The organism is Enterobacter sp. S-33 (assembly GCF_028735835.1).
GTDB classification, from domain to species: domain Bacteria; phylum Pseudomonadota; class Gammaproteobacteria; order Enterobacterales; family Enterobacteriaceae; genus Enterobacter; species Enterobacter vonholyi.
The window spans coordinates 2,174,075-2,231,005 of the sequence record NZ_CP117838.1; the positions used below are offsets into that span (position 1 = coordinate 2,174,075).

Annotated in this window: 52 protein-coding genes and 3 pseudogenes (2 of these 55 only partly in view); 28 read left to right on the forward strand and 27 right to left on the reverse strand. The window is 55.9% G+C overall.

Translation table 11 applies throughout. The features are described from left to right. From PUP35_RS10260 to PUP35_RS10270, 4 genes and pseudogenes are all read left to right on the forward strand, one after another. Positions 1-2,269: pseudogene (locus PUP35_RS10260) on the forward strand (Ig-like domain-containing protein); its annotated part reaches 13,824 nt to the left of the window's first position; the annotation flags it as partial. Between the two features lie 362 nt (positions 2,270-2,631). Then, a pseudogene (locus PUP35_RS21990) lies at positions 2,632-4,182 on the forward strand (FG-GAP-like repeat-containing protein); the annotation flags it as partial. Between the two features lie 177 nt (positions 4,183-4,359). Continuing rightward, the gene (locus tag PUP35_RS10265; RefSeq protein ID WP_274243091.1) at positions 4,360-6,540 is read left to right on the forward strand and encodes a type I secretion system permease/ATPase; all 2,181 of its coding nucleotides are present in this window, start codon (positions 4,360-4,362) and stop codon (positions 6,538-6,540) included. After that, on the forward strand, positions 6,537-7,712 hold the full coding sequence (locus PUP35_RS10270; RefSeq protein ID WP_115875014.1) for an HlyD family type I secretion periplasmic adaptor subunit: 1,176 nt from the start codon (positions 6,537-6,539) through the stop codon (positions 7,710-7,712). The genes PUP35_RS10265 and PUP35_RS10270 overlap by 4 nt, the downstream gene beginning before the upstream one ends. A gap of 35 nt (positions 7,713-7,747) precedes the next feature. On the opposite strand, the gene PUP35_RS10275 is transcribed toward PUP35_RS10270, so the two are convergent. Continuing rightward, complete coding sequence (locus tag PUP35_RS10275; RefSeq protein WP_274243092.1) at positions 7,748-8,632, reverse strand: MarR family transcriptional regulator; 885 nt, start codon at positions 8,630-8,632, stop codon at positions 7,748-7,750. Positions 8,633-8,908: 276 nt separating this feature from the next. Between PUP35_RS10275 and PUP35_RS10280 the strand changes: the two genes are divergently transcribed. Continuing rightward, complete coding sequence (locus PUP35_RS10280) at positions 8,909-10,372, forward strand: EAL domain-containing protein (protein ID WP_115875016.1); 1,464 nt, start codon at positions 8,909-8,911, stop codon at positions 10,370-10,372. A 29-nt stretch (positions 10,373-10,401) separates the two neighbouring features. Here the strand turns inward: PUP35_RS10280 and PUP35_RS10285 are convergent, their stop codons facing one another. The 3 genes from PUP35_RS10285 to PUP35_RS10295 all read right to left on the reverse strand — a co-directional run bounded on the left by PUP35_RS10285 (position 10,402) and on the right by PUP35_RS10295 (position 12,063). Beyond that, entirely contained in the window at positions 10,402-10,674 is a 273-nt protein-coding gene (locus tag PUP35_RS10285; protein WP_023311651.1) for a DUF883 family protein, read from the reverse strand. Between the two features lie 119 nt (positions 10,675-10,793). After that, entirely contained in the window at positions 10,794-11,462 is a 669-nt protein-coding gene (locus tag PUP35_RS10290) for an epoxyqueuosine reductase QueH (protein WP_008502293.1), read from the reverse strand. Positions 11,463-11,586: 124 nt separating this feature from the next. Then, positions 11,587-12,063 (reverse strand): GNAT family N-acetyltransferase, encoded by a 477-nt coding sequence (locus PUP35_RS10295; RefSeq protein ID WP_111964655.1) that lies wholly within the window; start codon positions 12,061-12,063, stop codon positions 11,587-11,589. Between the two features lie 90 nt (positions 12,064-12,153). Between PUP35_RS10295 and PUP35_RS10300 the strand changes: the two genes are divergently transcribed. Further along, positions 12,154-13,083, forward strand: coding sequence for a LysR family transcriptional regulator (locus tag PUP35_RS10300; RefSeq protein ID WP_274243093.1), 930 nt, complete (start codon positions 12,154-12,156; stop codon positions 13,081-13,083). 83 nt (positions 13,084-13,166) lie between these two features. On the opposite strand, the gene PUP35_RS10305 is transcribed toward PUP35_RS10300, so the two are convergent. From PUP35_RS10305 to PUP35_RS10315, 3 genes are all read right to left on the reverse strand, one after another. Next, positions 13,167-13,664 (reverse strand): surface-adhesin E family protein, encoded by a 498-nt coding sequence (locus PUP35_RS10305; RefSeq protein WP_244599408.1) that lies wholly within the window; start codon positions 13,662-13,664, stop codon positions 13,167-13,169. Continuing rightward, positions 13,661-14,284 (reverse strand): hypothetical protein, encoded by a 624-nt coding sequence (locus PUP35_RS10310; RefSeq protein ID WP_271367840.1) that lies wholly within the window; start codon positions 14,282-14,284, stop codon positions 13,661-13,663. Before PUP35_RS10310 ends, PUP35_RS10305 begins: the two co-directional genes overlap by 4 nt. 178 nt (positions 14,285-14,462) lie before the next feature. Continuing rightward, positions 14,463-14,783 (reverse strand): hypothetical protein, encoded by a 321-nt coding sequence (locus PUP35_RS10315; RefSeq protein ID WP_127730790.1) that lies wholly within the window; start codon positions 14,781-14,783, stop codon positions 14,463-14,465. Between the two features lie 292 nt (positions 14,784-15,075). On the opposite strand from PUP35_RS10315, the gene PUP35_RS10320 reads away from it, so the two are divergent. The 3 genes from PUP35_RS10320 to PUP35_RS10330 all read left to right on the forward strand — a co-directional run bounded on the left by PUP35_RS10320 (position 15,076) and on the right by PUP35_RS10330 (position 18,355). After that, complete coding sequence (locus PUP35_RS10320; RefSeq protein ID WP_021242544.1) at positions 15,076-15,351, forward strand: metal/formaldehyde-sensitive transcriptional repressor; 276 nt, start codon at positions 15,076-15,078, stop codon at positions 15,349-15,351. Between the two features lie 30 nt (positions 15,352-15,381). Beyond that, positions 15,382-16,500 carry an S-(hydroxymethyl)glutathione dehydrogenase/class III alcohol dehydrogenase gene (locus tag PUP35_RS10325; RefSeq protein WP_021242543.1) on the forward strand — a complete coding sequence of 373 codons (1,119 nt, stop codon included), beginning with the start codon at positions 15,382-15,384 and terminating at the stop codon, positions 16,498-16,500. A 160-nt stretch (positions 16,501-16,660) separates the two neighbouring features. Beyond that, complete coding sequence (locus PUP35_RS10330; RefSeq protein WP_271367841.1) at positions 16,661-18,355, forward strand: methyl-accepting chemotaxis protein; 1,695 nt, start codon at positions 16,661-16,663, stop codon at positions 18,353-18,355. Between the two features lie 103 nt (positions 18,356-18,458). Here PUP35_RS10330 and PUP35_RS10335 read toward each other — a convergent pair whose 3' ends face one another. The 4 genes from PUP35_RS10335 to PUP35_RS10350 all read right to left on the reverse strand — a co-directional run bounded on the left by PUP35_RS10335 (position 18,459) and on the right by PUP35_RS10350 (position 23,539). Further along, positions 18,459-20,840 (reverse strand): glucose/quinate/shikimate family membrane-bound PQQ-dependent dehydrogenase, encoded by a 2,382-nt coding sequence (locus PUP35_RS10335; RefSeq protein ID WP_274243094.1) that lies wholly within the window; start codon positions 20,838-20,840, stop codon positions 18,459-18,461. A gap of 256 nt (positions 20,841-21,096) precedes the next feature. Then, positions 21,097-22,020, reverse strand: a complete 924-nt coding sequence (locus PUP35_RS10340) for a LysR substrate-binding domain-containing protein (protein WP_127730796.1) — start codon at positions 22,018-22,020, stop codon at positions 21,097-21,099. 180 nt (positions 22,021-22,200) lie between these two features. Next, positions 22,201-23,085, reverse strand: a complete 885-nt coding sequence (locus PUP35_RS10345; RefSeq protein ID WP_021242539.1) for an SDR family oxidoreductase — start codon at positions 23,083-23,085, stop codon at positions 22,201-22,203. Positions 23,086-23,149: 64 nt separating this feature from the next. Continuing rightward, the gene (locus tag PUP35_RS10350; RefSeq protein ID WP_045910503.1) at positions 23,150-23,539 is read right to left on the reverse strand and encodes a YdeI family stress tolerance OB fold protein; all 390 of its coding nucleotides are present in this window, start codon (positions 23,537-23,539) and stop codon (positions 23,150-23,152) included. 138 nt (positions 23,540-23,677) lie between these two features. Between PUP35_RS10350 and PUP35_RS10355 the strand changes: the two genes are divergently transcribed. From PUP35_RS10355 to PUP35_RS10370, 4 genes are read left to right on the forward strand one after another with little or no spacing between them, the layout of a single operon-like run. Continuing rightward, a complete protein-coding gene (locus tag PUP35_RS10355; protein ID WP_127730800.1) occupies positions 23,678-24,181 on the forward strand; it encodes a hypothetical protein in 504 nt (167 codons plus the stop codon). A 9-nt stretch (positions 24,182-24,190) separates the two neighbouring features. Beyond that, on the forward strand, positions 24,191-24,637 hold the full coding sequence (locus PUP35_RS10360; protein ID WP_274243095.1) for a DUF421 domain-containing protein: 447 nt from the start codon (positions 24,191-24,193) through the stop codon (positions 24,635-24,637). An 11-nt stretch (positions 24,638-24,648) separates the two neighbouring features. Next, positions 24,649-25,167, forward strand: a complete 519-nt coding sequence (locus PUP35_RS10365) for a 2-oxo-tetronate isomerase (protein ID WP_045910504.1) — start codon at positions 24,649-24,651, stop codon at positions 25,165-25,167. A 17-nt stretch (positions 25,168-25,184) separates the two neighbouring features. Then, positions 25,185-26,171 carry an SDR family oxidoreductase gene (locus PUP35_RS10370; RefSeq protein ID WP_104948601.1) on the forward strand — a complete coding sequence of 329 codons (987 nt, stop codon included), beginning with the start codon at positions 25,185-25,187 and terminating at the stop codon, positions 26,169-26,171. On the opposite strand, the pseudogene PUP35_RS10375 reads toward PUP35_RS10370, so the two are convergent. From PUP35_RS10375 to PUP35_RS10410, 8 genes and pseudogenes are all read right to left on the reverse strand, one after another. Continuing rightward, positions 26,172-27,797, reverse strand: a pseudogene (locus tag PUP35_RS10375) (alpha-amylase family protein). Between the two features lie 8 nt (positions 27,798-27,805). Then, the gene (cydB, locus tag PUP35_RS10380; protein WP_115875026.1) at positions 27,806-28,816 is read right to left on the reverse strand and encodes a cytochrome d ubiquinol oxidase subunit II; all 1,011 of its coding nucleotides are present in this window, start codon (positions 28,814-28,816) and stop codon (positions 27,806-27,808) included. Beyond that, positions 28,816-30,219: a cytochrome ubiquinol oxidase subunit I gene (locus PUP35_RS10385; RefSeq protein ID WP_274243096.1), complete on the reverse strand. Its 1,404-nt coding sequence runs from the start codon at positions 30,217-30,219 to the stop codon at positions 28,816-28,818. Before PUP35_RS10385 ends, cydB begins: the two co-directional genes overlap by 1 nt. A 67-nt stretch (positions 30,220-30,286) precedes the next feature. Next, positions 30,287-31,159 (reverse strand): manganese catalase family protein, encoded by an 873-nt coding sequence (locus tag PUP35_RS10390; protein ID WP_008502274.1) that lies wholly within the window; start codon positions 31,157-31,159, stop codon positions 30,287-30,289. Positions 31,160-31,176: 17 nt separating this feature from the next. Further along, a complete protein-coding gene (locus tag PUP35_RS10395) occupies positions 31,177-31,683 on the reverse strand; it encodes a ferritin-like domain-containing protein (protein WP_014883791.1) in 507 nt (168 codons plus the stop codon). A 25-nt stretch (positions 31,684-31,708) separates the two neighbouring features. Further along, the gene (locus PUP35_RS10400; protein ID WP_111964639.1) at positions 31,709-31,912 is read right to left on the reverse strand and encodes a hypothetical protein; all 204 of its coding nucleotides are present in this window, start codon (positions 31,910-31,912) and stop codon (positions 31,709-31,711) included. A gap of 23 nt (positions 31,913-31,935) precedes the next feature. Continuing rightward, positions 31,936-32,430 carry a YciE/YciF ferroxidase family protein gene (locus PUP35_RS10405; RefSeq protein ID WP_111964638.1) on the reverse strand — a complete coding sequence of 165 codons (495 nt, stop codon included), beginning with the start codon at positions 32,428-32,430 and terminating at the stop codon, positions 31,936-31,938. A gap of 94 nt (positions 32,431-32,524) precedes the next feature. Further along, positions 32,525-32,710, reverse strand: coding sequence for a general stress protein (locus PUP35_RS10410; protein WP_004150795.1), 186 nt, complete (start codon positions 32,708-32,710; stop codon positions 32,525-32,527). 528 nt (positions 32,711-33,238) lie between these two features. Here PUP35_RS10410 and hglS point away from each other — a divergent pair. Both hglS and PUP35_RS10420 read left to right on the forward strand, forming a co-directional pair. After that, positions 33,239-34,582, forward strand: a complete 1,344-nt coding sequence (gene hglS, locus PUP35_RS10415) for a 2-oxoadipate dioxygenase/decarboxylase HglS (RefSeq protein ID WP_274243097.1) — start codon at positions 33,239-33,241, stop codon at positions 34,580-34,582. A 43-nt stretch (positions 34,583-34,625) separates the two neighbouring features. After that, positions 34,626-36,131 (forward strand): carboxylesterase/lipase family protein, encoded by a 1,506-nt coding sequence (locus tag PUP35_RS10420; RefSeq protein WP_274243098.1) that lies wholly within the window; start codon positions 34,626-34,628, stop codon positions 36,129-36,131. On the opposite strand, the gene PUP35_RS10425 is transcribed toward PUP35_RS10420, so the two are convergent. Further along, complete coding sequence (locus PUP35_RS10425; protein ID WP_149366879.1) at positions 36,118-36,960, reverse strand: LysR family transcriptional regulator; 843 nt, start codon at positions 36,958-36,960, stop codon at positions 36,118-36,120. The genes PUP35_RS10420 and PUP35_RS10425 overlap by 14 nt on opposite strands. Positions 36,961-37,074: 114 nt before the next feature. Between PUP35_RS10425 and PUP35_RS10430 the strand changes: the two genes are divergently transcribed. The 4 genes from PUP35_RS10430 (at position 37,075) to rimL (ending at position 41,521) form a co-directional block, all read left to right on the forward strand. Next, complete coding sequence (locus PUP35_RS10430; protein WP_274243099.1) at positions 37,075-38,244, forward strand: pyridoxal phosphate-dependent aminotransferase; 1,170 nt, start codon at positions 37,075-37,077, stop codon at positions 38,242-38,244. A gap of 11 nt (positions 38,245-38,255) precedes the next feature. Beyond that, a complete protein-coding gene (locus tag PUP35_RS10435; protein WP_021242531.1) occupies positions 38,256-39,029 on the forward strand; it encodes a transporter substrate-binding domain-containing protein in 774 nt (257 codons plus the stop codon). A gap of 242 nt (positions 39,030-39,271) precedes the next feature. Next, positions 39,272-40,927: a glucan biosynthesis protein D gene (locus tag PUP35_RS10440; RefSeq protein WP_274243100.1), complete on the forward strand. Its 1,656-nt coding sequence runs from the start codon at positions 39,272-39,274 to the stop codon at positions 40,925-40,927. A 45-nt stretch (positions 40,928-40,972) separates the two neighbouring features. Continuing rightward, the gene (gene rimL, locus PUP35_RS10445) at positions 40,973-41,521 is read left to right on the forward strand and encodes a 50S ribosomal protein L7/L12-serine acetyltransferase (RefSeq protein ID WP_127730824.1); all 549 of its coding nucleotides are present in this window, start codon (positions 40,973-40,975) and stop codon (positions 41,519-41,521) included. Here the strand turns inward: rimL and ydcK are convergent. Then, positions 41,516-42,496, reverse strand: a complete 981-nt coding sequence (ydcK, locus tag PUP35_RS10450; protein ID WP_274243101.1) for a YdcK family protein — start codon at positions 42,494-42,496, stop codon at positions 41,516-41,518. The two genes, rimL and ydcK, sit on opposite strands and share 6 nt — an antisense overlap. Positions 42,497-42,629: 133 nt before the next feature. Here ydcK and tehB point away from each other — a divergent pair, with 133 nt between their 5' ends. Next, positions 42,630-43,223 carry a tellurite resistance methyltransferase TehB gene (gene tehB, locus PUP35_RS10455; protein WP_127730828.1) on the forward strand — a complete coding sequence of 198 codons (594 nt, stop codon included), beginning with the start codon at positions 42,630-42,632 and terminating at the stop codon, positions 43,221-43,223. Here the strand turns inward: tehB and pepT are convergent. Next, entirely contained in the window at positions 43,220-44,449 is a 1,230-nt protein-coding gene (gene pepT / locus PUP35_RS10460) for a peptidase T (protein ID WP_274243102.1), read from the reverse strand. The genes tehB and pepT overlap by 4 nt on opposite strands. Before the next feature lie 111 nt (positions 44,450-44,560). On the opposite strand from pepT, the gene PUP35_RS10465 reads away from it, so the two are divergent. Both PUP35_RS10465 and PUP35_RS10470 read left to right on the forward strand, forming a co-directional pair. Continuing rightward, on the forward strand, positions 44,561-46,156 hold the full coding sequence (locus PUP35_RS10465; RefSeq protein WP_248174892.1) for an ABC transporter substrate-binding protein: 1,596 nt from the start codon (positions 44,561-44,563) through the stop codon (positions 46,154-46,156). Between the two features lie 135 nt (positions 46,157-46,291). Further along, positions 46,292-46,966, forward strand: a complete 675-nt coding sequence (locus PUP35_RS10470) for a DUF3313 domain-containing protein (RefSeq protein ID WP_111964626.1) — start codon at positions 46,292-46,294, stop codon at positions 46,964-46,966. 34 nt (positions 46,967-47,000) lie between these two features. On the opposite strand, the gene PUP35_RS10475 is transcribed toward PUP35_RS10470, so the two are convergent. After that, positions 47,001-47,897: a DMT family transporter gene (locus PUP35_RS10475; protein ID WP_274243103.1), complete on the reverse strand. Its 897-nt coding sequence runs from the start codon at positions 47,895-47,897 to the stop codon at positions 47,001-47,003. 173 nt (positions 47,898-48,070) lie between these two features. On the opposite strand from PUP35_RS10475, the gene PUP35_RS10480 reads away from it, so the two are divergent. After that, a complete protein-coding gene (locus tag PUP35_RS10480; RefSeq protein WP_271367854.1) occupies positions 48,071-48,943 on the forward strand; it encodes a helix-turn-helix transcriptional regulator in 873 nt (290 codons plus the stop codon). Here PUP35_RS10480 and PUP35_RS10485 read toward each other — a convergent pair. After that, positions 48,923-50,089, reverse strand: coding sequence for a benzoate/H(+) symporter BenE family transporter (locus PUP35_RS10485; protein WP_274243104.1), 1,167 nt, complete (start codon positions 50,087-50,089; stop codon positions 48,923-48,925). The two genes, PUP35_RS10480 and PUP35_RS10485, sit on opposite strands and share 21 nt — an antisense overlap. A gap of 92 nt (positions 50,090-50,181) precedes the next feature. Here PUP35_RS10485 and PUP35_RS10490 point away from each other — a divergent pair, with 92 nt between their 5' ends. Further along, positions 50,182-50,709, forward strand: a complete 528-nt coding sequence (locus tag PUP35_RS10490) for a helix-turn-helix domain-containing protein (protein ID WP_111964622.1) — start codon at positions 50,182-50,184, stop codon at positions 50,707-50,709. A gap of 80 nt (positions 50,710-50,789) precedes the next feature. Then, positions 50,790-52,754: a peptidase U32 family protein gene (locus PUP35_RS10495; RefSeq protein WP_252092916.1), complete on the forward strand. Its 1,965-nt coding sequence runs from the start codon at positions 50,790-50,792 to the stop codon at positions 52,752-52,754. On the opposite strand, the gene PUP35_RS10500 is transcribed toward PUP35_RS10495, so the two are convergent. After that, a complete protein-coding gene (locus PUP35_RS10500) occupies positions 52,755-52,985 on the reverse strand; it encodes a DUF2554 family protein (protein WP_115876065.1) in 231 nt (76 codons plus the stop codon). It lies immediately after the preceding gene. A 244-nt stretch (positions 52,986-53,229) separates the two neighbouring features. Between PUP35_RS10500 and PUP35_RS10505 the strand changes: the two genes are divergently transcribed. Beyond that, a complete protein-coding gene (locus PUP35_RS10505; RefSeq protein ID WP_274243106.1) occupies positions 53,230-53,592 on the forward strand; it encodes a hypothetical protein in 363 nt (120 codons plus the stop codon). Positions 53,593-53,755: 163 nt separating this feature from the next. On the opposite strand, the gene PUP35_RS10510 is transcribed toward PUP35_RS10505, so the two are convergent. Both PUP35_RS10510 and ftrA read right to left on the reverse strand, forming a co-directional pair. Further along, the gene (locus tag PUP35_RS10510) at positions 53,756-54,292 is read right to left on the reverse strand and encodes a dihydrofolate reductase family protein (protein WP_136194852.1); all 537 of its coding nucleotides are present in this window, start codon (positions 54,290-54,292) and stop codon (positions 53,756-53,758) included. 40 nt (positions 54,293-54,332) lie between these two features. Continuing rightward, entirely contained in the window at positions 54,333-55,340 is a 1,008-nt protein-coding gene (gene ftrA, locus PUP35_RS10515) for a transcriptional regulator FtrA (RefSeq protein ID WP_274243109.1), read from the reverse strand. Between the two features lie 73 nt (positions 55,341-55,413). Between ftrA and PUP35_RS10520 the strand changes: the two genes are divergently transcribed. Together PUP35_RS10520 and PUP35_RS10525 are read left to right on the forward strand one after the other, a co-directional pair. Beyond that, positions 55,414-55,827, forward strand: a complete 414-nt coding sequence (locus tag PUP35_RS10520; protein ID WP_274243111.1) for a rhodanese-like domain-containing protein — start codon at positions 55,414-55,416, stop codon at positions 55,825-55,827. A gap of 156 nt (positions 55,828-55,983) precedes the next feature. Then, positions 55,984-56,931: the 5' portion of a cobalamin-independent methionine synthase II family protein gene (locus PUP35_RS10525; RefSeq protein WP_127730846.1), read on the forward strand. Its footprint extends 156 nt past the window's final position; the window shows 948 of its 1,104 coding nt (coding positions 1-948); its start codon is at positions 55,984-55,986; its stop codon lies beyond the right edge, outside the window.

The following is a 56,931-nucleotide window of genomic DNA, read 5'->3' on the forward strand; positions in this document are numbered from 1 at the left end:
AGCCTCGACGGCGGCGTCACCTGGATTGACCTGACCGTGACCGGCACCACCTGGCGCTACGCCGATGGCCGCACCCTGACGGACGGTACGTATCAGTACCAGGTCCGCGTGATTGATAACGCGGGCAACGTGGGGGCAACGGACAGCCAGGACGTGGTGATTGATCTGACGAAGCCTGCGGCAACCACCATTACCGTGGATTCCATTACGCAGGATACCGGTCTGTCCGGCAGCGACTTTATCACCAGCGACAACCAGATCAGCCTTAAAGGCACGCTCGGCGCGGCGCTGGGCAGCGGCGACCACGCGCAGATCAGCCTTGACGGCGGCGTCACCTGGACCGACGTCAGCGTCAGCGGCCTGAGCTGGACGTACGTCGATGGCCGCACGCTGGCCGACGGAGATTACAACTACCAGCTGCGCGTGATTGACGATGCGGGCAACATCAGCGCCATCGCCAGCCAGGTGGTGACCATTGATACCGTTGCGCCGGACGCCAGCAAAACGATCGCCATCGACAGCATCAGCGACGATACCGGCCTGAGCAGCAGCGACTTTATCACTCGCGACACGTCCCTGACGCTGCACGGCTCGCTCGGCGCGACGCTGGCCGACGGCGAATACGCGCAGATCAGCATCGACGGCGGCGTCACCTGGCAGAACGTGATTGTCACCGGCAACAGCTGGTACTACGTGGACGGCCGCACGCTGGGTAACCAGACCTATGACTACTACGTTCGCGTGGTGGATGCGGCCGGTAACGTGGGCGCCAGCGCCCATCAGCAGGTGACCGTCGATACGGTCGCCCCGGATGCGGCGATTACGGTGACCGTGGATAACATCACCGTGGATACCGGCTTCGACAATAACGACTTCCTGACCAGTTCGACCTCGTACACGCTGCACGGAACGCTCGGCGCAGAACTCGGCGCGGGTGAATTCGTGCAGGTGAGCATGGACGGCGGCAGCACCTGGGTATACGCCACCGTGAGCGGCACGCAGTGGAGCTACAGCGACACGCGTACCCTGACCGACGGCAGCCACAACTATCAGGTACGGGTCGTCGATGTGGCGGGGAACGTTGGGGCAACCACCTCGCAGGCGGTGACGGTGGATACCCAGGCGCCGCAGTACGGCGTCACCATCGACAGCATCAGCGAAGATACCGGCCAGTCCGGCAGTGATTTCATCACCATGGACACCACGCTGACCATTAACGGTTCGCTGGGCAGCGCGCTGGCAAGCGACGAGCGCGTCCAGATCAGCCTGGACGGCGGGAATACGTGGCTCGATACCACGGTCACCAACCAGCGCTGGAGCTACACCGATACCCGCGATCTGCCTGACGGCGACTACACCTACCAGGTGCGGATTATCGACCAGGCGGGCAACGTGGGTTCGACCGCGTCTCAGGTCGTCACGGTAGACACCACGCCGCCGACCACGGTCGGTACGGTCGTGAGCTACACCGACGGCGAAGGCGAGCGTCAGGGCACCTTTGGCAGCGCGGTGGCAACGGACGATAACTCGCCGCTGATCAACGGGACGCTGAACCGTGCCCCGGATGACGGCGAGATCGTGCAGCTCTACCGTGACGGGGTTCTGCTCGGCCAGGTGACCATGAACGGCAGCGCGAGCTGGTCCTTCCAGGACAACGGCCTGAGCGACGGGAATCACACCTATATCGTGCGCGTCACCGACAGGGCCGGTAACTACACGGAATCCGACGGCTTTGTGCTGAACGTCGATACCAGCATCCCGACCACCACGGCGGCGATCACCGCGCAGACCACGTCGGACACTACGCCGATCGTCACCGGTACCGTCTCCGCTGACCTGGTGAACGGTGAATATCTGGTGGTGACGGTGAACGGCAAAACCTACACCTCCCAGACCGGCGGTGCGGTGGTGGTCGACCCGGCTCACAACACCTGGTATCTGCAGATCCCGGACGGCGATGCGCTGAGCGTGGCGAGCTACAGCGTGACCGCGCAGGTGAAGAGCAGCGCGGGTAACGGCAATACCACGGGTACGGCGACCGGCAGCCTGGTGATTGATACCACCTCGGTGAATACCGACTGGGCAACCACGGCGGGGAACAGCAACAACTCCACCATGACCCTCGGCATGAACAGCAGCGGTCTGTGGAATATCATCGCTAACGGTCAGTCATACTCCAGCAGCGATAGCTCGACCTATGCCGGCAATACGCTGACCAACACCCGTAACTACTACGTGGTGAGCCAGACCGCCGCCGACTTTGACCGTAACGGCACGCAGGACATTTTCGCGACGGAAAATACCTACGCCGGTTCAACGCAGGTGATGTGGACCTACGATGGCAGCACCTATAACGCCAGCCAGCTGGCAATGGGTACTACCATCTGGTACGGCGGCGTGATTGCGTACGATAAAACCGGCGATGGCTATCTGGATCTGGCCTACGGTGACTCCGGCGCGGACTCCATTACGTACCTGATCAACAAGAACGGCGTACTGTCGCCGGATGGGACCAATGGCGGAGCAGGTTTCTGGGGGCAATTCACCACCATGCGTGAAATCTCCGGCGTCGACCTGAACAACGACGGCACGGTGGATATTGTCCAGCACACCAACCGCAGCGGCGCGTACTCGTTAACCGTGATCAACAACAACGGTAACGGCACGCTCTCCATCGGTCAGAACCTGACGAACGTGTTTGTGGCAAACGCCTCGAATACCACCACGGCGGCATCCATGACGTGGGCGGACTTCAACGGCGATGGCTACATGGATCTGTACCTGGGCAGCAGCTACAACAACAACGGCGGGGTGATCTACTACAACGACGGTACCGGGAAGCTCTCGGCCACCAAGAGCGCGGTAGAAGCCTCTAACGCAGCGGCGGGCTATTTGTCTGTGGCGGTGGACTGGAACGGCGACGGACAGATGGACATCGTCAAGCTCAGCACCTACGGCGGCTCGCAGACGGCGACCCTGTTCACCAACAACGGTTACGGCTCTACCTGGACCTCAAGCCAGCTGGCTTCAGGCCTGGCGAACGTCACCGGCGTGGCGGCTGTGGACTACAACTGGGACGGCGCGCAGGACCTGCTGGTTTCTCAGCAGAACGGCAAGGTGGTGCTGGTGCAAAACAGCAAAACCATTGCTGACGGCACCGCGATGCATCTGCACATTGTCGACAGCGAGGGCATCAACGCCTACTACGGCAACACGGTCAATCTGTACAACGCCGCGGGCGTGCTGGTGGCCTCGCAGATCATCAACGCCCAGTCCGGTATCGGTTCGAACGATACCTCTGCGCTGGTGAGCTTCTACGGGCTGGATCCGAATGAAACCTATTCGGCTGAGATCCTGAAGATCACCAACGGCGTGTCGGATAACGTCACCTGGAGCGGTCTGGAAGCGGGCAACGGCAAAGAGGGCTACGTTCTGACGGCCGAAGCGGCCACCGGCGGCCACAGCGGAACCATTACCGGGACCGGGTATAACGACACCTTTATCGCGGAAAACGGCACCTATACCTACAACGGTTCCGGCGGATGGAATACCCATTCCGACTATGACACCTGGAGCAACACCGGTGGGATGGACGTGGTGGATTACCGCAATGCGACGTCTGGCGTAACCGTTGACCTGCGCCTCTCAACCGCGCAGGACACCGGGTTCGGCACCACGCGTCTGCTGAACATTGAAGGGATTAACGGTTCGGATTTCGACGACGTCATCACCGGCAACAGCGGTGATAACCAGTTCGAAGGCCGCGGCGGAAATGACACCTTCAACATCGGCAGCGGCGGTCACGATACGTTGCTCTATAAGCTGATCAACGCGTCGGATGCGACGGGCGGTAACGGTCACGACGTGGTGAACGGCTTTACGGTCGGGACCTGGGAAGGGACAGCGGACACGGATCGTATTGACCTGCGCGATCTGCTCTCCGGAAGCGGCTATACCGGCACGGGCTCGGCGAGCTATGTGAACGGCGTGGCCACGCTGGACAGCAGCGCGGGCAATATCAGCGATTACATCCGCGTGGTGCAGAACGGCAGCAATACCGAGATCCAGGTTGACCTGGACGGTACGGGCGGCCAGTTCTCGCCGACCACTCTGGTGACGCTGAACGGCGTGCAGACGGATCTGGCGACGCTGCTGGCGAACCATCAGCTCTTAATTGCGTAAAACAACGCCGCGGGGAGCGATCCTCGCGGCTTTTTGGCATTTCTTTACACGAATAGTCATAACCCTATATTTCACAAGATTATTTTGCGGGCTCGTTTAGAAAGCGTTCGTTTTTTAATCATCCCGTAAAGGTATCATTTCAGGGCGGAATTACCGCTCTGGACAGGACGTAGCCTTATGAAGACACATCCACAGTACGAACCCTGGCTGCAGGGCATGCTCATCATCGCGAAGCACTACCGACTGGATTTTTCCGCGGAGCATGTTCGGGTCACAATTAACCATGAAAGCCAGTCTCCGCGCCAGCTGGTGCTGGAGGAGATGGCGCGCCAGCTTGGGCTGGGGATGCGTGTGGTGGCGGCGGAAGCGGTATCCCTCGATCCGTGGCGTCTGCCGCTGCTGGCGGAATTCACCGGCGGGCAGATTGCGGTGATCAACCGCATGGACAACGAAGGCAACGTCAGCCTGCAGTTCAGCGGCGATGCGGGGCTGGAGACGACGCTGACGCGCGAGGAGATCGGGTCGCGGTTAAAGGGCCTGATGGTGCTGCGCCCGCTCGAATCCACGCCGGATGCCCGCGTGGATGACTACATCAAACCGTACGAGAAAAACTGGTTCTGGCAGCTGGCGCTGAAGGACTGGCGACGCTACAGCGACATTATGCTGGTGGCGCTGGTCGCCAACGTGCTGGCGCTCTCAGGCATGGTCTTCTCCATGCAGGTGTACGACAGGGTGGTACCGTCGCAGTCGGAGGCCACGCTGTGGGTGCTGTTTGGCGGCGTGATGATTGCCATCGTGTTCGAATTCATCATGCGTATGCTGCGGGTGCATATTTCTGACGTAGTGGGCAAGCGCGCCGACCTGCGTATCTCTGAACGCGTTTTTGCCCACGCGCTGCGGATTAAAAACGGCGCGCGCTCGAGATCAACCGGATCGTTTATCGCGCAGATCCGCGAGCTGGAGTCGGTGCGCGAGCTGATCACCTCCACCACCATTGCGGCGATTTCCGATCTGCCGTTCTTCCTGCTGTTCGTCTTCATTCTGTGGATGATTGGCGGTCCGCTGGTGCTGGTGGTTCTGCTCGCCGTGCCGCTGCTGCTCATCCCGGGCCTGCTGGTACAGCGCCCGCTGGGGAAACTCTCTAGCGAAGGGATGCGCGAATCCGCCATCCGTAACGCCACGCTGGTAGAAGCGGTGCAGGGCATTGAAGACATTAAGCTGATGCGCGCCGAACAGCGTTTCCAGAACCAGTGGAATAATACCAACGACGTCGCCGCCAGCGTCGGCATGAAGCAGCGCTGGCTGACGGGCCTGCTGCTCACCTGGACCCAGGAGGTGCAGTCCATCGTTTATGCGGTAGTGCTGCTGGTGGGGTGTTATCTGGTCATCAGCGGCGATATGACCACCGGTGCGCTGGTCGGGACCTCGATTCTGGCGTCGCGGACCATTGCGCCGCTGTCGCAGATCTCAGGCGTGCTCTCGCGCTGGCAGTCGGCGAAAGTGGCCCGCAAGGGGCTGGACGATCTGATGCAGCGTCCGATTGACGATCCGCAGCACGGCAAGAAGGTGCACAAGGCCCACCTGCGCGGCGACTATTCGCTTGAGGACGTTGGGTTTTACTACGACGAGGAAGAGAAACTCACCGTGCTCAACATCAGCAAGCTGCAGATCCGCGCCGGGGAGCGCGTGGCTGTGCTTGGACGCAATGGTTCCGGGAAAAGCACGCTGTTACAGCTTCTGGCGGGCATGCAGGAGCCGCAGCAGGGCAGCATTCTGCTGGACGATATTGCGCTCAATCACCTCGACCCGGCCGACGTGCGTCGGGACATGCAGCTGCTGAGCCAGCAGGCCCGGCTGTTCTTTGGCTCCGTGCGGGACAACATCCTGATGGGGAACCCGCTCGCCACCGATGACGAAATTCATCAGGCGCTGGTCAACAGCGGCGCGCTGGAGTTTGTGCGCAAGCAGAAAATGGGGCTGAACACCGTCATCAACGAGGGCGGAACGGGCCTCTCCGGCGGACAGCGTCAGGCGCTGCTGCTGGCGCGCGCCCTGATCACCTCGCCAAATATCCTGCTGCTGGACGAGCCTACCGCCTGGCTGGACGAAATGAGCGAGAAGCAGTTTATTCAGCATCTTCACAAATGGCTGGGTAAACGCCGGACGCTGGTCGTGGCGACGCATCGCCTGCCGATTCTGGACCTGGTCGATCGCATCATCGTGCTGGAAAACGGCAAGGTGGTGATGGATGGACCGCGCGACGCTATCCTGCACCAGCACGGTATGGCACCGCAAAAAGCAGCACAGCGCACCGTGACCATGAAGCCGGCGGCGGTTGCAGAGGAGGGCGCGGCATGAATGATTTGTCTCGTTTCAATAGCCGGCTGAAGGAGCCTCGCCTGCCGCGCTCTACCCTGGTGGCATGGTCGCTGTTTGCCCTGCTGGCGGTGTTTATCGCCTGGGCAAGCCTGTTCCATCTGGATGAGGTGACCACCGGCAGCGGTAAGGTGATACCGTCTTCGCATGAGCAGGTCATTCAGTCCCTGGAAGGCGGCATTATCCACAGCCTGATGGTGCGCGAAGGCGACATTGTGGAACGCGGCCAGCAGCTCGCGCAGCTTGACCGGACGAAAACCGAGTCGAGCGTGCTGGAGAGCGAGTCTCGTCTGAATGCGGCGCTGGCAACGGCGGCGCGCCTGAAGGCCGAGGTGAACGACACGGAACTCGCGTTTCCGGAAGAGCTGGATGACGACGTTGAGCTGGTCAAACAGGAAACGGCGCTCTACCAGTCCCGTCGTGAAAGCCTCGAAAAAGGACTGGCCGGTTTGCGTCAGGGGGCCGAGCTGGTGCAGCGCGAACTGTCGTTGACCCGTCCGCTGGTGACCCAGGGAGCGGCCAGCAAGGTGGAGGTGCTGCGTCTTGAGCGTCAGAAAAATGAGCTTGAGAACAAAATCACCGAGATGAAAAACCAGTATTACGTTCGCGCCCGTGAAGAGCTGGCGAAAGCCAATGCGGAGATTGAAGCCCAGCGTTCGGTGATGAAGGGCCGGGAAGACTCTCTGACCCGGCTGACCTTCAATGCCCCGGTTCGCGGGATCGTGAAGGATATCGACGTTACGACCGTGGGAGGCGTCATCCCGCCGAACGGCAAGCTGATGAGTCTGGTTCCGCTTGACGATCAGATGGTGATTGAAGCGAAAATTTCGCCGCGCGATGTGGCGTTTATCCATCCCGGACAGAAGGCGCTGGTAAAAGTGACGGCTTATGACTACTCCATTTACGGCGGGCTGGAAGGGGAAGTGACCATGATTTCGCCGGACACCCTGCAGGATGAGGTGAAAAGAGATGTTTATTACTATCGCGTCTATATCCGTACCGACAGTAACCATCTGACCAATAAGCAAGGTCAGGAATTCCCGGTCTTTCCGGGCATGATAGCTACCGTAGACATTAAAACCGGCAGCAAAACCATTCTGGATTATCTGTTGAAACCGCTGAACAAGGCAAAAGAGGCGCTGCGGGAACGATAGGTTAAGGGCGTTCGGAACACCGAACGCCTGGTGAATTATACGGTTGACGTCATGTTATGAGCGTGGCGTCGCTCTTTAGGTACGACGTTGATGTAATGGGTAACATACGCAAAATATAATCCGGCATAATTTTCAACAAGTTCGAGAAACGCCGGGTATATCGACATTCGACCATCACCACGATCTTTAAGATAACCCGCCTCTTGTGCCGATTTAATAATTCGGTTGACGTGAATGCGCGAAACAAAAAATTCTTTTGCTAGCGTGCTTGCTGAATATTCAATGACGGCACCATGGGCAGATTTGTTTTTCATGGCCTGCAGGTAAAGATAAAGCATAATCATACGCCCGCCATCTTTATCGATAAATAATCCCACTTCTGGCAGCACCTTTCGGAACGTTAATCCCCGAAAAAGATATTCAGCCGCACGGCGAAAAAAGTTGTTTCTCGAAATATCATTATCCAGCAGGTTAACATTAATGTTAAATGCTGGGTAAAGAATGCTGACGGGCAAAAAAGCACCGAACATATAACGCTTAAGTTCATTGAGACCTTTTTCAGTGGGCGCGATTCTCGTTTTACGTCGGTCTTCCGTGCAGCGCCAGGTTCTGATGCGCCCGGTGGTTCTGAGTATCGTAATGATCGCAATAACGCTGTTAGGGCTGGCTATCTTATAGCGAGAACATAACTCTTTAATCTCTGAAACTGACTCGGCCTGATTTCCAAAAATAAAGCAACACATGGAGAGAATAATATTGAATCGTGATTCCTGCAGCATTGTCTTGTAGAACAAAGGTTGTTTTTTGTAGATGGTGTCATTAATTGTGTAGTGCTCTAATATTGCCTCACCGAATCGCGGATTGCTCTTTATAACATCCCTTCGATGTAGCAAGGCCCTGGATGAGATATGATTATCCATAGCATTTTTCTCGTATTTGAATGAACCGATAGATGAAGTATCCAGTCTTCTTTTTCGGAATTTTCATTATACCCTGAGAATGAGATGTTTGTCGGGGTTATTTGAAAAGAAAAGTATATTTAAACCGCGGTGATTAACGCAAAGATGTTCCGGTGAGTTCAGCTGATAATTGTTTCGTACCCTGTGGCTGTATTGTAAAATTAATGATTATAAAAGGTGCGTTAAATTTTACGTATTCACAAATGGAAAAGGTGCGTTAGTGCCCAGGAGCAGTTTATGACCCACAAAATTTCTCACAGAAATGGGGCGTGCGATGAACAAAAATTTGTCATTTCAGCCTGCGGTTTTACGTTCCAGGGATATCGTCTGATCCTAAGCCAGTACGAAATAGAGGCTTCGCATCTGCACTTTGAGGGGGATGAGATATCCGAGCGGGATATGGAAAATATCCTTATAAATCAAAATGCTCATATCGTTGTCTTTCTTGGTAAGGGGGTCGTGAATCTCCTGGAAAGCCTGAAGCGTCTGGCATCCGTGCTCAATACACTTCCCGTTATTAGACGTGTCACCCTGTATGGTGACATACCGGATGGCTGGCTGTATCGCACCCTGGGCAGTCTTTTAAATAATAGTTATCAGTTATCATTGATTCGTATAGCCCGCGTTTCAGATATTATAACCTTTATTCATACGCACCATAATGTATTTAAGGACCGTTCGTACTTATTACGCGATCGTTACCGGGATAACTCTTCCCAGGAAAACGTAAAGTGGCTAACAAAAAGAGAGATTGATGTTTTATTAAATTTCTATCGCGGTATGTCAGTAAAAGAAATGTGCGAAAGAATGGGGTTGTCGAATAAGACGGTTTATACCCATCGGAAGGAGGGTGTGCTCAAATTAAACTTAATTAAGCGATGGCTACACGATCCGCATAATTTAAAAGCGGAAGGGCGAATTAAACATCAGCGCCAGAAAACAGAATTCACGGATAAGGAAACAGAAATATTTAATGCGCTACTTAAAAGAGAGATCTTCCCTGCCTATCAGATTATTACCGATCGTGACAAAAAGGGCGTAGGTTTTGAAATACTTATTCGCTGGAATAAAAATGGTAAAATTGTCAAGCCAGCCAGTTTTCTCACGGACATCTCAAATCATGAGATATGGTTAAAAATAACAGCGTTAGTCATCCATGCCGCCGTTTCGGGTATTAATAAGTATAACGGGAAATATTATTTTTCTGTGAACATCCCGCCTCGCCTGGCTTCCGGAAATGCATTGCCTGATATGGCACGCAAAGCCATCGATATGCTGCTCAAACCGCAGTGGGCCGAAAAGCTGGTCTTTGAATTTGCAGAGGATATTGACGTAACTAAGGACAAAAGGATCCCTGAAACCATGCGGCATTTACGTAATACAGGGTGTCGATTGTATCTGGATGACTGCTTCTCAAATCATCAAACCATGTTCCCGGTGCGCCAGGTGCATTTTGATGGACTTAAGCTGGATCGGGACATCGTTGAGCATTTTGTGGCAAACGACAATGACTATAACCTGATTAAAGCGATACAGCTTTATAGCGATATGACCGGAACGGACTGTATTGCCGAGGGGGTTGACAGTGAAGAAAAGTTTGAAAAATTAGTCGCGCTGGGCGTCAAGAATTTTCAGGGGTATTATTTATCGCGGGCCGTGAAAGAGGAAGAGTTAGACCGTATGGTAAGATTGTTTAGTTAGGTAAAAATAAAGCCCCGAAGGGGCTTTTGTTATTTTCGACCCAGCAACAGACCGAGAACAATACCGACAGCACCCGCGGCGACGAGGCCGGTGAGGGGATTATTTCTGACCGCTTCTGTTACATCGGAAACGGCATCGCTGGCCTGCGCGGCATATTTTTTAGCTGCACCTTTTACCTGATGCTTTGGTGAATCAACGAATTCACCAAACTGCTGCTGCGCTGAGCCTGCTAGTTCATCAAATTTATTTTTTGCTTTATCTTCAGCAAACTGGGTATTTTTATCAGTACCGAAATCAGACATTTTTGCCTCCTTTTGTTGATAATTAAAGGATAGCCGTTCTTTGTGGATACGGGAGACGCAACGCTAAATTCGGCACCTTAAAGGGCGGTTTTCGGATATATCTCTATATCCGGAACCCGTTATTTCTCATTGTCATCCTGACCGTAAAACAGTTTCCCGATGCGGATCAGCGGGCGGCCCTGTGACTTACGGTGCAGGTTACTGTCTCTGAGCGAATAAACGCAGCCGCAGTATTCCTGCTGGTAAAACTGTTCCCGCTTGCTGATCTCAATCATGCGTGAAGAGCCGCCCTGTTTGCGCCAGTTATAGTCCCAGTAAACCATACCCGGATAGCGCGCGGCCGCACGCTGGCCGCAGTCGTTTATCTGCTGCATGTTCTTCCAGCGGGAGATCCCGAGCGAGCTGCTGATGACGCTGAATCCATTCTCTGCCGCATAGAGCGCCGTACGCTCGAAACGCATATCGAAGCACATGGTGCAGCGGACGCCGCGCTCGGGTTCCCATTCCATGCCTTTCGCGCGTTCAAACCAGTTATCGGTGTCGTAATCGGCATCAACAAACGGCACGCCGTGTTTTTCCGCAAAGCGTATATTCTCCTCTTTACGAATGAGGTATTCCTTTTGCGGATGGATATTGGGGTTATAGAAGAAAATGGTGTACTCAATGCCCGACGCCTGGATGGCCTCCATCACTTCACCCGAGCAGGGGGCGCAGCAGGAGTGCAGCAGCAGTTTGTCAGCGCCGTTTGGCAAGGTGAGTTGAGGGCGGATAAAAGGGGCTGTCGTCATGGCGTTCTGCACTATGTTTATGAAATTTATGGAAGGGTAGCATAAATTCAGAATCTGTTGAGACGGGATCGACGCAGGAAAGAGCGATCCCGCGGGGCGGGATCTTCTCGGGTATGACGTGCCGCTATTCGGCAAATTTGAGCAACGCTTCTCCGTCAAGACGGTATCGCACCCATTCGGACTGCGGCAGCGCGCCAATGCTCAGATAAAAATCGATGGCGGGCTGGTTCCAGTCCAGCACGCTCCATTCAAGGCGGCCACACTGCCGTTTTACCGCGAGCTGAGCAATATGTTTCAGCAGCGCTCTTCCCGCGCCTTTACCGCGATATTCCGGGGAAACGTAAAGGTCTTCCATATAAATCCCGTTGCGGCCAAGCCAGGTTGAATAGCTGGTGAAGAACACGGCATAGCCGGCGATCTTGCCTTCACACTCCGCGATCAACGCTTCGGTTTTTGTACCTGCGCCAAAGAGCGTTTCCCGGATCTCCTCCGGCGTGGTAACTACTTCTTCCGGGGCTTTTTCATACACCGCCAGCTCGTAAATCATGGCGTAAATGGCCGCCGCATCTTCGGGGCGTGCCTGACGAAGGGTGATGCTCATTGTTTTTCCTGCTTTTTAGCGTGCGTCTTGATTGATGGCGTTAAGCATACGGAGTATTGTCCGAAGAATTAAGTGCAATGAAATCAACATATGATGAATATTATGCATCCGGCCCTGAGACGGCTTGATTTAAACCTGCTGCCCGTTTTCGACGCGATCTACCGCCACCGTTCCGTTCGGCTGGCCGCTGACGAGCTGGCGATGAGCACATCCGCGCTCAGCCATGCGCTGTCGCGCCTGCGCGCCAGCCTGAATGACCCGCTGTTTTTCCGCGCAGGGCATCGTATGTCCCCCAGCGTTTATGCCTCTCAGCTCGCACCTTCGATTGCTTCCGCACTCTCGTTCCTTAATCATGAACTGACCCCGCAGCCGGAGTTTGATGCGGCCAGCAGTACGGAGAGCCTGCAGATTGCGATAACGGACTTTACCGCGCTTTGCATTTTTCCGGCTCTGATGCACAGTCTGCAGCTTACTGCCCCTGGGTTACGCTTTGAATTGCGCTATCTGCCGCACAGTCCGGCGCTGACGGAACTGCTGGCGGGCGAGGTGGATCTGGCGCTGGGCTTCAGCACTCAGGATGATATCCAACACCCGGAACTGGAAGAGATCGACTGGTTTGAAGATGAGTATGTGGTCATCAGCAACGCGCGGCGGACGCGTCTGACGCTGGAGGATTATCTCGCGGCCCGACATCTGGTGGTGACCCCATGGAATGAGAAGCAGGGCGTTCTTGACGTACGGCTTGAGCAGCTAGGCTATACCCGGCAAATCGCGATCAAAACGCCGTCAATGCTCAGCGCACCGTTTATCGTAGCGGAAAGCGACCTGCTGATGGCGATCCCTCGTTACGCCGCTGAGAAGCTGGTTGCGGCAGCAGACCTGAGGATTTTTGCTTTACCGTTTTCGATACGCACGTTTGAAGTGAAAATTTACTCGCATAAGCGCAGCGGCCAGCGGGGCGCGACCCGCTGGCTGAAGGAGGAACTGCAGACGCTGGCGCAGGCTGTCAGGGGACGGTAGGCTATTTGTTAGCGGTCAGCCCAGCCCGCGCTTTAATATAGAGCAGAGCGAGTCTGTCCATAGAAGCTTAGGTCCTGAAGATTTTATTCATCCAGTAACGGTTTTCGATTATCTTTCGCTGGCTCTGGCTTGAGTTTTTCAACGGGAATACTGCACATGCTTTCCGCTATTATCCCAAAAAGAGAGTCTTTCGGGTAACTTTCCCATTGTCCCACATCCTGTGTCACATGTACGACATCGCCTTCCGCGAACGGTTTCGAAAAATAGGTTCGTGCCATAATAGCACGCTGGTTTTTGTCGCAGTTAATCACGTCGATTGCCCGGGAGCTCGCTATGTAGACGGGAGGATTTTTTATAATGAGTGTTTTCTCGGCGTAGTTATTGATGAAATAAAAGCGGCGCAAGTGGCCGTTACCCTGATAAGTTGAAATCACCCGAAAATCGATATACGAAGCAATTCTTTTATCTTCAAGGATTTTTATGACGCCTGCCGGTGGCTTGGGGGTAGACTGGGGCTGGGGTTTACTTGTCCCGGTACAACCTGTCAGCATAAGTAATACCAGCCATGTTAGCTTTTTCATTTCGCATCCCCTGCGGATAAATCAGGTCGTAATGTCGTCAGCATGTCAGGCGTTACATTTCCCTGAACGGTACAGAGCAATAATGTCCCGTCTTTACCTTTGCTGAGCATTAACAGCTTTTCGGTACTTTCTTTTGCCGGAGCAATACCTGACACCGCCTGCGCGTTGTCTTCCCAGTCACTGTTTGGGTTGATTTTAATCATTGTCTGAGAAACATAATCATCTCCCGCCTTTTTCCAGGATAAATGATCAAGTCTGGACATTACTTCTTCTTGCGACTCTTTGAAAATGAGTCCCCAGTAATAGTACTTACCGTAATTGATTTCATCGAGATTGCTGGTTTGCAGGTAATATCCCGATACCGTCAGATTTAATTCATGCAGTGGTTGAGCAAACCAGATGGTGCGATTGCCGTCTTCAGGGGCTTTGAACCAGGCCTGCGAATGCTTGTTGAGCGTTAAGGGGGCTACGCGGCTGAGTTTGGCTCGCTGATGATAAATCTCGTTGAAAAAGGTTGAGTCGCAGCGGGTTAACGTTTGTGTCAACGTGCTGGCGTGAACCGCGGGTGTGGCTACAGCCATACCTGCTATGAGCCCAATGGAGGAGATGTGTTTACGCATGTAATATCCCTATATTAAAAAAAGACCCTATTTTTATCGGCTTATCAGGATGAGACTTTACGCTTTTTTATTTTGCTTCGTTATCAGGCGTATTGAATACCTAACCTACAGTCAGTTAACCCTGCTCATCGAGCATCTGGCGATGGGTTATTGCCTTCGTTTAAAACCCTGCGAAGTTTTAGTATCCATGAAAGAAGTAGCGAATCTTCAGGCCGATAAACTTCAGTACAGGCCAGACATAATGCTGAATTACATATAAGACAGGTGGCACAACCAATGTCGCACCAGTTGCGCAGATTGCGTATACCGCCGAATCCTTTGCAATTAACCCATAGTTTAGGTTAAGTGTTTCAAGATTAATTGCCTTGGCTGTATTCGAACCTACAAATCCAGAACTAAAAACGACCAGGAACACATAAAGTGATGCTGTTATGAGTTTTAAAATTAGCCAAAAAAATTTCACAATAATCACCTGCTGATTGATGCCACCATTTAACACAAAAACGTCCAGCTTAGCGAGTTTATGGTTTGGGTTGTTCTGAATAGTATTCAGATCATGACACCTCATCATCTTCCAGGAATGTCGCCGGGTATTTAATTCAGGCAGCAGAAAATCACTTTCAGATACCTCGTCACTATTTATCTGATGTCACGAATAGGGCAGAGAGAAAAGAATTGCGTAACGAAACTTTTTACATGTTAAGTAACTGGCTGATAAACATAGAAAACATAAGGTTTACATAAAGCACCTTTAAAAGATACAATACCCCCCTATAGTATCAGGAGGGCGTATGCCGCATTCACCCGAAGATAAAAAACGTATTCTTACCCGCGTCCGGCGCATTCGGGGCCAGGTTGATGCCCTTGAACGCGCGCTGGAGTCGGGCGATCCCTGTCTGGCCATCCTGCAGCAAATTGCCGCCGTGCGCGGGGCTGCCAATGGCCTGATGGGCGAAATGGTTGAGATTCACCTCAAAGATGAGCTGGTAGCGGGGGAAACCACGCCGGATCAGCGTGCCGTACGCATGGCGGAAGTCGGCCATTTACTGCGCTCTTATCTAAAATAAATCCACATACCTGACAAGAAGGGAAGACATATGAAATCTCGCGCTGCAGTTGCATTTGGCCCCGGCCAGCCGCTCAAAATCGTTGAAATTGACGTGGCACCGCCAAAGAAAGGGGAAGTGCTGATCAAAATTACCCATACCGGTGTATGTCATACCGATGCGTTTACGCTTTCGGGCGACGACCCGGAAGGCGTTTTCCCGGCGGTACTCGGCCATGAAGGCGGCGGGATTGTGGTGGAAGTGGGCGAGGGCGTGACCAGCCTGAAGCCGGGCGATCACGTGATCCCGCTGTACACCGCGGAATGCGGCGAATGCAAGTTCTGTAAATCCGGCAAAACTAACCTCTGTCAGGCGGTGCGCGCCACCCAGGGCAAAGGGCTGATGCCGGACGGGACGACCCGTTTCTCTTACAACGGCGAGCCGGTTTATCACTACATGGGCACCAGCACCTTCAGCGAATACACCGTTTGCGCGGAGATCTCGCTGGCGAAGGTGAACCCGCAGGCGCCGCTGGACAAAGTCTGCCTGCTGGGCTGCGGCGTGACCACCGGTATTGGCGCGGTGCACAACACGGCAAAAGTTAAAGAGGGCGATACCGTAGCTGTGTTCGGTCTCGGCGGCATTGGTCTGGCGGTGATTCAGGGCGCGGTTCAGGCGAAAGCCGGTCGTATCATCGCGGTCGACACCAACCCGGAGAAATTCAGGCTGGCGGGTGAAATGGGCGCGACCGATTTCGTGAACCCGAAAGATCACGAGAAGCCGATTCAGGACGTCATCGTTGAGATGACCGACGGCGGCGTGGACTTCAGCTTCGAGTGTATCGGCAACGTCAACGTGATGCGTTCCGCGCTGGAGTGCTGCCACAAAGGCTGGGGCGAGAGCATCATTATTGGCGTGGCCGGAGCAGGCCAGGAGATTAAAACCCGTCCATTCCAGCTGGTCACCGGGCGCGTATGGCGCGGTTCCGCGTTTGGCGGCGTGAAGGGGCGTACACAGCTTCCGGGTATGGTTGAAGATGCTATGGTCGGCAAGATTCAGCTCGATCCGTTCATTACCCACCGCTTACCGCTGGAGCAGATTAACGAGGCGTTCGATTTGATGCACGAAGGAAAATCCATCCGTACCGTTATCCATTTCGGCGACAAGTAACTCTTCTGCCAGCGGTTTTTCGCCGCTGGCATTTCTTTAATAATCTTCTCTAAAGTGTGACCAGTGCGGCGTTTTTAGCCGTAATCTAAATCTCTGCCGTGCCGATGACTATTTAACAGGCGTGTTTTTACGCATCTTACCTACAAGAGAGTCGACGGTCATGGACAACACTACTTCGATGCTGGCGCAGCGCAAGCTGGGCTTCTTGCATCACATCAGGCTGGTTCCGCTGTTTTCCTCCATTCTCGGTGGCATTATTCTTCTGTTTGCCTTGAGCTCGGGTCTGGCAGGGTATTTCCTGCTGCAGGCCGATAACGATCAGCAGGATGTCACATCCGAAATTCAGGTGCGTATGGGGCTGTCGAACAGCTCAAACCATCTGCGAACCGCGCGTATTAATCTGATCCACGCCGGTGCGGCAAGCCGAATCGCGGAGATGGATGCGATGAAGCAGAACATCAGCGAGGCGGAAACACGCATTAAGCAGTCTCAGGATAGCTTTACCGCCTACATGAATCGCGCCGTGCGTACCGCCGAGGGCGCAGCGCTGGATGCGGAGCTGAAGACCCGGTATGACGCCTATATCGCGGGCATGCAGCCGATGGTGAAATTCGCCAAAAACGGCATGTTCGAGGCGATTATCAACCATGAAAACGAAACGGCGCGTCCGCTGGACGACGCTTACAACGCCGTACTGCTGAAGGCAATTAAAATCCGTACCGACCGTGCCAATGCGCTAACGGCGCAGGCGCACAGCCGCACGCAGCTGGGCCTGATGTTTATGGTGGGCGCGTTTGCGCTGGCGCTGGTGCTGACGGCGATGACCTTTGTCGTGCTGCGCCGCACAGTAATCAATCCGCTTCAGCGTGCAGCGAAACGTATCGAGAATATCGCTAAGGGCGACCTGACGATGCCGGACGACGTGGCGGGGCGCAGCGAAATTGGCCGCCTGACGCGCGATCTGCAAACCATGCAGCACTCGCTTGAAAAAACGGTCGGCACCGTGCGTCAGGGGGCGGAGGAGATTTACCGCGGCACCAGCGAGATCTCTGCCGGTAACACCGACCTCTCTTCCCGTACCGAGCAGCAGGCTGCCGCCATCGAGCAAACCGCCGCCAGCATGGAACAGCTGACCGCGACGGTGAAGCAGAACGCCGATAACGCCCATCATGCCAGCAAGCTGGCGGAAGATGCCTCCGGTAAGGCCAGTCGCGGCGGTCAGATGGTTTCCGGCGTGGTGAAAACCATGGGCAATATCTCCAGCAGCTCGAAGAAGATCTCTGAAATCACCGCCGTGATTAACAGCATTGCCTTCCAGACCAATATCCTGGCGCTTAACGCGGCGGTAGAAGCGGCGCGGGCGGGCGAGCAGGGGCGCGGATTTGCCGTGGTGGCAAGTGAAGTGCGCACCCTGGCAAGCCGCAGTGCGAATGCCGCAAAAGAGATCGAAAGCCTGATCAACGAATCCGTATCGCTGATCGACCAGGGTTCCGGTGAAGTTGTCGCCGCCGGTAACACTATGAATGAAATCGTCGAAGCGGTTAAACGCGTGACCGACATCATGCTGGAGATTGCCGCAGCGTCCGATGAGCAGAGCCGCGGTATCGTGCAGGTGAGCCAGGCGATTTCCGAGATGGATAAAGTGACCCAGCAGAACGCCTCGCTGGTGGAGGAAGCCTCCGCGGCGGCGGCGTCTCTGGAAGAACAGGGCGCGCGTCTGACCGAGGCGGTCGGCGCATTTCGGTTGAGCAGCAAGACACAGGGGCGTACTCAACCGCAGAACTCCGCAGCGGTAAAACCGGCTGCACTACGTCCGGCGGTTGCAGATAGCGGGGACAACTGGGAGACGTTCTGAGTCGACAGCCGTGTCGGGTGGCACTTCGCTTACCCGACCTACAAAAACTGACCTACAAAAACTGACCTACAAAAAAGGGACCTTTCGGTCCCTTTTTCACATCTTATTTCTTATCGGGTAATGCGTACGCGATAACGTAATCACCGCGATCCGGCGACTGGCGGGCGCCACCGGCGTTAATGATGATGTACTGCTTACCGGTTTTCGGCGACACGTAGGTCATCGGGCCGGACTGGCTGCCAACCGGCAGGCGGTCTTTCCAGATCTCTTTCCCGGTGGCGGTATCAAACGCGCGCAGGTAGAAATCCTGGGTACCGGCAAAGAACAGCAGGCCGGACTGGGTAGAGAGCGACGCGCCCAGGGTGGGCATGCCGATTGGGATTGGCATGTGCATACGAATGCCCAGCGGGCCGGTATCTTCCACCGTGCCGACAGGGACCTGCCACACCAGCTTGCCGGTTTTCAGGTCAACGGCTGACATGGTACCAAACGGCGGCTTCTGGCACGGAATACCCAGCGGTGACAGGAAGCGTTCGCGCATCGCGCCGAACGGCGTGCCGTCCATTGGAACTATCCCCATCTCAATGCCGCTGGCATTTTTCGCCACGTTCGCGCGCGGCACCATATAGTTTGCCAGACCCAGGCGCATATCGTTGACGAACATCAGGCTGTTGTTCGGGTCAACGGAGACGCTGCCCCAGTTCATCCCGCCGAGTGATCCAGGGAACTGCAGGGAACGGTCGAGACCCGGTGGAGTGAAGACGCCCTGATGACGCATCTCTTTAAACTGAATGCGGCACAGCAGCAGGTCGACAGGCGTCGCGCCCCACATGTCGGATTCGGTCAGCGTCTGGTTGCCAATCATCGGCATGCCGACGGAGTACGGCTGGGTCGGGGAATAGCGTTCACCTTCAACGTTACCCGCCGGGACAGGGCGTTCCTCTACCTTCGCGACCGGCTTACCGGTTTCGCGGTTAAGCATGAAGATCATGCCCTGCTTGCTGGTCTGCACCAGCACAGGCGTGGTGCCGCCCTTACCGTCAGGCAGGTCGTACAGCAGCGGCTGGGAAGGCAGGTCGAAGTCCCACAGGTCGTGGTGGGTAGTCTGGAAATGCCAGCGAACCTGACCGGTGGCCGCGTCGACGGCGACGATGGATGAACTGTACTTATCGTCCAGCGCGGTACGCTCTCCCGCCCAGAAGTCTGGCGTGGCGTTGCCGGTTGGCAGGTAGATTAGATTCAGTTTGGCGTCGTAAGACATCGCTGACCAGACGTTCGGCGTACCGCGGGTGTAGGTCTGGCCTTCCGGCGGCAGGCCGGTCAGGTTCGGATTACCCGGATCCCACGCCCAGGCCAGCTTACCGGTGTGAACGTCGTAGGCGCGCACAACGCCCGGCGGCTCGCCGGTAGAGTAGTTATCCGCGACGCGACCGCCGACGACAACAACATTCCCGGCAACCAGCGGCGTCGAGGTTTGCTGATAATATCCGGGCTTAATCTCACCCATGCCGACGCTCAGATCCACGGTGCCGTGGTCGCCGAAGTCGTCGCAGACCTTGCCGGTATCCGCGTTGATGGCAATCAGTCGGGCATCGGTAGTGGGCAGGAACAGGCGGCGAGGGCATGCAGCAGGCTGTGTTTCTGCCTGTGACGTTGTCACGCTGGAGTGGTCTTCAAAATAGCCCAGACCGCGACAGCGCTGCCAGTTAGGGGCCGTGGCTTTGGAATCGTAGCGCCATTTTTCTTTACCGGAATCCACGTCCAGCGCCAGCACTTTACTGTATGGGGTACAGACATACAGCGTGTCGCCAATCTGCAGAGGCGTGTTCTGATCTTCCGCACCCGAGCCGTTGCTCTGCGGAATATCGCCGGTGTGCGCAACCCAGGCGACTTTCAGATCGCGGACGTTTTGCTTGTTAATCTGGTCCAGCGCGGCGAAACGGTCGCCGTGGGTGGTATTGCCCCAGTGCTCCCAGTTCTTTTGCTGCTCGCCAGGGGCGACGGGTTTCACCGGAACGGGCTCGTTGGCAGCCACGAGGGTCTGAGGCTTAAACATCCAGCCCAGGCTGGCCAGCATGGCCACCGCGAGCAGGGCCGCGACGCCAAAGGCGGGCGTCTTGTTCGGTGCAGCGTAGTTTGCCGTGCGCAGGAAGGGCCAGACGATGGCGCACAGGAACGCCAGTACGGCAAAGGTAAACAGGCGGGAGAAGAGCGGCCAGAAATCCCAACCCGCATCGCTTACCGCCCAGAATAGCGAGGCGATAAACGCGATGCCGTAAAGCACAATCCCGCTGGTGCGGTTGAGGAAAATCAGGATCGCGGCAATCACCATTACCACGCCCATTATCAGGAAGTAACTACTTCCGCCCACGGTGGCGAGCTTTAAGCCCAACCCGCCGACGGCCAGACCGATGAGCATCATCAGTCCGGCAAGAAGCCACTGCAGAATACGAGGTATCCCGCGCGGCGCGCTGCCAAATGCCATTTCTGTCTCCTTAGCTCCCCCCGCTGTGTCGGGTATGTACCAGTTGGGTAATAAATGCGGTGGGATTGATGGTTAATACCGGTGAATTCGTTTATATCAAATAATTTGCGAACCATTTGGTGAATTCTCCGCTATGATAAAACTGTTAAATTGTTTTAAGCAATTGTTAATGATTTATTCCGCATTATTTGATTAACGCACAGGTCAACCCCCTCGCCCCTGAGGGGAGAGGGTCAGGGCGAGGGGCAAAAAGGTTCTAAACCGGCATTGATTTACGGATGGCGCTCAGCAGCGTCTGCGCACCCGTTGAGAGTGGGGTGTCGACGCGGGTCAATATGCCGATAGGTTCACCGGGGCCAGGGGAGGTAATCGGCAGCGCGATCAGCGTTGCCTGGCGTAAATCATCTTTTACCGCCCCGGAAGGGACGAACCAGACGTAGTCATAATCCAGCGTAAGCTGGCGTGAAAGCGAGGCTGACAGCGTTTCGATACACCCTGAGGGCAGCGTACACCCCTGCATTTGCAGCAAGGTTTCGGCGGTCTGGCGCGGGACGGTCCCTTTCGGGCACACCACCACCGGCCACTCCATGACGCGGCTTAACGTCACCGTGTCCTGCAGCAGCGGGTGATCGGGACGAACCACCAGCTTCAGGGACTCCAGGAACAGCAGTTCGTAATTGAGACCCCCCATCAGTTCAGGGTCGGACATGCGGCCGATACCGATATCCAGCTCGCCCGATTTCAACCCCGCGAGCAGCATCGTGTTATTCATGGTGGCAACCTGAATCGTGGTATGCCGTTGCTGCTTGTGGAACTGGCCAATCACCGGCGGAAGAATGCCCAGCGCGGCGGTGGGCAGGGCCCCGACGCGGACGACCTCGCTGGTGTGTTCTTCTTTACGGTGCAGGGACTGGCCTGCGGTATTGAGCGCATCCAGCACCTTAACGGCGTGCGTAAGGAACTGTTCGCCCACGATGGTAAGCTGCGCCCCCAGCCGACCGCGGTCAAAAAGACGGGCGCCGGTCAGCTGTTCAAGCTCGTTGAGGGTTTTTGAGAGCGCAGGCTGGCTCAGGTTAAGAGTTTCAGCCGCACGCCCCAGCGTTCCCTGTTGAGCGACGGCCACAAATGTATGCAAATGGCGCAAGCGTATGCGCTGACTGAACAGACCATTTTTTTCCATAGGCGATGTTAAAAACAGAGCGATGCGGGTGACAAGTTAAGTTATTTAATTTTGATAACCTGATAGCAAAATATTTTTAACATTTGATCTGTTTGAGTTACAACATGTTTTTCGGCGGGGAATAAGAGCGAACGTCCTTGTTCATTTATTGCTCATTGCTGAGGGGAAAGGGTTAAGCGTTTAGATTACGCCGTCACCGCCGTCAGAACACCACACCTGGCCGGACGTAAACGAACATTCATCCGAGGCCAGCGTGACGTACAGCGGGGCGATCTCGACGGGCTGACCCGGACGTCCCAGCGGCGTATCTCCGCCAAACTCCTTCACTTTTTCCATCGGCTGGCCGCCGCTGGACTGCAGCACCGTCCAGTATGGGCCGGGAGCGACCGCGTTGACGCGAATGCCTTTCGGACCCAGCTGCTTGGCTAAGGATTTGGTAAATACCGCCAGACAGGCTTTGGTCTGGGCGTAGTCCAGCAGCACCGGGCTGGGCTTCACGGCCTGAACGGAGGAGGTATTAATGATAACGGACGAGGCCTTCAGGTGCCGCAGCGCCGCCTTCGTGATCCAGAAAGGGGCATATACGTTGGTTTTAAACGTCGCGTCAAAATCTTCGGTAGTCAGCTCTTCAAGGGATTCACGGAACTGCTGGCGACCGGCGTTGTTGACCAGAATATCCAGCCCGCCCAGCTTCGAGACGGCTTCTTCGACCAGGTTCTGGCAGAAGGTTTCGTCCCGAACGTCCCCCGGCAGCGCGACGGCGTTCCGGCCTTCGGCTTTGATCAGGTCGATGACCTCCGCGGCGTCTTTTTCCTCTTCAGGCAGATAGTTAATCGCCACGTCAGCGCCTTCACGGGCATAGGCGATGGCCACTGCGCGACCGATACCCGAGTCACCGCCGGTGATCAGCGCTTTTTTACCGGCCAGGCGGCCATGCCCTTTGTAGCTGGTTTCCCCGTGGTCGGGTACAGGCTGCATTTCGGATGCCAGTCCCGGTGGCGTTTGTGGCTGTTCCGGGAACGGGGGCTGCGGATAAGCGTTCGTACGTTGTTGGGTATCACTCATAGCTGACTCCTTAAGCCAAGGGGTGAGATTTGATGGATAACTGCAGCGTTAACGCTTCGCTGAATTATTTCTGCAAACGATCGACGCGGACGACGGCAGGAGATGATTTTTTATCAAGCGAACCGTTGATGCTGATCATCTGGTCGGGTTTTACCGTTCTGCCATCGAAGACTGCCTGGGGAATAATAACGTCGATTTTTCCGGTTTTATCCTGAAATACAAACTTATCGCCGCTACCGTCAATAAGATTACCGCGCAGTGAAATGGTCGCACCGTCGTGCAGTTGTTTTGCCTGATCGATGGTCATAATACGCGCGTCATCGGTTCCGCGATATCCGCTATCCAGCGCATGGGGTGGCGGCGGAGCTTCACCTTTTTGTAACCCGCCGTTATTATCTGCGAAGGCGGCCGGAACCAGAAATATCATAAAAGCGGAAATAAGCGATAATTTCATCGGATATCCTTCATTTTGGGTGTCTTGACTTATTAAGTATTGTTGCTATTTCTTTATGTGGCAAATGTGATAAGTCCTAAAAACATTCGCGTGAGAAATCAAACTTATCGGATAATAAGCGAAACGGTGACGATGACCATGAAGCGTGAAAATGAAAAGTTGCCCGGGATAGATGAGAGTTTTCGCTTGCTGACGTTTGAATACGCGTTTCGTCAGGTGGGTTTTATTGTTCTGCTGGCTATTATCATCGCGGCTATCGCCGGTCTGTTTTCAAGCGGGTGGGTCAGCGATACGGTCAAAACCAATTCCGCAAAATCACTGACCATAAGCTATGAACGGTTCGGCCGACGGGAGACGGAGACGCGAATGGAGCTGGCGTTCCCGGTGCAATCAGAGGGTAAGTATGTTCTCAGTATGGCCAGCGAGAGCAACGATGTTTACGAGCCTGGCAGCGTCTGGCCGCAGCCTGACAGCATGTTCAGCCGGGGCAAGACCCTCTATTTTGTCTATAACAACCTGAAAAAGTCAGACCGCTTCGCGGTGTTATTCTTCACCACGCCTTCGAGAGCCGGTAAATGGAACACAACCATCCGTATTAACAGCGAGCCGGAGATAACCTTCTGGCAATTTATTTACCCCTAGGAGGCTGATATGGATATGGTCTTTCGTGCGCTGGCGATTTATCTGTTCCTCGTGGTGGTTTTTAAAGTGGCCGGGCGGCGTGCGCTGCTGCAGATGACCAGCTTCGATCTCATTCTGCTCCTGATAATTAGTGAAGCCACGCAACAGGCGCTTCTGGGACAGGATTTTTCCGTCACCGGCGCGATGATTACGATTACCACCCTGGTGGTGGTGGATATTATTTTTGGCCTTATGAAAAAGTATTTTTCGCCCGTAGAGAATATTCTGGACGGTACTCCCGTTATTCTGGTTGAGAACGGCGTGCCGTTAGCCGATAAACTGAAAAAAGTCGATGTGTCCTGTGATGATATTCTGGTGTCGGCGCGCCAGAATAATGGCATTACCGGAATAAGCCAAATTAAATATGCCATACTTGAGCGCAATGGACATATTTCAATCATTCCTTTCGAGAAATAAGAGGCGAAAAGATGAGCAATCTTTTTCACGACAACAATTATACCGTGGGTGAACTGACGAAAAAACTGGCGAGCAAATTAACCGATCTCGGGCTTCGCTTAACCACGGCGGAATCCTGTACCGGCGGAAAGCTCTCGGTAGCACTTTGTGCCGAAGAGAACACGGCCGATTTTTATGATGTTGGCCTGGTCGTATTCAGCGACGAAGCCAAAGCGCGGATCCTCGGCGTTCGTCCTGAGACGCTCGCGCGCTATACCGCCGTCAGTGAGCAGACGGTGACCGAGATGGCCGCCAGCATCCGCGACATCGCCCAGGCGGATATCAGTATCGCCATCAGCGGCTATGCTGGCCCGGAAGGGGGCGACGACGGCACGGCGGCGGGGACGGTCTGCTTTGCGTGGAACATCCAGGGCGAGACGCAAACCCGCACCGTACTGTTTTCCGGAGACTGTCAGGACGTGGTGGAAAAAGCGGTGCATTTTTCGCTGGCCGAGCTGGTGACAGCATTGTCGGACGGGCATAACGGTTGAGTTTACGTGGAGGTTCTATGGCTGTCATAGTCATTACCGGTGGGACGGCGGGCGTGGGAAAAGCCACGGCGCTGCACTTTGCAAAAGCAGGTTACGATGTGGGCCTCATCGCCCGCGATGAAGCAAGCCTGCACTCCACCCAGGAAGAGCTGCGCCGCTTCGGCGTAAATGCACACGCCGTGCAGGCGGACGTCGCCGACAGTCAGGCGGTGGTGGATGCGGCTAACGAGATTGAGTATCGCCTCGGCGCGATTGATGTCTGGGTGAACAACGCCATGGGGGCCGTGCTGGCGCCGTTTCGCACCCTTACGCCGGACGAGTTTCGTCGCGTGACTGAGGTGACGTACCTCGGCTACGTGAACGGCACCCGCGCGGCGCTGGAGCTTATGGTTCCGCGCGACAGGGGCGTGATTATCCAGGTAGGGTCCGCGCTGGCCTACCGTTCCATTCCCCTGCAGTCCGCCTACTGCGGGGCCAAAGCGGCGATCCGCGGGTTTACCGATGCGGTGCGTACCGAGCTGATGCATGAAAACAGCCGGGTTCAGCTTTCGATGGTGCAGATGCCGGGGCTTAACACGCCGCAGTTTGAATGGGCAAGGAACAAGTTCGCGTGGGCAATGCGCCCGGTACCGCCGGTGTTCGAGCCTGAAGTCGCCGCCAGCGCCATCTTCAGGGTGGCGCAAAAGCCGGTACGCGAGCTGTGGGTTGGCAGCAGCACCATTCAGTCGATTGTCGGGCAGTTCCTCTTTCCGGGTTTTCTGGACAGGCTGATGGTGAAGAAAGCCTGGGAAGGCCAGATGACCGACGATCTGAACGCGCCGGACCGTCGGGATTATCTCGACCAGCCGGTTAACGACCTGCACAAAATCCATGGCCGTTTCACTGATGAAGCGAAAACCCGCGCGTCGTCCGTGACCTCCGGTATGCCGGGCAAAGTGGCGTTAGGGGGGCTGGCGTTGGCGGGTATTGTGTTGACGCGTTTGCTAACCCGCCGGAAACCATAATCAGCGCAGCGCGCTGCGGTGCGTCCAGAACCAGCGATAGCCGTAGCCGCCAAGGCTGAGCTCAACGGTTTTACCGCAAACCAGCGCGTCATCGTAGCGTTTGTCCGCAAGACAGGCGGTCCAGGTGGCGTTGCGGATCCCCTTGACGGTGAACCGTACCGGCTAGTCGCTGAAGTTAACAAAGGTCAGGATGCTGCGTTCTTCGGTCTCGTAATAGATCCCCAGCACCGCGTCATTATCGATCGTGAGGAGCCCAAAGGGCGCAACGGCGATTTCGGGGAACTCCGAACGGGTATTGGCGATATCAATGATCCGGTGCAGAAGCGAGTTGCGGTGGAGGAGCGAATCGGCGACGTTGATTTTCTGATAGCGATAAGGGCCGCGGTCGATAATCGGCGCGATAAATTTTTTCGGGTCGGCAGCCGAAAAACCGCCGCCTTGCGATCCCGCCCACTGCATCGGGGTGCGCACAGCGTAGCGCTCCTCCAGATCGAGGTCATCCCCCATGCCGATCTCATCGCCGTAGCGCATCACCGGAACGCCGGGCAGGGAAAATAGCACCGCATGGCAGAACGCCAGCCGCTTCCGATCGCCATTGAGCATCGGCGCCAGGCGGCGGCGGATCCCGCGCTGATAGACGTTCATCTCCTCTTCAGGGGCGAAGGTATCGAGGACAAACTGTTTGTCTTTCTGGCTAATGCCCTCCAGATCCAGCTCGTCGTGATTGCGCAGCCAGTTGGCAAAACAGCATGAATCGGGCGGGACGATCATCTTCTTCACCGCGTTGCGCAGCGGACGGGCGCTTTTGCGGGCCAGGCTGACGTAAAAATACTTGTTGAGCCAGAAATTGAGCACCAGATTCAGGCGGTCATTATTGCCAAAGTAGTCCTGATAGGCCTCCACCTCAACGTCGACCTCACCCAGCAGGATCGCGTCCGGGTTGTGTTGCTCGATAAGACGACGCATATGCTCGAGGATCCACAGGCCCTTTTTTTCATCACCGTTTCCCGCCTGGGTGGTCAGGTGGGACGCGGCATCCAGGCGAAATCCCGACACGCCCAGCTTGAGCCAGAAGAGGATGATGTTCTCAATCTCTTTCAGCACCGCGGGCGAGGTCAGGTTCAGGTCCGGTTCGTGGCGATAGAACATGTGCCGGTAGTATTGTCCCGCCTCGTCGTCCCAGCTCCAGATGCTCTCCTCGACGCCGGGAAACATGGGGGGCGTATCGTCCTCGTCACTATCTGACCAGAGGTAGTAATCCCGGTAGGGTGACGCCGGGTTGCGGCGGGCCTGCTGGAACCAGGGATGCGCGTCGGAGGTGTGCTGGATCAGCAGCTCGATAATGACCTGCATGCCCAGCTCGCGGGCCTGTTCGATAAAGGCGATGATATCGGCCAGCTTTCCGAATCGAGGGTCCACCTGGAGATGGTCGCTGACGTCATAGCCTTCATCAAGAAAGGGCGTGAGGTAAAACGGGGTGATCCAGATAACCGTCGCCCCCATGCGGCGAATGTAGCGCAGCTTGGCCGCTATCCCGGCGATGTCCCCGCAGCCATCGCCGTTCAGGTCATAAAAGAGTGCGGTATCAATCTGGTAAATAATGGCCCGTGTATGCCAGTCCGTCATAGCGTTCCTCAGTGATAGCCTTCAGTATCCGAAACCTTGCCCCGGAACACGTAATAGCTCCAGGCGGTGTACACCAGGATCACCGGAATAATCAGTAACGTCCCGACCAGCATAAACAGCTGGCTGGCAGGCGGGGCCGCGGCCTCCCACAGAGTGATGCGCGGCGGAATAATGTTCGGCCAGAGGCTGATGCCCAGCCCGCTGAACCCGAGGAAGATCAGCCCCAGCGTCAGCAGGAAAGGGCGCGCGTGGCTGTCCGGATTGCGGGTCAGGCGCCAGATCAGCACGCTGAAGATCCCGACCAGCAGCGGAACCGGCAGGAACCAGAAGAAGTTGGGCAGGGTAAACCAGCGGTCGGCGACGTACTGCCAGCCGAGCGGGGTCCAGACGCTGACTACCGCGATAACCACCATCAGGGCCAGCAGCACGTGGCGGGTCAGCTCGCGCATGCGCTGTTGCAGCGCGCCTTCGCTTTTCATAATGAGCCAGGTGGTGCCCAGCAGCGTGTAGGCGACGACCAGCCCGATTCCGCAGAACAGGTTGAAGGGCGTGAACCAGTCCAGCGCCGAGCCGACAAAGCGTCGGCCCTCCACGTCAAAGCCGTTGATCACGGCGCCCACCACCACGCCCTGGCTGAAGGTAGCGAGCAGGGAGCCGCCGGCAAAGGAGTAGTCCCAGAATTTGCGGTGTGAAGGGGTGGCTTTGAAGCGGAACTCAAAGGCGACGCCGCGAAAGATGAGGCCGATCAGCATTGCGGTGAGCGGGATCGTCAGCGCATCAATAATGACCGCATAGGCCAGCGGAAACGCGCCGAAAAGCCCCGCACCGCCGAGCACCAGCCATGTCTCGTTGCCGTCCCAGACGGGCGCGACGCTGTTGACCATCACATCGCGCTCTTTCGCATCGCCCACGAAGTTAAACAGCAGGCCAATCCCCAGGTCGAAGCCGTCCATAATGATATACATCAGCGTGGCAAACACGATGATGGCAAACCAAATCACCGAGATATCGACGCCCATCAGATTCTCTCCTCTTCCGGAACAGACTCAGCGGCAGACAGCGGACGGGCAGGCGTGCCCGAGGTGTTTGACGTCAGCGTATCGACGGGCTGAGGACCTTTCTTAATCAGCCGGACAAGATAAACATAGCCCACGCCAAATACGGATGAGTAGACAACGAAGAACGCCAGCAGGCTGATGCTCATCTGCAGGGTGCTGTGCAGCGATACCGCGTCGATGGTGCGCAGGTAGCCATAGACAACCCACGGCTGACGGCCCACTTCGGTGGTCACCCAGCCGGCGAGCAGCGCCAGCAGCCCGGCAGGCCCCATGCAGAGGGCAAACCAGTGGAACGGACGCGAGTGGTAAAGTCGATGGCGATAGCGCAGCCAGAGGCTGACCAGACCGAGGGTAATCATCAGCAGCCCCATCCCGACCATCACGCGGAACGACCAGAAAACGATGGTAGAGTTTGGGCGATCCTCTTTCGGGAAGTCTTTCAGCGCGGGGACCTGTTTATCCAGGCTGTGCGTCAGAATCAGGCTGCCAAGCGCGGGGATCTCCAGGCCGTATTTGGTGCGCTCTTCCTCCATATCCGGCAGGCCAAACAGCAGCAGCGGGGTGGCCTCACCGGGCGGATTTTCCCAGTGACCCTCAATGGCGGCAATTTTTGCCGGCTGATGCTCAAGCGTGTTCAGGCCGTGCATATCGCCCACCACCGCCTGAATGGGCGCGACCAGCAGCGCCATCCACATCGCCATCGAAAACATGGTGCGAACGGCTGGCGTATCGTTCCCGCGCAGCAGGTGCCAGGCGCCCGACGCGCCGACAAACAGCGCGCTGCTCAGGAACGCGGCGATAGCCATATGAATAAGACGGTAAGGGAAGGAGGGGTTAAAAACGATGGCCAGCCAGTCCTGCGGGATAACCTGCCCATTTTCGATAGTGAAACCCTGCGGCGTATGCATCCAGCTGTTGGAGGCGAGGATCCAGAAGGTCGACATTAGCGTGCCGAGCGCCACCATGCAGGTCGAAAAGAAGTGCAGCCCCGGGCCGACCTTGTTCCAGCCGAACATCATAACGCCGAGGAATCCGGCCTCCAGGAAGAAGGCGGTTAACACCTCATAGGTCAGAAGCGGGCCGGTAATGCTGCCCGCGAACTGGGAGAACCCGCTCCAGTTGGTGCCAAACTGATACGCCATAACCAGCCCGGAAACGACGCCCATGCCGAAGTTAACGGCAAATATCTTTAGCCAGAAGTGGTATAGCGATCGCCAGACGTCGTTTTTGGTGCGCAGCCACATGCCTTCCAGCACCACCAGATAGCTGGCGAGGCCGATGGTGATCGCGGGAAAAAGGATATGGAACGAGACGGTAAAAGCGAACTGAATTCTGGCCAGATGAAATGCATCGAGTTCGAACATGGTCCGTACCTCTGAGACGATGGGGCACGCGACTTGCCGGGCAGTTCAGGACTGCCCGGCAAACCGATTACGGTTTAGTCTTACCGGCACCCAGCTCGGCACCGGTCAGCGGGTCGGAATGTGGATCGGACTTCGTGCGGGCAGACATCGCCTTAACCAGAGTTGCCTGCTCGGTTGTGAGCGTCACGCTGGCACTGCCATCGCCGCCGTCAACCGCAGGCTGGGGGGACTCAACGTAATCGAAATGTTTATCGCTGTTCCAGCTTCCGCGAACCTCTCCACCTTCAGACATATTGTAGTACTTGTTGGTGAATTCCTCGATTGGCGGCAGTTTTCCCGGCGGGAAATTATTACGGATGGACTGCAGCGCCTTCTCAAAGGAGAGCTGATGCGCCGCCTCACGCGTCATCAGAAACGCCAGCGCGTCCTTAACGCCGGGATCGTCGGTCACGTTGATCAGCCGTTCATAGATGATTTTGGCTCTGGCTTCGGCCGCCACGTTCGAACGCAGATCCGCCGTCGGCTCGCCAATGGTGTCGACGTAGGCCGCCGTCCAGGGCACGCCTGCTGAGTTGGTGAGCGGAGTGCCGCCGCCGTAAAGCAGGGAGGTAATGTGGCTGTCATTCCCGTTTTCGGTCATGGAGCGATACAGCTCGGCCTCATTTTCCACCCCTTCCGCCAGCGCCCCCTTGGCACCTTTATTCAGCATGCCGACCAGGGTGCCGATAATTTCGAGGTGGCTTAACTCCTCGGTTGCGATATCCATCAGCATATCCTTACGGCCCGGATCGTCATCGCTCAACCCTTGCGTAAAGTACCTGCAGGCGGCAGCCAGTTCACCCTGCGGCCCGCCAAATTGTTCCAGTAAAAGGTTGGCAAGGCCGGGATTCGGTTCGGCGACGCGAACCGTGTATTGCAGCTGTTTGACGTGTCGAAACATGCTCACTCTCCTGTGGATTATTTTTTCGCTTCGACACCCGACGCGTCTGAACGCAGCAGGAACTGTTCCGTCGTTTGCGGGATATGACGAATCAGCCAGTCGGCCATTTCGCGCTCTTCGGCGAGGATCGTCTCAATAGCGGGTATTGAAGCGGTATCGCCCGCTTTTTTCGCCGCCGCGAGCAGGGAGGTATAGCAGGCGATTTCAAACTGTTCGAAAACATAGCCGCTGATCGAGCCCTTCACGATTTCGTCGGAAGGGAACATGCCGCCGATGGATTGTCCCAGCGCCGCCATTTTGCTCATCGAGTCTTTTAAGACCGAACGAGAAATATCATTACGGTCGAGGATTTCCTCCAGCAATGTGATTTGCCGTTTTGTCTCATTAATATGTTGCTCAATTCTGGCGCGAACATCAGGATAATTATCGATACGGCTGGCCATGGATTCCAGCATTGATTCGGCTTGCTTTTCCATTGCATGGGCATCGCGTAGCCAGTCATGGTAGTGTTCTACGTGATTCATCATTGTATCCTCATTAGGGGTTCGCTTATTTGTTCTCACTTTCAGCAGCCTGATCGGCACGTGCGGCACTGTAGCCAGATAAATGGCCGACAATATTGGCATAAATACTGATGATAATGACCCATAGCACGCTGTTCTTCCACCATATTACGGAAGGAATAGCGAGAATAAACCATATTATTGCTGCCGCTAAATGGCACCGTTTAATTGTCCTGGGACTGATGCTCATTTTATTTAACCTGTGTTATAGCGTCATTTCTGCGCTTTTTGGTTAATATTGCCTACGGCCAGGTCGGTGAGTTTCAGGTCGGTCTCTTTTTCTTCTTCCAGCGTTTCGGCAAGAAGCTTAACGGCTTTTTTATAGCCCAGTTGTTCTGCTAATGTGGCAAGGGTACCGTAGCTGGCTATTTCGTAATGCTCGACTTTTTGCGCAGCGGCAATTAAGGCAGCATCACGCACTTCATTTTTTTCGGTGCTTTCGATCACTTCATTGGCTTCTTCAATTAAGCCTTCCATCGCCACGCATTTCATGCGTTTAATCTTAATTCCTTCTTCCTGTTCGACAATCTGGTCGATACGTTCGATCTGACCCTGAGTTTCCTCAAGGTGCGCGGTAAAGGCTGCGCTCAGCTTCTCGCTGGACGCGGCGCGGGCAAGCTTGCTAAGCGCGCGAGTCAGCTGCTTTTCCGCACTGTAGGTATCCGAGAGAAGATGAATAAATACATCCTCAACACTTTTCATATTCATAATAATTACGCTCCGGTAAAATAAAGAAAGGGTACTGCGAGCTTTTCAGCCCGCAGCATGCTCTCTGGTTTTATTAAAAGAGTACTAAATAAGATCAGGAGTTATCAGACTTACGGCCTCCGCCGTGACTGTTCTGTCCCCCTTTCTTACCCGCTTCAGATGCGCGTTGCGGATCGTTTTTAAAATTACCACCGCTGTGCTGGCCACCTTTACGTCCAGCTTCTGATGCTTTTTCACGGTCTTCAGCGAAATTACCGGAACCACCACGATGCTCTGCCATATTAAACCTCATAGTCATATATTGGTTATGTCAGTACGATACGAAAATATTCCGTATCACTCGTCGTTCGAGTAATAACTCTAGTCGCTGTGTGAGAACCGTCAAATGCGTTTTGCTATTTACGGCTGCGTTGTTTTTAAATATTTGTAAATTTGCGCTTCGCTTGCTTTGGAAATATGGATAGACAGGAAGGACTTGTAAACAACCGTTCAGATTATTCCTAACTTTGAGCTAAAAATTTGAAAGGTGAGGATAAAAATAATGACGCGTTAAAATTGGTTAATTTGCAGTCAGAGGAAAATAAAAAATACTCCTTTATAGCTAGAAAGCGAAACCCTAAATAATTATAAGGAAAATCCTGGATAAAAAGCGTCGGGCACGAAAGGGCGGTTTCGTTGAGGCTTGTTCAGAGGCCAGCCGCACACGGTTTGACCACTGTCGTCTTAAGATCACAAATCAGAAATCTTTCCCCCCGGAAGGAACGGGTTTCTCTACACTCCAGGTAATATTCACTGGAGGCATGACATCATGGCGAACACCATCACGGCTGATGACATTCGGGAACACTTTTCGCAGGCTATGTCGGCGATGTACCAGCAGGAAGTTCCGCAGTACGGCACCTTGCTTGAACTGGTAGCGGACGTAAACCTGGCGGTGCTGGAAAATAATCCACTATTACATGAACAACTGGCAAACGCTGATGAGCTTGCGCGCCTGAACGTGGAGCGTCACGGAGCAATTCGCGTTGGCAGTGCGCAAGAACTTTCAACCCTGCGCCGTATGTTTGCCATTATGGGCATGTACCCGGTCAGCTATTACGATCTCTCCCAGGCGGGGGTGCCGGTTCACTCAACGGCGTTTCGCCCGATCGATGATGCGGCGCTGTGCCGTAATCCGTTCCGCATCTTTACGTCGCTGCTGCGCCTTGAGCTGATTGAAAACGTCGCGCTGCGCGAACGTGCGGCGGAAATCCTCTCTCACCGGAATATTTTCACCCCGCGCTGTCTGGCGCTTCTCGATCTGTATGAATCGGAAGGGCAGTTTACTGACGAGCAGGCGCACGAGTTTGTGCAGGAAGCGCTGGAAACCTTCCGCTGGCACCGTCACGCGACGGTCGATCAGGAAACCTATCTTGCGCTGCACAACGAGCATCGCCTGATTGCCGACGTGGTCTGCTTCCCCGGCTGCCACATTAACCACCTCACGCCGCGCACGCTGGATATTGATCGGGTGCAGGAGCTGATGCCGAAGTACGGTATCGAGCCGAAAATTCTGATAGAAGGCCCGCCGCGTCGCGAGGTGCCCGTCCTGCTGCGTCAAACCAGCTTCAAGGCGCTGGAAGAGCCGGTGCTGTTTGCCGGGGAACATAAGGGCACCCACACCGCGCGCTTCGGTGAGATTGAACAGCGCGGCGTGGCGCTGACCCCGAAAGGCCGGGAACTGTACGATAGCCTGCTTGCCCAGGCAGGCACCGGCAAAGATAACCTGACCCATCAGCTGCATCTGCGCGAGATCTTTAGCGCCTTCCCGGACAGCGAACTGTTGATGCGCCGTCAGGAGCTGGCGTATTTCCGCTATCGCCTGACGCCTGCGGGTGAAGCGCATCGCCATGCGTTCCGGCCGGGAGACGATCCGCAGCCGCTGATCGAGCGCGGATGGGTGGTTGCCCAGCCGATCACCTACGAAGATTTCCTCCCGGTTAGCGCCGCGGGGATTTTCCAGTCCAATCTCGGGAATGAAACCCAGGCCCGCAGCCATGGTAACGCCAGCCGCGATGCGTTTGAAGACGCGCTCGGCTGCCCGGTGTATGACGAGTTTGCGCTCTATCAGGAGGCTGAAACCCGCAGCAAACAGCGTTGCGGTTTGCTCTGAAATCGTTACTCTGCTGGGGTGTGATGGAAAAAATAAGGTCGTTATGCAAAATCCTTCCGCCCCTGTGGTTGAAACGCGCCAGGGCGCACTCTCTGGTTTAACCGATGAAAATGTCCACGTCTGGTGCGGCATTCCCTACGCCGCACCGCCCGTGGGCGAGTGGCGCTGGCGCTCCCCGCGGCCGCCTGAACCGTGGGATGGCGTTCGCGAGGCCACCGCCTTTTCGGCCTCAAGCTGGCAAAGCAGCGAATATTGTCAGGAGCTGGGCGGGGGCGATCCCGGCCAGTTCTCAGAAGACTGTCTCTATCTGAACGTGTGGTCACCCACAGACCGCGCCGCGCCGCTTCCGGTTATGGTGTGGCTGCACGGTGGTGGCTTTACCATTGGCGCGGGGGGCTTACCGCCCTATAACGGCAAAGCGCTGGCTTCGCGCGGCGTTGTTGTCGTGACGATCAACTACCGTCTCGGCCATCTCGGCTTTTTCGCCCATCCCGCGCTGGAAGGCGAGGAAGATCGCGTGGTGCATAATTTTGCCCTGCTGGATCAGATCGCCGCGCTCGAATGGGTGCGGGAGAATATTGCTGCGTTTGGTGGCGATCCCGCTAACGTGACCCTGTTTGGCGAATCCGCCGGTGCGCGTAGCGTGCTCTCTCTGATGGCCTCGCCGCTGGCGGCAGGATTGTTCCATAAGGCTATTGTGCAAAGCGGGTACACCTTGCCGGACACGCCGCGCGAGCAGGCGCTGCAAAAAGGGGAGGCGCTGGCCGCCCATTTTGGCCTGGAGAAGGCGACTGCTGAGCAGCTGCGCGCCATTCCTCCCGAGGCGTTCTGGCCGTTAACCGCGCCGCTGAACATCGCACCGGCGCCCATCGTCGGGGACTGCGTTCTGCCCGAAGCGATGCTGGACGTCTTTTTCGCTGCCCGCCAGCATCCCGTACCGGTGATGATTGGGTCGAACAGCGATGAGGCCAGCGTGATGGCGGTGTTTGGCATCGATCTCGCCGGGCAAATCCAGAAGCTCCGCCGGGAGCGGCGCTTCGGACTGGGGCTGATTAAGTTGCTCTATCCGGGCGTTAAAGGCGATGAAGAGCTGGGCAGGCAGGTGTGCCGCGACATGGCGTTCACCACGATGGGCTACGTCGTGATGCAGGCTCAGCAGCGCGTCGGCGGATTGTGCTGGCGCTACTGGTTTGACTATGTCGCGGAGGCGGAACATGCCACCTATATCAACGGTGCTTGGCACGGCAACGAGGTTCCCTATGTCTTTGATACGTTAGGTCAGGTGGAGCCTTCACGTCAGTACGTCAACGAACGGGATCTGCAGTTTGCTGCCCACGTGGCCGATTACTGGGTGAGCTTTGCGCGTGACGCTGGTCCTCGCGAGATCCTGCCAGGGCCGACGCACTGGCCCGCATGCCGAAAAGGGCGGGACGTTTTGTTACGCATTGGTGTGAATAAACATGCAGGTTTCCGGCTTGAAAACCGCTTTATGCGCGCCCGCATGAGCCTCTTCAAACGGGTGATGAAGCACCACGTCAGCCTCGATTAAGCAAACAGGCGCGAAACGCCGCCAGTCCATTTTCCTCGCCTGGCGTTTCGCGCAGCACCAGCCGGTAGCTCGCGCCGGTTTTTATGCTGGTTTCATAAGGTCGCATCAGTCTTCCCGCGCGGACATCTTCGGCTACCAGCGTTTCGTCGGCAATGGCCACGCCCAGCCCCTGAATGGCGGCCGTAATCGCGAGATCCATCGTGTCGAAGTGTTGATTTTTGTGCATGGCAAAGCCCGGCCCTTCCTGTTTCGTCAGCCACAGCGACCAGTCTGTCTTATCTCTTGTCGGGTGCAGGAACGTCAGCGATCCCAGCGTTGCGCCCGCCCGCACCGGGCTTATCACCGGGGTTAGCGCCTCTTCGAACAGCAGGTCGCCTGCGCTCATGTGCGTCCCGAACACGATGGCCGCGTCGTAAGATTCGGTTTTGAAATTGACGTTGTGATCGGTAGTGGTGGTCAGGGCGATCTGCAGATCCGGCTGCTCACGCTCAACCTCCAGCAGGCGCGGCACCAGCCAGCGCATGGCGCAGGTGGGTGCCTTGAGCCGGATCACGGTCTGCTGGCTGCGGGCCTGGTCGGCCACGGTCAGCAATTGTTCAAAAGCAGACTGCAGCTCCGGAAGCAGGGCGCTGCCCTGCGAAGAGAGGCGCAGGCCGCGCGCGTGGCGTTCAAAAAGCGGAAAGCCAAACCACGCTTCGAGGGACGCGATCTTGCGGCTCACGGCCCCCTGCGTCAGGCAAAGTTCTGCGGCAGCATGGGTCAGATTCAGGTGACGCGCGGTGACTAAAAATGCGTCGATGGCATTGAGCGGGAGCGAACGGCGCGACATGGAAAACCCTCAGCTATGCATTTTTCTCATGGCTATTATGACAACAATTCGATTGTCCCGACAACAAAGATGTTGTTTGAATAGTTATGCAATGTCCATGAGAAGGGAAAGAGGATGACTTTACGAACGCCAGTGCAGACGCGCTCCAAACTGCCCGATGTGGGGACCACCATTTTTACCGTTATCGGCCAGCTCTCGGCGCAGCATAACGCAATTAACCTTTCTCAGGGCGCACCGAATTTTTCCTGCGACCCGAAGCTGATTGCGGGCGTCACCCGCGCAATGGAGTCGGGGCATAACCAGTATGCGGCGATGACCGGCCTGCAGCCGCTTAAAGAGCGCATTGCCGATAAAATTGCCACGCTTTACGGCACGCGCTATGACCCGGCCGGCGAGGTCCTGGTGACCGCCAGCGCCAGCGAAGGTCTCTATTCGGCGATTAGCGGGCTGGTGCACCCGGGTGATGAGGTGATTTACTTTGAGCCCTCTTTTGACAGCTACGCGCCGATTGTCCGTCTGCAGGGGGCAACCCCAATTGCCATCAAGCTGACCGTGCCGGATTTTGCCGTCAACTGGGATGAGGTCCGGGCTGCCATCTCCCCGCGCACGCGCATGATTATCATCAATACGCCGCACAACCCGAGCGGTCAGGTCTTCTCCGCCGACGATCTGCAGCAGCTGGCGGCGCTGACCCGCAATACTGACATCATTATTTTGTCTGACGAAGTGTACGAACATGTGGTGTTTGACGGTGAGCCGCACCACGGGATGGCTACGCACCCGCAGCTGGCGGAGCGTAGCGTGATTATTTCTTCTTTCGGAAAAACCTATCATGTCACCGGCTGGCGCGTGGGTTACTGTGTTGCACCGGCGGTGCTGATGGACGAGATTTGTAAAGTCCATCAATTTTTAATGTTTTCTGCCGATACGCCAATGCAGCACGCGTTTGCTGAACATATGGTCGACCCGCAAACCTGGCTGTCGCTGTCGGCGTTTTACCAGCGCAAGCGCGATCTGCTGCAGAGTCTGCTGGCCGATTCGCCGTTCACGCTGCTGCCCAGCGCCGGATCGTTCTTCATGCTGGCGGACTACAGCCAGTTCAGCGACGAGCGCGACAGCGATCTGGTGAAGCGGCTGATCGTCGAGTACGGTGTTGCCACTATTCCGCTGTCGGCGTTTTATGCGGACGGTACGGATAATAAATTGATTCGTCTCTCTTTTGCGAAAGATGAGGCGACGTTACGGGCAGGTGCCCAGGCCCTGTGTCGGGTTAAACCACGCTAAGGAGTTTTGAAATGAAATTACGCGCGCTAGTTGTCGGCATGGGATTGCTGTGTACCTTTTCCTCCTTCGCAGCGTCCGAGCTGCGTTACGGTCTGGAAGCCGAATATCCGCCGTTTGAAAGCCGCAATGCGGCAGGTGAACTGGAAGGGTTTGACGTTGAGCTGGGGAACGCCATCTGCAAAGCGGCAGCGCTGAAGTGCAGCTGGGTGGAAACCTCGTTTGATGCGCTGATCCCGGGGCTGGTGGCGAAGAAATTCGACGCCATCAACTCGGCGATGAATATCACCGAGCAGCGCCGCAAGAGCATTGATTTTACCCAGCCGATCTACCGTATTCCGTCGCAGCTGGTGGGCAAGGCCGGTACGGCGGTCGAGGCGACGCCTGAAGGGCTGAAGGGGAAAACCATCGGCGTGCTGCAGGGCTCCATTCAGGAAACCTATGCCAAAGAGCACTGGGAAAAGCAGGGTGTCACCGTGGTGTCTTATAAAGATCAGAATATGGCCTGGGGCGATCTGCTGAATGGTCGTATCGACGCCTCGCTGGTCATGTCCGCGGCCGGGCAGGCAGGTTTCCTCAGCAAGCCGCAGGGGAAAGGGTTTGGCTTCATCGGCAAGCCGGTGTCTGACGACACTATCCTCGGCAGTGGGATCGGCTTTGGGTTGCGTAAAGGTGACGAGGCCACCAAAAAGCAGCTTGACGCCGCAATTGATAAAGTACGTGCCGACGGCACGATCGCTAAACTCGCTGATAAGTACTTCCCGGGTATCGATGTCAGCGTAAAATAACCACCTCATTAGCCCCGGCGAACGATGTCGCGCCGGGGCATTTTTCTACACATTTTCCAGGCTTTCTTTACACCACTTTCGGGCCGTTCTGGTCGACAGAAAATATTTCTCACTTTGTTCATATAATCACCGGCCAACAATTGGATTCTTAACCATTTTTGTTTAGGCTGTGCGTTCTTTCTTGCCGTCATTTCGCCGAGCGCGGAACACATTCACACGACCATAAGGACGTTTTTCCAGGCATGAATCGCAGACGTTTTCTAAAAGGCTCGCTGGCAGTGGCAGCCCTGAGCGGCACATCCGGCCTTGCCTCCCTGTTTTCCAAAGCGGCATACGCCGCCGACTCTGACATTGCTGACGGCCAGAGCCGTCGTTTTGACTTCTCCGTACTGCAATCCATGGCGCATGACCTGGCAAAAACCCCGTGGGGTGGCGCGCCGCGCCCGCTGCCGGAGACGCTGGCGACCATGACGCCGCAGGCGTACAACGCCATCCGCTACGATGAAAAGCAGTCTCTGTGGAACAACATTGAAGGGCGTCAGCTGGACGTGCAGTTCTTCCATATGGGAATGGGGTTCCGCCGTCGCGTGCGGATGTTCTCGCTGGACCAGTCGACCTCTATGGCGCGCGAGATCCACTTCCGTCCTGAGCTGTTCAGCTACGGTGAAACGGGCGTGGATACCAAACAGCTGGAAGGGCAAAGCGATCTCGGCTTTGCGGGCTTCCGCGCCTTTAAGGCGCCGGAGCTGGCGCGTCGCGATATCGTCTCCTTCCTGGGCGCGAGCTACTTCCGCGCGGTGGATGACACCTACCAGTACGGCCTTTCCGCCCGCGGTCTGGCGGTAGACACCTTTACCGACACGCCGGAAGAGTTCCCGGACTTTACCTCCTTCTGGTTTGAAACCGTCAAGCCAGGCGACACGACCTTTACCGTTTATACGCTGCTCGACAGCCCGAGCATCACGGGTGCCTATAAATTCGTGATCCACTGCGAGAAGAGCCAGGTGATCATGGAGGTGGAAAACCACCTCTACGCGCGTAAGGACATCAAGCAGCTCGGCATTGCGCCGATGACCAGCATGTTCAGCTGCGGTAATAATGAACGCCGCATGTGTGACACCATTCACCCGCAAATTCATGACTCCGACCGCCTGGCGATGTGGCGCGGCAACGGGGAGTGGATCTGTCGTCCGCTGAACAACCCGCAGAAGCTGCAGTTCAATGCCTATATGGACAAAAACCCGAAAGGGTTCGGTCTGCTGCAGCTCGATCGCGATTTCTCGCACTATCAGGACGTGATGGGGTGGTACAACAAGCGTCCAAGCCTGTGGGTGGAACCGCGTAACGACTGGGGTAAAGGCGCGGTTGGCCTGATGGAGATCCCGACCACCGGTGAAACGCTGGATAACGTGGTTTGCTTCTGGCAGCCGGAAAAAGCCGTCAAAGCGGGCGACGAGCTGGACTTCAAGTATCGCCTCTACTGGAGCGCGATGCCGCCTGTGCGCTCCCCGCTGGCCAAAGTCTACGCCACCCGCACCGGCATGGGCGGCTTCCCGGAAGGCTGGGCGCCGGGCGAAAACTACCCGAAAGTATGGGCCCGTCGCTTTGCGATAGATTTTGTCGGCGGCGATCTGAAGGCCGCTGCGCCAAAAGGCATCGAGCCGGTGATTACGCTCTCAAGCGGTGAAGCGAAGCAGGTGGAGATCCTCTACGTTGAGCCGTTTGACGGCTATCGCATTCTCTTTGACTGGTACCCGACGTCGGATTCGACGGAGCCGGTGGATATGCGTCTGTTCCTGCGCTGCCAGGGCGACGCCATCAGTGAAACCTGGCTGTACCAGTATTTCCCACCGGCGCCGGATAAACGTAACTACGTTGACGACAGGGTAATGCGTTAACGATCGATTCCCTCTCCCTCCGGGAGAGGGTTAGGGTGAGGGGCAATGACCGCAGTAAAATCCGAAATTATCCCGGTATCTGACGCTCTCGAGCTTCGCGCCGTCGAAGAGCGCTATACCGCCGATCTGCACAACCTCGTCGTCAAAAACAGAATCTTTCTGCAAACCGCCTTTGACTGGGCGCAGCACGTAGGTAGCGAAGAGGATACCCGCCGCAACGTGCAGAGTAACCAGATGCTGCACCAGCGCGGCTACGCCAAAATGTTTTTGATCTTCAAGGATGATGCGCTGGTTGGCGTCCTGTCGTTCAACACCATTGAACCGACCAACAAGGCCGGGTACATCGGCTACTGGCTGGATGAAGCCCACCAGGGGCAAGGTATTCTCTCCCGGTCGCTGCAGGCGTTTATGCGCTACTACGCAGAGCGCGGTGAGATCCGTCGTTTTGTGATCAAGTGTCGGGTGGCGAATCAGCACAGCAACAACGTTGCCGTGCGCAACGGTTTTTCGCTGGAAGGGTGCCTGCGGGAAGCGGAATACCTGAACGGCCGCTTTGACGACGTGAATATCTACGGCAGAATTTATACCCTATAACGCACCCAGCAGCGGCGTGCGGGTGATGCGCTGGTCGCCGTTAATCACTTTTTCGCCGCGCAGGTGAATGCTCTCGCCGGCAAATGCTTCAATAACCGCATCGTCGGTGATTTCAACCCGATGTTCGATCAGCACATCCCCGCTGATGCGCGCGCGCCCCTGAATCACCACTTTATCATCCAGCATGATCGGCCCGCCGCGCAGCCAGGCCTGCCCGCCAATCAGGACGTGATGCTTGATGACGCAGTTGCCTTCGACCACGGCATTCTCCGCAATCTGCGAGCTGTAGCGCACCGTCGGGATGGCATCGTCGTCAAAGCCGGCTATCACGCGGGCGTTACCATAGACTTTAGCGCAGTCGCACACCCAGACGTTGTTCAGTTCGTTTCCCTCCAGGATCGCGTTGTCGAAGACTTCGGCCCGGTGTTCAACAAAAGCAAAATTAACCATCGCCTCGCCGTAGATTTGCGCCTGGTGCACAATCCTCGACTGGCTCACCGTCGCCTTGTCGTAGATTTGTAGGATCTGCTCATGGTCCGGCGTCAGCCCTTTGGCAGCAATGACCACGCTGTGATGCAGCACGCGCGCTTCGCCGTAGATATGACACTCGCCCCGCACGCAGGATTGCTGAATGGTGACGTTGTCACTTATTCGCGCCCCGTGGCTGACCTCCGCGCCGTCCAGCCAGCAGCTGTCGCCGATGTGCGCGTCATAGCTAATGATGCACGGCAGGGTAAGACGCGCGTTGCCGGAGACGACTGCCCCCGCGAACACCACGCTGTTTTCATCGTAGATCCAGCAGTCGCCGTCCTGCGCGAGGGCGCGCTCATCGTCAATCCAGCCGCCTCTCGTGCCGACTGTCACGTCGTTAAAGTCCGCCGTGGCGATAATCTGCCGCAGCGTGGTGGCGTGGGTGGTTTCGCCATTTTTCCATTGCCAGAGTCGGGTCTCGTCGCTGAGGCGATATTTGTTCATCTTTATTTCTCTGATAAGCGTCTTAACTAAACGTAGCAAATTTTTCGATTTTCGAGCGGCTGGCAACCAGACGGTAAACGCCTTAAAATAGCATCCAGGATGCACTTTCACTTTATGAGAACGCAGGAAAACAATGACTGTCGATGAGAATTACTTCACAGAGAAATATGGCTTAACCCGTACCCATTCAGAAGTGCTGTACAGCGCGGAGATTGTGAAGCCCGGTAAAACGCTGGATCTGGGCTGCGGCAACGGCCGTAACAGCCTCTATCTTGCAGCTAACGGCCACGATGTCACCGCGTGGGACAAGAACCCGATGAGCATCGATAATATCGAGCGCATTAAGGCGGAAGAAGGGATCGATAACCTCCACGCGGCGATTAAAGATCTCAACAACCTGAGTTTTGACGGCGAGTACGATTTTATTCTCTCCACCGTGGTGCTGATGTTCCTGGAGGCAAAAACCATCCCGGGCCTTATCGCTAATATGCAGCGCTGCACCAGGCCTGGCGGCTACAACCTGATTGTTGCCGCGATGGACACGGTGGATTACCCGTGCACCGTCGGCTTCCCGTTTGCGTTCAGGAGCGGTGAGCTGAGCAACTACTATGAAGGCTGGGAGTTGCTCAAATACAACGAAGACGTTGGCGAACTGCACCGCACCGATGAAAACGGTAACCGCATCAGGCTGCGCTTTGCCACGATGCTGGCGCGCAAGCCCGCTTAACGGGCGGCCAGCAGGCAGATCTGCAGGGCCGTATTGTAAGACGCTTCGAACGACGACAGCGGCAGGAATTCAAACTTCGAGTGGAAGTTATGCGCCCCGGTGAAGAAGTTCGGCGTGAGTAGCCCTTTTGCCGAGAGCGCCGCGCCGTCGGTGCCGCCGCGCATCGGCGTCGGTTTCGGCGTGATGCCGAGCGATTCCATCGCCTCGAACATCAGATCGATAGCGCGCCGGTCTTCACCAATCGCATTGCTGATATTGCTGTAAGTATCTTCAATGCGATAGTCCACTCTGGCCGTCGGATATTGGGCGGCAATCAGTGCGGCCACGTCGGCAATCTGCTGCTTGCGCGCGGCAAAGCTGTCCTTGTCAAAGTCGCGGATATTGGCCTTAAGAAAGGCCTCGTTCTGTCCGGCCTGAATGCCGTTAAACCAGATATAGCCTTCACGTCCCTCGGTGCACTCCGGCGTTTGCTGGCGGTCAAAATGGCTGATGTAATCAGTCGCCATCAGCAGGGGATTCACCAGCACGCCTTTGGCGGACATCGGGTGCGCCGTCACGCCGGTAAAGCGGATCTCCGCGGCGGCCGCATTAAAATTCTCGTAAACAATTTCACCCAGCTCGCAGCAGTCGATGGTCCAGGCAAAGTCGACATCGAAGCGCTTAAGATCAAGCGCCTTGGCACCGTTCAGGCCGATCTCTTCGTCAGGCACAAACGCCACGACGATATCCCCATGCCGATGCTCCGCCGTGAGGTTTTCCAGCACCGTCATGACCACCGTGACCGCCGATTTATTATCCGCGCCCAATACGCTGGTTCCGTCGCTGAAAATAATCTCCTCATTCGGATAAGCCAGAATTTCAGGGTGCTCGTTAACCCGCAGCCAGATGTCTTTCTCTTTATTCAGACAGAGATCTTCACCGGTAAACATTAATATTTGTGGATGAATATCCGGTGAAAGTCCCACGTCAACGGTATCAATATGGGTAATAAAGCCGATGCGCGGCGCACCGGGCACATTGCCTTTTTTTACCGCCGTCACCGTGGCGAATTCATCAATCATAATGTCTTCTAACCCCAGCTGTGCCAGTTCCTGCGCCAGCTCGCGCGCCATGTCATGCTGTCCCGGCGTTGAGGGAAGGGTTTTGACTTTGGGATCGCTCTGGCTGGTGATAGCGAGATAGCGGAAAAAACGATGCGTTAATTGTCTGGAAAGCGGCGAGCCCATAGTGATTTATTCCTTATTTATTTTTCAGGTGTTTGCCACATCACTTTAATGTTATTTATGAAATGGCAAAAGAATTAATTAGCCGTCGAATTAAAAAGACAGGAATAAATGATGACAAGCAAACTCACAACTATAGCGCTGGCGTTCGCTGCACTCACGGTCAGTTCCACCGTTGCTGCGAAAACGCTGGTGTATTGCTCTGAAGGATCGCCGGAGAACTTTAACCCTCAGCTATACACCTCGGGAACCAGCGTGGACGCCAGCGCCGTGCCGGTCTATAACCGTCTGGTCGATTTCAAACCCGGCACCACGGAGCTGGTGCCAAGCCTTGCGGAGCGCTGGGAGGTGAGCGACGACGGCAAGGTCTACACCTTCTTTCTGCGTAAGGGCGTTAAGTTCCAGAGCAATAAATCCTTCACGCCAACCCGCGACTTTAACGCCGACGACGTGATCTTCTCGTTTATGCGACAAAAAGACGTGAATCATCCCTACCACAACGTCTCTAATGGCAGCTACTCCAACTTCGAAAGTCTGGAGTTCGGCAGCCTGATAACCGCCATTGATAAAGTCGATGAGCACACCGTGCGCTTTACCCTGGCGCACCCGGAAGCGCCGTTTGTCGCCGATCTGGCCTGGTATTTTGCCTCGATCCTGTCCGCGGAATATGCCGACGCGATGCTCAAAGCGGGCACGCCGGAGAAGGTGGATATGGAGCCTATAGGCACCGGGCCGTTTAAGCTGGCGCAGTATCAGAAGGATTCGCGGATCCTGTTTACGGCGTTTGCCGACTACTGGCAGGGGAAATCGAAGCTGGATCGGCTGGTGTTTAGCATCACACCGGATGCCTCCGTGCGGTTTGCCAAAATTGAGAAGAACGAATGTCAGGTGATGCCGTTCCCGAACCCGGCGGATCTGCCGCGCATGAAGGCGAACAAAGACATCAACCTGATGAGCAAAGCCGGGCTGAATACCGGTTTTCTGGCTTTCAATACCCAAAAGCCGCCGCTGGATAACGTGAAGGTCCGTCAGGCGCTGGCGATGGCCATCAATAAACCAGCCATTATTGATGCGGTGTTCCACGGTACCGGCACCGCTGCGAAGAACCTGCTGCCGCCGGGCGTATGGAGCGCAGACAGCGAGCTTAAGGATTACGACTACGACCCTGAAAAAGCCAAAGCGCTGCTGAAAGAGGCCGGTTTTGCCAGCGGCGTTAGCATCGATTTATGGGCGATGCCGGTGCAGCGTCCCTATAACCCGAATGCGAAACGCATGGCGGAGATGATTCAGGCGGACTGGGCGAAAATAGGCGTGCAGACCAAAATCGTTACCTACGAATGGGGCGAGTATTTGAAACGCGTGAAGGGCGGAGAGCATCAGGCCGCGCTGATGGGCTGGACGACGGCAACGGGCGATCCGGACAACTTCTTCGGCCCGCTATTTACCTGCACCTCGGCAAACGGTGGGTCAAATTCGGCGAAATGGTGCTATAAGCCCTTTGATAAAATTATTGCGGAAGCAAAATCAACGACCGATCGCGATAAGCGCGTGGCGCTATATAAAGAGGCGCAGCAGATGATGCATGACCAGATGCCCGCGGTAATGATTGCGCATTCAACCATTTTCGAACCGGTGCGCAAGGAGGTGACGGGCTATGAAATTGACCCGTTTGGCAAACATCTGTTCTGGCAACTGGATATAAATCAGTAATTTTTCACTGCCCGGCACGCCTCCGGGCAGTCTTTTCGCAATTTGTGCTCTCCGCATCATTTTTTGTCACAACAAACCCGCCGGTCTTTTGCTATAACTTCAAATGCATACTTGCAGATAACATGGAAAACTATCATGCGTACTCAAACTTTTTTTAAAGTTGCAGTGCTTACTGGTCTGTTGGCGTTAGCGGGCTGTTCTTCGAAAGTCGCAGCTCCCGAACAATATTCTGGCTTTTTAAAAGACTATTCAGGATTGCAGCAGACAACGTCTGCGACGGGTAAACCAACGCTGCGTTGGGTTGATCCTTCCTATAACGAAGCTAATTACGACAGTATTCTCTGGACACCGATTACGTATTATCCAACGCCAAAACCAACCACGCAAATTGGGCAAAAAACGCTTGATGAGCTGTTGAACTACACCAATACCAAAATGAAAACGGCGATTGGCACGCGTAAGCCGATTGTGACCACGCCGGGTAAACATAGCCTGATTTTCCGCGGCGCGATTACCGGGGTGAGTTCGCAGAAAGAAGGTCTGCAGTTCTATGAAGTGGTGCCGGTCGCGCTGGTGGTAGCAGGTACGCAGATGGCAACCGGGCATCGCACCATGGATACGCATCTCTTCTTTGAAGGCGAACTGATCGATGCGGCTACCAACAAACCGGTCATGAAGGTGGTGCGCAAAGGCGAAGGTAAAGATCTGAACAACGAAAGTACGCCGATGACCTTTGCAACCCTGAAGCAGGTTGTTGATGACATGGCGACGGACGCCACCATGTTTGATGTGAAAAAGACCGCGAAATAAAATAAAACGGCCTGCGTAATGCAGGCCTTTTTATTTACGCCATTCGTATGCGTCTGAACCAGGTTTCTGGTTTGGTAAACATCACCATATTTCCCCCCAGAATCAGCAATAACCCCACGATACCGTTGATATGCCAGACGTAGCCTTCATACACCGTAGAGATGGACAGCGCCACCAGCGGGAAGAGCAGCGTACTGTAGGCCGCTTTGCCCGGGCCAATGCGTCCCACCAGCGTGAAGTAGGCGCCAAAGGCAATCACCGAACCAAATACAGCCAGATAGAGCAGCGCGCCAATGTAGCTGATGGTCCACTCTGGCGCGAAGCTATCGCCTCTGAACAGCGCAATGCAGCCCATCACCAGCGTGCCGTAGAGCATCGCCCAGGCGTTGGTGGTCATGGTTTCCAGGCCTCTGCGCTGATGGCGCATGCTGATCATATTGCCCAGCGAGAAGCCGTAGGTACCGAGCGCGGAGAGGCCAATCCCGGTCAGGAGCGATGCGCTCCAGCCGCTGGCCAGCAGATCGTCCCAGAAGAGGGTGACGATCCCGAACAGGCCCAGCGCCGCCGCCGTCCAGAAGCGCGCTGGCGGGCGCTGCCCGAAAAAAATAAAGCTGTTGATGGCGTTATAGAGCACGGCCATTGAGAAGATCACCGACTCCAGCCCGGTATTAATGTGCGAGGCTGCGGTGTAAAAACACCAGAAGTTAAAGCAGAAAACGCAGCATCCCTGAAGCAGGCAAAAAAGGTGATCCCGCAGCGCCAGCTTGCGCAGGCGGCGCAGGGCGATTAACACCGCCATCATCGTGAGGCTGGCGACGGCGAAGCGCCAGAAAATCGACACCGGCGCCTCGACGGGGCCCTGCTGCAGGAAAATCGCAATCCAGGTGGTTCCCCAGATAATGACCACGAGTCCATATAATAATGCGTTCATAGTTGTCTCTTCTCAAACCGCGGAAGCCCGCAGTATGGCGCTGAAACTCGCGACGGGCTTTCACCGGGTTGCGGGTGACTTGCAAAATCTTGCGCTTTTTTCTTCCGGCGGGACTGGCAACGGGGGGCAACTCTTCTTAGACTGATATTCCCATCAATTATGCGCTAACGGTTATGTCTCACGCTTACGATACCTTTGAAACGCTTTGCCAACAGAATGCAGTCCTGCGGGAAACCGTCTCGCTGAATTCGGGTATTCAGCTGGCAGCGTGGTACAACAAGCACGATACGATAACGGTAAAAAGTAACCATCATACCCTCAGCCTGTACGTGGCGGACGGCTACGAAAGCTATCAAAAAACGCCGGGCGGATGGAAGAACGGCGGGGGGCCGGACCGTTTCTGTCTGATGCCCAAAGAGAGCGAATCAACGTGGGATATCCGCGATGACCTTTCGTTTGTGCATCTCTACTGCACCGATGAACACCTGCGCGACGTGGGGGAAAAAATCTGGGACAAGCGCCCGCTTTCGCTGACGCTGGACGAGCGCATTTTTGGCAGCGATCCGAAGATCACCGCGCTGTATCGGCAGTTTTTGCTCGGCTGTGACTGGCAGCAGCACGCCAACCAGCTCACCCTGAGCACGGCCTCCACGCTGCTGCTGACCCATCTGCTGCAAAACTACTCTAACGTGCAGTGGAAGCTGCCGGTCGTCACCGGAGGGTTATCGCCATTCGTGCTGCGCAACGTGCTGGCCTTTATTGAAGAGAACCTGGGCCAGCCCCTGACGCTGGCCGAGCTGGCGGCGCAGGCCGCGCTCAGCGAATACCACTTTGCCCGCATGTTCCGCCAGTCGACGGGGCTGGCGCCGCATCAGTACGTGATGCAGAGGCGAATGGATAAAGCTAAGGCCCTCGTCCAGCATACGACGACGCCGCTGACGGACATCGCGCTTGCCTGCGGGTTCAACTCCGCCAGCCACTTCAGCAACCGCTTTCGCAGCGCGACGGGCATGACGCCTTCGCAGCTACGTGCGGCGAGGGCGTGAAAACAGGGCGTAGCACATCCCGCCCAGCACCAGTCCCCAGAATGCCGAACCGATGCCCAGGATTGTCACGCCGCTTGCGGTCATCAGAAACGTGACGATAGCCGCGTCGCGCTCCGCTTCATGATTCAACGCCTGATATAAACTCCCGCTGATGGTGCCCAGCAGCGCCAGACCGGCCAGCGTCTGGATCCAGCTGAGCGGCAGCGCGGCCATCAGCCCGGTAATGGAGCCCCCGAAAATTCCCGCCAGCAGGTAAAATCCTCCCGCTGCGATGGCCGCCAGCCAGCGTTTATCCGCATCCGGGTGTGCATCCGGGCTTTGACAAATGGCGGCGGTTATAGCCGCAATGCAGATGGAAAAGACGCCAAACGGAGAAAACAGCAGCGCCAGCCCTCCCGTGACGATGATGAGCGGTGAGACCGCCAGCGGGTAACCGGAGGCTTTCATCGTGGCGAACCCCGGCGCGTTTTGCGAAGCCATAGTCACGAGGAAGAAGGGCAAGCCAATACTCACCAGGCTGGTGAAGGTGAACGTGGGCGCAATAAACTCAGGCATCACAAGCGAGAGCGTGAGCTTATCAGTGACAACGTCACCGCCCGCCCATGCCACGATACCGCCGACCAGCAGCGTGACCACGATGGCATAGCGCGGCGCCAGCGCTTTTGCTATTAGCCACGCCGCAATCATGCTGCCGCACAGCAGAAAGTGCCCCTCCAGGTGCGCAAACGCGTGGAGGCCAAACTGCAGCAATACCCCTGCCAGCATGGCGGCAGCAAGCGAATGGGGGATCAGCTTCATCAGACGGGCGAAAAGCCCGGTAATGCCGCAGAGCAAAATAAGCGCGTTAGCAAAGATGAACACGCCGATGGTTTCTGTCAGCGTGATCCCGTGCAGGCTGGTGGCGAGCAGCGCCGCGCCGGGCGTCGACCAGGCGGTCAGTACGGGCGCTTTGTACCACCAGGAAAGCGCCAGCGTGCTGACGCCCATTCCAATTCCCAGCGCGGTCATCCAGCCCGCAATCTGCTGTGCGCTGGCGCCTGCCGCGGCGGCGGCCTGCCAGATGATGGCGGCCGAGCTGGCGTAACCGACCAGAACGGCGACAAATCCAGCCAGTGCGACCGGAATAAAGTGAGAGGAAGGGCGCATGAAAACTCCATTGTGCGTTATAACGTCCGGAGTAAGGTAGCACTGTGCGCTATAGCGTACAAGTGGTATGCTGATCGTCACCAGGAGGGAACATGGATATCACACTACACCTTGCAACAACGCTGAAAACGCTGCGCCAGGCGCGCGGCTGGAGTTTGTCGAAGCTCGCGGACGAGACCGGCGTGTCAAAAGCCATGCTCGGGCAAATCGAGCGCAATGAATCCAGCCCGACGGTGTCGACGCTGTGGAAAATTGCCACCGGGCTGAACGTGCCGTTTTCCGCGTTCATCACCCCAGAGGCGGACCGGCAGGCGGTATTTGACCCCCAGCAGCAGGCGATGGTCGTCAAGCCGCTCTTTCCGTGGGACGAGACGCTCGGGTTTGATTATTTCTCCATCACGCTGGCACCCGGCGCGCTGAGCGAATCCACGCCGCATGAGGCCGGGGTAATAGAACATGTCGTCGTAGTAAGCGGCGAGCTGGAGATGAAGCTTGGCGGCAAATGGCAGACGATTTCTGCCGATTCGGGCATCCGTTTCGCAGGCGATAAACCGCACGCCTACCGCAACAGCAGCGACCGGACGGTGCATTTTCACTCCCTGATTCATTATCCCCGCTGACGCTACGCAAAACTGTTTCGCTGACGCATACTTCTGACTACAATAGCCGCCATTTTGACCATAACGGATAACGACGAAGTATGCGCCTGCAATCCCATCATCTTGAACTTTTAAGCCCGGCCCGCGACGCCGCCATTGCCCGTGAAGCGATCCTTCATGGCGCAGATGCCGTCTACATAGGTGGCCCAGGCTTCGGTGCCCGCCATAACGCCAGCAACAGCCTGAGCGATATTGCTGAACTGGTGCCGTTCGCCCACCGTTTCGGGGCGAAAGTGTTCGTGACCCTGAACACCATTCTTCATGATGATGAGCTGGAGCCTGCGCAACGTCTGATTACCGATCTCTACCAGGCCGGGGTGGATGCCCTGATTGTTCAGGATATGGGCGTGCTGGAACTGGATATTCCCCCCATTGAACTGCATGCCAGTACCCAGTGTGATATCCGCACGGTAGAGAAGGCGAAGTTTCTCTCTGACGTCGGCTTTTCGCAGATCGTTCTGGCGCGTGAGCTGAACCTGAATCAGATCCGCGATATTCACCAGGCGACAGACGCGACGATTGAATTCTTTATCCACGGCGCGCTGTGCGTCGCCTATTCCGGTCAGTGTAATATTTCCCACGCGCAGACGGGCCGCAGCGCCAACCGCGGCGACTGCTCTCAGGCCTGCCGTCTGCCGTATACCCTGAAAGACGATCAGGGCCGCGTCGTGGCGTTCGAAAAACACCTACTCTCCATGAAGGATAACGATCAGACGGCCAACCTGGGCGCGCTGATCGACGCGGGCGTGCGTTCCTTCAAGATTGAAGGGCGCTACAAAGATATGAGCTACGTGAAGAACATCACCGCGCACTATCGCCAGATGCTCGACGCCATTATCGAAGATCGCGGCGATCTGGCGCGCGCGTCCGCCGGGCGCACCGAGCATTTCTTTGTTCCGTCGACGGACAAAACGTTCCACCGTGGCAGCACGGACTATTTCGTTAATGCCCGTAAAGGGGATATCGGCGCGTTTGACTCACCGAAGTTTATCGGTTTACCGGTGGGTGAAGTGCTGAAAGTGGCGAAAGATCACCTTGATGTCCAGGTGACGGAACCGCTGGCGAACGGCGATGGCCTTAACGTGATGATTAAGCGTGAGGTCGTAGGCTTCCGCGCCAACACGGTCGAGAAAACCGGCGAGAACCGCTACCGCGTCTGGCCGAATGAAATGCCCGCCGATCTCTACAAGGCGCGGCCGAACGCGGCGCTTAACCGTAACCTCGATCATAACTGGCAGCAGGCGCTGCTGAAAACCTCCAGCGAACGTCGTATCGCTGTGGACATTGAGCTGGGCGGTTGGGAAGAGCAGCTGATTCTGACCATGACCTGTGAAGACGGCATCAGCGTAACGCATACGCTCGATGGCCTGTTCGAGGTGGCAAACAACGCGGAAAAAGCGCTCAACAGCCTGAAGGATGGGGTGGCGAAGCTTGGCCAGACGATTTACTACGCCCGCAACGTTGAGGTCAGTCTGCCGGATGCCCTGTTCGTGCCGAACAGCCTGCTTAACCAGTTCCGTCGTGAAACGGCAGAGATGCTGGATGCCGCGCGCCTGGCGCAGTATCCGCGCGCTAGCCGTAAAGCGGAAGCCGTACCCGCACCCGTATACCCGGAGACACATTTATCCTTCCTGGCCAACGTTTATAACCATAAAGCGCGTGAATTCTATCATCGCCACGGCGTGCAGCTGATCGACGCGGCTTATGAAGCGCATGAAGAGAAGGGCGATGTGCCGGTGATGATCACCAAGCACTGCCTGCGCTTTGCGTTTAACCTTTGCCCTAAGCAGGCGAAAGGGAATATTAAGAGCTGGAAGGCAACCCCCATGCAGCTTGTAAACGGTGATGAAGTTCTGACTCTCAAGTTCGACTGCCGTCCTTGCGAAATGCATGTGATTGGCAAGATGAAAAACCACATCTTCAAAATGCCGCAGCCGGGCAGTATTGTGGCGTCCGTCAGTCCGGACGATCTGATGAAAACTCTGCCTAAACGCAAGGGCAGTTAATTACCGAACGTGGGTATCCGGTTTGCGCGATTTCTGCCACAGGTGGTGTTCGCGCAAACCCTCCGCCGACTCTTCCGCAGCGCTTCGTAACTCATCGCTGTCGGCTTCATGACGAAGCTGATGCGCCACATTCTTGACCCATAAATATTCGTGTCCTTTGTGCCCGGCCATAAGCTGGCCTGAAAAGAGTGCACAGATAAGCATGACGAGAGATAAGCCTTTTTTAATCATGAGATCGCCGCCGAATGACATTGCGGGGTAATCATGCCGATTATTTTTTAGTGTTATTATTTAATAATTCAAACTCGTGAAAAGAGATTGTCAAATAATGTGTGTTCGGAAAATTGTCCAGGACATTTCCTAAAAAGTCATGAATGTTTGTAAATTGCCATTTCTGGTCCATAATCGGATATTTGCATTAAGGATAAATCTTATATAATAGTTAATCTCTGGCTAAGGAACGGGTCATTAATAAATGAAAAAAATAATTGCGCTTGCGCTTCTGACGGTTGCTGTTGGGGCCGTTGCAGGGATTCGTTATGCTGGTGATAACAAACCAGAATATATACAATCAGCAGAAATTCGCGTTGGTTCCTATTTGACCAGCGATTATGGAGCCGTTACCTGTAACAGTAAAAAAATTAACGATGTGCGTTGGGAATTAGACTGCACCCAGCAGACGATAGGAAAAACATTCCAGTTTGCGGCGTACCCCTCTGATAAAGCACCTTATGGAGTGGCGCGGTCATTTTATCTTGAAGCCATAAATGATGACGCAAAACAGAGCGCTGAACAGGGCCTTATGCGTTATTTGCAGATCAATACTCATGCAGGTTAATAAGACTGTTTAACCTTCGTTAAGACAACGGGTGTTAGGTTGTATGGGATCCGCAGCCCGGCCATGGAGTGTCGGGACGTAGAGACCAAAATACAAATCTATCCATGCAAGCATTTACCGCCATTTTTTGGCGGTTTTTTTTTGCGCAGTGTTTACCGTCGTTTTATGACAGCAGTCGATAGTGCGACTGTACCAGACCCGAAGGGAAGCTGCGGCTGGATACCAGCGTCAAATCGATATCCTCTGGCAGGGCGCCAAACAGCGATTTTCCCGAACCGAGCAGGACAGGAACGGTTGTGATCACCATATCGGCCACCAGTCCTTCTCGCAGGAACGACTGTATCACCTGCCCGCCATCGAGATAGACGCGATGGACGTTCTGCAACGCCAGGTAGTCGAGCACCTCCTTTGGCGTGCGCCCTGAAAATTGTACTTTTCCCTTCAGCGCGTCGGGCACGGGCGTGTCGGCCAGCTGTCTGGAGAGCACCAGCACGGGCCGGTCATAAGGCCATGCGTCAAAGGTCAGCACTTTCTCATAGCTGCCTCTGCCCATCACTATCCACTCTTTGTCCGCGATGAACGCCGCATAGCCATGATCTTCAGTCGGATCATCGCGCTGCAGGAGCCAGTCGATATCATCATTGTGTCGGGCGATGTAACCATCAAGACTGGTTGCGATAAAAACGTGTGTGGTGACCATAAGGTTCTCCGTATTCCTGCGAAACCAAAAGACTGACGCCTCAGCGGGCTGTAGCGGAATGAGAAAATTGTTTGCGGTACTGGGCCGGGGAAATCGCGAACTGCTGGCGAAAGTGATGACGCAGCGTCGATGCCTGGCCAAACCCGGTCTGTTCCGCGATGCTGTCGATACTTAAACGACTGCTTTCCAGATAATCTTTCGCCCGCAGCAGGCGCTCATTGAGTAACCAGCGGGCAGGCGTCGTTCCTGTTGCCGCCTCGAAGCGACGAAGAAACGTGCGCTGACTCATACCGACACGACGCGCCAGCGAGTCGACGCTGTGCGGCTCGGTAAGATGCGTGTGCAGAAAATCAAACAGCTGGCCGAGGCGCTGGCTTTCCCGCAGCTGCGCCACCGGGCGGCTCAGCTGTTGCGGCTGAGAGCCATCCCGGTGTGGGGGAATGACCAGCCGCCGCGCCACGCTGTTAGCGGTTTCCATTCCATAATCCCTTCGTACAACGTGAAGGCAGAGATCGATCCCCGCCGCGCTGCCTGCAGAAGTCAGGATATCGCCTTCGTCCTGGTAGAGCACATCCTCAACCACGTCGATGTCAGGGTAGCGGGCTTTAAGCGTCTCAATGTAGCGCCAGTGCGTCGTGGCTTTGCGCCCGTTGAGCAGCCCCGTAGCGGCCAGCACAAATACGCCCGAACAGATGGACAGCAGCTGGCATCCTCGCGCGCTGGCCTGACGTAATGCCTCGCTGAGTGCGTCCGGAACCGACGAGTCCAGCCCACGCCAGCCGGGAACCACAATCAGGTCCGCAGACGCAAGCAGGCTTAAATCACCATCGGTGACGATACGGATCCCGCCTGTTGCCCGAAGTTCACCGCTATCCACGCTCGCCACCGCAAAACGATACCATTCATCGCCCAGCTCGGGACGTGGCAGACCGAAGATCTCCACCGCTACGCCAAACTCAAAGGTACACAGGCCGTCATAGGCCAGCACCACCACCTGCGGGCGGGCAATTTGTCTTAAGTTTGTCATCTTTTTGCTGTTTTCTGGCATAAGCGAGCGCATTCACGTGCTGAATTTCTGGATAGAGTAGTGTTAACACAAACGCCAAAGATGAGGAAGGATCATGAGCTATGTTACTGAATTTCCGGCTGCCGAGCCGCAGGAAGCCATCACCCATTTTCTGCGTCGCCTGAGCGTAGAAACCGACTGCGCCGATGTGCATCACGCCATCGCCAATAATGAGCAGGACTTTGTTTTGCTGCACGTGGTGGGGAGCCCGGAGCAGTTTGCCCGTCGCCATGTGCCGGGCGCTCTGCATATGCCGTGGAGCCAGATGACCGCTGAGCGCATGGCCCAATGGCCTGAAGGGACGCTGTTCGTCGTCTACTGCGCGGGGCCGCACTGTAACGGCGCGGACAGAGCCGCGCTGAAGCTGGCGCGTCTCGGGCTGCCGGTCAAAATCATGCTCGGTGGGGTCACCGGCTGGGAAGATGAACGCTACGCGTTTGCAAGCAGCGAAACCACTGCCGCGCTGTGAAGATGAATTTTTTTCAAGACCCGTGAAATTTTCTCGTTTGCCGGCACCGGGGAGGTATGACATTGTTTTTGGACATTTAGACATCCAGAAGTCTAAAAGTTCAAATAATGAATTATCACTGCGGGCAATTATTGCCGGCAGACTGAGGAGATTTCCATGCAACGACACCACGCCCCGTACCGCGCCGACGTAGTCGGCAGTTTTTTACGTCCGGATGCCATCAAGCAGGCTCGCCTGCAATTTGCCAGCGGCGAGATTGACGCGAGACAGCTTCGCGCGGTGGAGGACGAAGCCATTCGCCACGTCGTTGAGCAGCAGTGCGCGTGCGGCCTGCATGTCGTGACCGACGGTGAGTTTCGCCGTGCCTGGTGGCACTTCGACTTCTTCGACGGTCTGCAGGGCGTTGAGCGTTACGATTCGCAGCAGGGCATCCAGTTTAACGGCGTGCAAACCAAAGCCCACGGCGTGCGCGTCACCGGCAAACTGGGCTTTGGCGAGCACCCGATGCTGGACGATTTCCGCTATCTGAAAAGCATCAGCGGTAACGCCCAGCCAAAAATGACCATTCCCAGCCCGAGCGTGCTGCATTTCCGCGGCGGTCGCAAAGACATTGATGCGACGGTGTATCCGGACCTGAACGTCTATTTCGACGATCTGGCGACCACCTGGCGCGACGCGATTCGCGCATTCTATGATGCAGGCTGCCGTTACCTGCAGCTGGACGATACCGTATGGGCCTACCTCTGTTCGGACGATCAGCGTCGTCAGATCCGCGAGCGCGGCGACGATGCCGATGAGCTTGCACGTATCTATGCCCGCGTCCTGAACAAGGCGCTGGAGGGCAAGCCGGACGATCTGACCATCGGGCTGCACGTCTGCCGCGGTAACTTCCGCTCCACCTGGATTTCCGAAGGCGGCTACGAGCCGGTGGCGGAAGTGCTGTTCGGAACGGTCAACGTTGATGCCTTCTTCCTGGAATACGATAACGACCGCAGCGGGGATTTCGCGCCATTGCGCTTTGTTCGCCCGGGCAAGCAGCAGGTGGTGCTGGGTCTTATCACCACGAAAAACGGCGAGCTGGAGAATCCGGAGGGAATCAAAGCC

Coding starts and splice junctions, on each gene's coding strand:
- PUP35_RS10440 (WP_274243100.1), top strand. CDS start 39,272: ATGAATCGCAGACGTTTTCTAAAAGGCTCGCTGGCAGTGGCAGCCCTG.
- PUP35_RS10275 (WP_274243092.1), bottom strand. CDS start 8,632: ATGGATAATCATATCTCATCCAGGGCCTTGCTACATCGAAGGGATGTT.
- PUP35_RS10285 (WP_023311651.1), bottom strand. CDS start 10,674: ATGTCTGATTTCGGTACTGATAAAAATACCCAGTTTGCTGAAGATAAA.
- PUP35_RS10430 (WP_274243099.1), top strand. CDS start 37,075: ATGACTTTACGAACGCCAGTGCAGACGCGCTCCAAACTGCCCGATGTG.
- PUP35_RS10345 (WP_021242539.1), bottom strand. CDS start 23,085: ATGAGTGATACCCAACAACGTACGAACGCTTATCCGCAGCCCCCGTTC.
- PUP35_RS10290 (WP_008502293.1), bottom strand. CDS start 11,462: ATGACGACAGCCCCTTTTATCCGCCCTCAACTCACCTTGCCAAACGGC.
- PUP35_RS10310 (WP_271367840.1), bottom strand. CDS start 14,284: ATGCGTAAACACATCTCCTCCATTGGGCTCATAGCAGGTATGGCTGTA.
- PUP35_RS10300 (WP_274243093.1), top strand. CDS start 12,154: ATGATGAATATTATGCATCCGGCCCTGAGACGGCTTGATTTAAACCTG.
- PUP35_RS10505 (WP_274243106.1), top strand. CDS start 53,230: ATGAAAAAAATAATTGCGCTTGCGCTTCTGACGGTTGCTGTTGGGGCC.
- PUP35_RS10490 (WP_111964622.1), top strand. CDS start 50,182: ATGGATATCACACTACACCTTGCAACAACGCTGAAAACGCTGCGCCAG.
- rimL (WP_127730824.1), top strand. CDS start 40,973: ATGACCGCAGTAAAATCCGAAATTATCCCGGTATCTGACGCTCTCGAG.
- PUP35_RS10465 (WP_248174892.1), top strand. CDS start 44,561: ATGACAAGCAAACTCACAACTATAGCGCTGGCGTTCGCTGCACTCACG.
- PUP35_RS10395 (WP_014883791.1), bottom strand. CDS start 31,683: ATGAATCACGTAGAACACTACCATGACTGGCTACGCGATGCCCATGCA.
- PUP35_RS10365 (WP_045910504.1), top strand. CDS start 24,649: ATGAGCAATCTTTTTCACGACAACAATTATACCGTGGGTGAACTGACG.
- PUP35_RS10420 (WP_274243098.1), top strand. CDS start 34,626: ATGCAAAATCCTTCCGCCCCTGTGGTTGAAACGCGCCAGGGCGCACTC.
- pepT (WP_274243102.1), bottom strand. CDS start 44,449: ATGGGCTCGCCGCTTTCCAGACAATTAACGCATCGTTTTTTCCGCTAT.
- PUP35_RS10425 (WP_149366879.1), bottom strand. CDS start 36,960: ATGTCGCGCCGTTCGCTCCCGCTCAATGCCATCGACGCATTTTTAGTC.
- PUP35_RS10270 (WP_115875014.1), top strand. CDS start 6,537: ATGAATGATTTGTCTCGTTTCAATAGCCGGCTGAAGGAGCCTCGCCTG.
- PUP35_RS10305 (WP_244599408.1), bottom strand. CDS start 13,664: ATGAAAAAGCTAACATGGCTGGTATTACTTATGCTGACAGGTTGTACC.
- ydcK (WP_274243101.1), bottom strand. CDS start 42,496: ATGAACAAATATCGCCTCAGCGACGAGACCCGACTCTGGCAATGGAAA.
- tehB (WP_127730828.1), top strand. CDS start 42,630: ATGACTGTCGATGAGAATTACTTCACAGAGAAATATGGCTTAACCCGT.
- PUP35_RS10265 (WP_274243091.1), top strand. CDS start 4,360: ATGAAGACACATCCACAGTACGAACCCTGGCTGCAGGGCATGCTCATC.
- PUP35_RS10470 (WP_111964626.1), top strand. CDS start 46,292: ATGCGTACTCAAACTTTTTTTAAAGTTGCAGTGCTTACTGGTCTGTTG.
- PUP35_RS10475 (WP_274243103.1), bottom strand. CDS start 47,897: ATGAACGCATTATTATATGGACTCGTGGTCATTATCTGGGGAACCACC.
- PUP35_RS10335 (WP_274243094.1), bottom strand. CDS start 20,840: ATGGCATTTGGCAGCGCGCCGCGCGGGATACCTCGTATTCTGCAGTGG.
- PUP35_RS10295 (WP_111964655.1), bottom strand. CDS start 12,063: ATGAGCATCACCCTTCGTCAGGCACGCCCCGAAGATGCGGCGGCCATT.
- PUP35_RS10480 (WP_271367854.1), top strand. CDS start 48,071: ATGTCTCACGCTTACGATACCTTTGAAACGCTTTGCCAACAGAATGCA.
- PUP35_RS10435 (WP_021242531.1), top strand. CDS start 38,256: ATGAAATTACGCGCGCTAGTTGTCGGCATGGGATTGCTGTGTACCTTT.
- PUP35_RS10320 (WP_021242544.1), top strand. CDS start 15,076: ATGCCGCATTCACCCGAAGATAAAAAACGTATTCTTACCCGCGTCCGG.
- ftrA (WP_274243109.1), bottom strand. CDS start 55,340: ATGCCAGAAAACAGCAAAAAGATGACAAACTTAAGACAAATTGCCCGC.
- PUP35_RS10510 (WP_136194852.1), bottom strand. CDS start 54,292: ATGGTCACCACACACGTTTTTATCGCAACCAGTCTTGATGGTTACATC.
- PUP35_RS10360 (WP_274243095.1), top strand. CDS start 24,191: ATGGATATGGTCTTTCGTGCGCTGGCGATTTATCTGTTCCTCGTGGTG.
- PUP35_RS10390 (WP_008502274.1), bottom strand. CDS start 31,159: ATGTTTCGACACGTCAAACAGCTGCAATACACGGTTCGCGTCGCCGAA.
- cydB (WP_115875026.1), bottom strand. CDS start 28,816: ATGGGCGTCGATATCTCGGTGATTTGGTTTGCCATCATCGTGTTTGCC.
- PUP35_RS10280 (WP_115875016.1), top strand. CDS start 8,909: ATGACCCACAAAATTTCTCACAGAAATGGGGCGTGCGATGAACAAAAA.
- PUP35_RS10325 (WP_021242543.1), top strand. CDS start 15,382: ATGAAATCTCGCGCTGCAGTTGCATTTGGCCCCGGCCAGCCGCTCAAA.
- PUP35_RS10405 (WP_111964638.1), bottom strand. CDS start 32,430: ATGAATATGAAAAGTGTTGAGGATGTATTTATTCATCTTCTCTCGGAT.
- PUP35_RS10340 (WP_127730796.1), bottom strand. CDS start 22,020: ATGGAAAAAAATGGTCTGTTCAGTCAGCGCATACGCTTGCGCCATTTG.
- PUP35_RS10355 (WP_127730800.1), top strand. CDS start 23,678: ATGAAGCGTGAAAATGAAAAGTTGCCCGGGATAGATGAGAGTTTTCGC.
- PUP35_RS10485 (WP_274243104.1), bottom strand. CDS start 50,089: ATGCGCCCTTCCTCTCACTTTATTCCGGTCGCACTGGCTGGATTTGTC.
- hglS (WP_274243097.1), top strand. CDS start 33,239: ATGGCGAACACCATCACGGCTGATGACATTCGGGAACACTTTTCGCAG.
- PUP35_RS10385 (WP_274243096.1), bottom strand. CDS start 30,219: ATGTTCGAACTCGATGCATTTCATCTGGCCAGAATTCAGTTCGCTTTT.
- PUP35_RS10495 (WP_252092916.1), top strand. CDS start 50,790: ATGCGCCTGCAATCCCATCATCTTGAACTTTTAAGCCCGGCCCGCGAC.
- PUP35_RS10410 (WP_004150795.1), bottom strand. CDS start 32,710: ATGGCAGAGCATCGTGGTGGTTCCGGTAATTTCGCTGAAGACCGTGAA.
- PUP35_RS10330 (WP_271367841.1), top strand. CDS start 16,661: ATGGACAACACTACTTCGATGCTGGCGCAGCGCAAGCTGGGCTTCTTG.
- PUP35_RS10500 (WP_115876065.1), bottom strand. CDS start 52,985: ATGATTAAAAAAGGCTTATCTCTCGTCATGCTTATCTGTGCACTCTTT.
- PUP35_RS10350 (WP_045910503.1), bottom strand. CDS start 23,539: ATGAAATTATCGCTTATTTCCGCTTTTATGATATTTCTGGTTCCGGCC.
- PUP35_RS10520 (WP_274243111.1), top strand. CDS start 55,414: ATGAGCTATGTTACTGAATTTCCGGCTGCCGAGCCGCAGGAAGCCATC.
- PUP35_RS10400 (WP_111964639.1), bottom strand. CDS start 31,912: ATGAGCATCAGTCCCAGGACAATTAAACGGTGCCATTTAGCGGCAGCA.
- PUP35_RS10370 (WP_104948601.1), top strand. CDS start 25,185: ATGGCTGTCATAGTCATTACCGGTGGGACGGCGGGCGTGGGAAAAGCC.